Below are 57671 nucleotides of genomic sequence, written 5' to 3'. Positions count from 1 at the left end.
ATCCAAGCACGATTAATGCACCAATCAAAACACCTAGAAGACCAGTTAAAAAGACAGCTAGCATCGTTTTCTTCTTACCTTCTTTTTTCGGCGGCTCACTACCATTTCCGCCACCGCCAGCACGCGTTGGAGGTACCGGTGGGACAACATTATTCCCGCCACCACTACTTGCCGGCGTCGGCTTCACTTCCGGTTCACTAGCCGAAGCATCAAAGAAAGCATGGGTCGAACTCGCTTCTGCTTCTTCTTTCGTCGCTGTAGCAAACGGTTCACCTTCTGGCGTTACGCCTTCTGCAGAATGCACAGCTTTAACGGGGATGTCGCGCGCAACTTGTGGCTCAGATGCCGTATGTATCGCCGCATCTCCGGTTGGCTCAGGTTTTTCGTAAGATTGTGACTCCGATAACTTCTCAGGAGAAGCCCCACTTGCTAACTCATCTTTCTGCGTTTCCAAGTCTTTGTTTTTCTCATCCATGCATTATTCATCCCTTTCCAAATTGTAGACGTGTCCATATAGTTATTCTATACCCTAATTATGAAAAAACTATGAAATTTTATTAAAAATTCTGCTATAAATCACATTAAATCGTAAAAATCGGTGTTGGAATCTCGGGATCTGTATCAAATAAATCAATTTGCTCACCGACAATAATACCCTCGCCAGCCAATGTTTGCGAAACGGCCATTCTCGCGAGATCCTTCATATTATTATCTTTACTCAAATGTCCCAAATAAATCCGCTTCGTCGCATCACCAATCACTTCACTCATCGCAATTCCAGCATCCTCATTCGAAACGTGACCCTCATCGCCCAAAATGCGACGCTTCACATTCCAAGGATAACGCCCCATGCGCAACATCTCCACATCATGATTACTCTCAAAAAGGTAGGCATCAGCATTCGCAATATGCCCTTTCATCCGATCACTCACGTACCCCGTATCCGTAATCATCACGAATTTCTTTTTCCCACTGTGGAAAATATAAAACATCGGTTCAGCAGCATCATGTGAAACACCGAATGATTCCACTTGCAAACTACCGAATGATTTCACCGTTTCCATATCAAATTGAAATTTTTGCGCCGTGTTAATTTCACCAATCGACGTTTCCATTGCAGCCCACGTCTTCGCATTCGCATAAACAGGCACCTCATAACGCCGCGCCAGCACGCCAAGTCCTTTAATATGATCCACGTGCTCATGCGTTACCAAAATCGCATCCACATCTGTCATACTCCGCCCAACTTCGCTGAATAAATGCTCGATTTTCTTTCCACTCAAGCCACAATCCACTAAAATAGTCTGATCCGCCGTCTCAATTAGCGTTGCATTTCCTGAACTACCACTTGCCAATATACTAAAACGGAGCTGATCCGTCGCCTGATTCGCTGTCTTGATTTCCTTTGCAAACATCGCTTTCTAGCCCCCTTAAAAATTCCATAATCTTATTGTACAACGAAAAAAACACAATTGCACGAAAAAAGGAGAAACCTCACATTTTCCAAGGCTCTCCCACTTTCCACTCTACTGCTGCGCTTTCTGAACAGCGTCACTCTCCGAATTCGGTATTTCTTCATTTGCCTGCAAATCACTCGAGTTAATCACAGACCCCTCCAAACCGTTCACAAGGAAAAATGTCGTCTGCTTCTCGTGTTTCACCTCGAAAGCCCACACAGGCAAGTACACGTCCGAACTCGGCAAACTAACCAAATTGTAATAACCGAGCGTCGTATTCACAATCTTACTATTCTGCTTTAGATCACCATGCTGATGAAGTACCTCCAATGCATCCGTTCCCGAAATCACATCGTCCTTTTCATCGAACATCTTCGGATCACCGAGCATCGTTTGCCGATAGGAAATAACCTCATTATCCTTACTCAAATTAAACACAATCTGGCCATTCGTATTAAACAACACAGGCCGTCCATCAATTTTCTGATTAAATGTCATCTCGCGCCTCTCGGAATCATAGCCCCAATACGTATACCGGTCCCCTTCAAAAACATCACTCTTCAAAAATGGCATCAAATCCGCGCCATACTTCTCTGGATCGATTTTTACAGGCTTGGCTAGCACCGAATATATCCGCTGATCTGAATTCAAAACAGAAATCTTCTGCCCCTTCAAATCATTGATATCCTTCTGAGTAAAAGCAAGTGGCTCTGTGGTTAAATACGAACCCTTCTCTGGATTAGACGGAATTTTTCCATATGTTATATTTTCCGATTTCAATTTCTCTTCCAAAGTCTGACTAACAAGCGGCGTTGGCGAAGAAGACATTCTAGAATCAATGAACAGCACCAATAAGAAAATATCCAAAATCAAGAAGGCGATAATAAAAATCGTTTCTGTTTTCTTCCAATCCATTACGATTCGCCTCCCACAACAGGTGTCCACGTACCGTTGTATTTATAAAACCAAGCCGGCTTTAGCTCCACAACACGATTGTAGCTATTATTATTTTGCTCATATACCATCACATATCCCGGAGCAATCATCTGAATATCATCTGGATCCACCGTCTTAATTAGGTTCTCGTAAACGCTCACCGAACTCGGCAACGTCACTTCTTTTGACTCTGTTGTAATTTGTGCACCAAGTTTGAAAAACGGACGCTGGTATTTATACACGCCTTCCGTTCCCTCCGTCACCAGAATCTGCGACATGCCATCATCGTTAAACACTGGCAATCCCTGCACAAACAAAGAAAATGCGGTTGTCGAGCTATCCGCCGAGTAACCAGAATAATAATAATTTCCCGTCCAGCCCCAATGATCATTCACAAAATTAAAACTCGACTGAATCTGCTCTGACTTCATCGCACTGCTAAGCTGCGACGTATCGCGACGTTCTTGCGCCGGATCCACGTATGTGAGCACCTTTTCTTCTGGATTCACCGTCATCGAACTCGAACCATTCGTAAACGAGTTATCCTGCCCCTTCACCTTGCTACCATCACCAAACAGCGCATTTTTAAACAATCCAATATCAATCGTCTCAATCACATACTGCTGCTGTTGCAACTTCACAGGCGCGTCACTCAAGAATAAATACTGCTTATTCTTATATAACTCATTCACTGGAGCCATCACCGTTTTCTGCTCCGTCAAAACTTGCTCCAACATATCAACCTGCTCCTGCTGAATCGATCCCTGATAAATCTGCTCATTCGAATCATTTCCAAAATACACAGAGAACAAGCCATTCTCCGACTTAGTCAAATTAAACGTAATCCGATTAAACGAATTCAAATCAAAATTATCGCCCTTTAATCTAAAAACCTGACTGTAAACAGAAAGCGGCACAGCATTCGGGAAAACCAGTTCCATCGAATTATTCTGATGCATCATTCCTTGGTAACTCGCCGTCATTTTATCCGTCCGCACCAATTCAGAAAAATCAAACGTCGTCCCCGCCTTCACAAGCGCGTTAATCATCGTTAAATTTTGCGTCGTGTAATGCTTGTCATTCTGATGATAATACACCATCGTCGGCCTAAAAACCTGTTCTGGCTGTCGTAACTTTGCAATTTGCTCCTTTTTCACCGTCTCATTATCAATCACTTCATAATCCGGCTGCACTTTCCAGAGACTGTAGCTTAGGAAAACACTGATAACTACAAGAACAGTGAGGATAGTTCCTCTTATTTTTGTACCCTTCATTCCCAATCATCCTCCGGTAAGTCATTGTATGGCAACGTAAACGAGATAATTGTACCTTTCCCGCGATTACGCTCTGCCCAGATTTCGCCGCCATGCGCTGTAATCACATCACGCGCAATCGCAAGACCCAGACCAGTTCCGCCCATTTCCCTTGACCTCGCCTTGTCCACACGGAAGAAACGATCAAAGACTTTCGTCAAGTCCTCCTCAGGAATTCCCATACCTTCATCACTGATACTAACCTCAATCGCATCCTCGCGCTTCCGCAAGTAGAACGTAATTCGGCCACCATCTGGTGAATATTTATTCGCATTCGAGATAATGTTATCCATCACCTGCATAATTTTATCTTCATCAATTTCAATAATAACCGGCTCACGCGTAAACTGACGCTTAAACGTAGTGCCATCCTTCTTCATCATCTCAAAACGATCAATAATATGATTAAAGAAATCATTAAAATTCACAAAATTCTTATCTAAATTCGTGCGTCCACTATCCATTCGTGACAATTTCAGCAAATCATTCACTAAGCGAATCATCCGCTCCGTCTCGCTTTGCGTCACCTCAAGAAAACGCGGCGCAATCTCTTCATCCCGCCATGCACCATCACTTAGCGCCTCTAAATAACTACGCATACTCGTAAGCGGCGTCCGAAGCTCATGCGATACATTCGATACAAAATCGCGGCGTTCCTGATCCACTTTTTCCTGGTCGGTAATATCATGCAAAACAGCAATGATCCCATTCACAAAACCAGTTTCCCGTTGAATCACCGACAAGTTCGCCCGTAAAATATACGGTTCCTCAAACGTACTGCGATCCATCGTAAGCGGCTCTTCCAACTCCATCAAATCATCAAAGGAATAGTCATCCGCCACGCCAAGCACATCAATAATCGGTTTCCCATTCGCACTTTCATGCGCCATTTTGAGCATCTTCTCAGCTGGTGTATTAATCAAAATAACCTTCCCGCGACGATCTGTTGCAATCACACCATCCGTCATGTAAGAAAGTACCGACGACAACTTCCGCCGCTCCCCTTCCGTCATCGCTTGTGCTTCCTGCACCCGTTTCGTGAGCGCATTAAAGGATTCCGCTAATTGGCCAATTTCATCCATGCCGTACACTTTTACCTTGCGCGTATAATTCCCACGTGCCATCGCAAAAGCCTGACGTTTCATATCCGTAATCGGCTTCGTAATCGTTCGCGATAACAAAATTCCTAGAATCGCCGTAATAATCATCGCAAGAAGCGTCCCTGTGATGAAAATACTCGTAATACTATCAACCTGTTCATACACTGATTCAATATCCGTAGCCAAATAGATGGCGCCAATAACCTCTCCTTTTGAAGTAATCGGGGTAACATCCACCCAAATTTGCCGTTTTGGATTTTTCCCCATGAAGATTTTATTTTCGCCATTCCCACTATTTATTGTGTTTTTAATCATTTTATTCGTCGAGACCTGTCCAACAATACCTTGATTGTCCACATCTGAGGTCCCAATGATTTTCAGCTTATCGTCTACAACGAGCACGTTCTCAAAATCATTGCTACCACGAACGAAATCGAGCAACATACTTTGAATGTCACTCTCAAGTTTCGTCTGGTCATCGTTCGTATATTTCAACATTTCTTCGCGAACATTGTACTCCAATAAATTCACACTATTAGTAATCGCTGTTTTAAAGTTCTTCTCCAATTGGTCCTGCAACTCTCGTACAAAATAAGCCCCAATTACTTGCATTGCCACCAAAATAAGCAACAAATAAATCATGACAAATCTAAATTGGACCGATTGAAAAAACTTCATTCTCCGCATAATGTTTACTCCTGTTCAGGGTTACGTAAATAGTAGCCTACTCCCCGTCGTGTTACAAGCCATGCTGGATGACTTGGATTATCTTCAATTTTCTCGCGTAAGCGGCGTACCGTCACGTCAACCGTCCGTACATCGCCAAAATAGTCATAACCCCAAACCGTTTGCAATAAATGTTCACGCGTCATAACTTGTCCCATGTGTTTCGCCAAATAATGCAGCAACTCGAATTCTCGGTGAGTCAGCTCAATCGTCTCGCCGCGTTTTGAAGCAACGTACGCATCCGGATGGATAATAAGCGAACCAATTTCCAGTTCACTGTTCTCTTCCTCTTCTACCGCAGCATTTCCAGCGGTACTATGTCGACGCAAATTCGCTTTCACACGCGCAATTAACTCACGATTACTAAACGGTTTCGTCACGTAATCATCCGCACCTAGCTCAAGGCCTAGCACCTTATCAATCTCTGAGTCTTTAGCAGTCACCATAATAATTGGCATATCATATTTTTTACGAACCTCACGACATACCTCAATACCGTCGCGCCCAGGCAACATAATATCAAGTAGAATCAAATCAGGTTGAATTTCCTCCACTAAATCAATCGCTTCATCACCATCATACGCGCAATATACGTCAAAACCTTCTTTATTTAAATTAAATTTCACAATATCAGCTATCGGTTTTTCATCATCTACAACTAGAATTTTCTTTTCGGCCATCTTTAACCAGTCCTCCCATTTCTAAAATCGCTCCATCGGCGATACCTTATATTTTTTGAGAAATAACCCTTATGTTGCAACTGAAAAATGTCTTTCTTTATGAGATAAATGAATGCTTTATTTCCCATGTAACAATCCCCGTCTGACTTATTTTCACTTTATCAAATGATAGACTATCACAATCATCATTATAACATAATATCTTCAGGATAGGAAAAGTTGGGAGGGAGAGTTGTACTTTCCTAAACAAAAACGCAGACATCCTAGGAAGGAGGCCTGCGCTATGTATTTTCTGTATTAATCAAATAATGGGCTTACTGACTCGTTTTTGTGTACGCGGACAATTGCTTCGCCAAGTAACGGTCCTACAGATAATTGTTCGATTTTGTCAATCCATTTATCTTCTGGTAAAACGAGCGAATTAGTCACGATTAATTTCTCAATCGCGGAATTATTAATGCGTTCAATCGCCGGACCTGATAGGACTGGATGTGAGCAACAAGCATATACTTTCGTTGCGCCACTTTCGATCAGAGCATTAGCTGCAAGCGTAATTGTACCTGCTGTATCAATGATATCATCAATCAAAATAGCCACTTTACCATCTACATTCCCAACGATATTCATTACTTCCGCCACATTGGGACGCGGACGACGTTTGTCAATAATCGCAATCGGCGCTTTCAAACGATCAGCCATCTTACGGGCTCTTGTTACACCGCCGTGATCTGGTGAAACAACAACTAAATCTTCATCGATATGATGCGAGCTGAAATAGTTTGATAGCAGACGAACCGCATTCAAGTGATCGATTGGAATATCAAAGAAACCTTGAATTTGCGGTGCATGAAGATCTAGTGTAATCATGCGTGTAGCGCCTGCTTTTTCAATTAGGTTAGCCACGAGTTTTGCCGTGATTGGCTCACGACTACGCGCTTTACGGTCTTGGCGAGCATAACCATAATACGGCATCACAATGTTAATTGTTTTTGCTGAAGCTCTCTTAAGTGCATCAATCATGATCAAAAGTTCCATCAGATTTTGGTTAACTGGAAAACCAGTGGATTGCACAACATACACGTGACAACCACGGATACTTTCTTCAATATTAATCTGAATTTCACCATCACTAAAATGGGTCACGCTGGACTTCCCTAAATTAATTCCTGCTACTTCCGCGATTTCCGCCGCTAGTGCTGGGTTGGAATTTAAAGAGAAAATTTTTAACTTTGGATCAAAATAATCGTTAGACATAATCAGCCTCCACATAGATTTTATATAATTTTTAAATGGGTGGGATTGCGCAATGGCAGCACCGAAGTACAACCCCACTCGCAAATGATTACTTACCGAAATTCAGTTTCCTTGCGTATCCTTCTTTATTTTCTTGCTTCACACGAGAAATAGCAAGGGCATCTTCTGGCACATTTTTTGTAACCGTTGTTCCTGCTGCTACAAAGGCACGATTACCAATTTTCACTGGTGCTACCAAGTTGGAGTTGCAACCAATAAAGACGTCATCGCCGATAATTGTTTTTGCCTTATTTTTGCCATCGTAATTCACTGCGATAGAACCGCAACCGATATTGACATTTTCACCGATTTCCGCATCACCCATATAGATAAAATGCGGGATTTTCGAGTTTTTGCCAATCGTTGCTTTCTTCGTTTCCACAAAGTTACCAATTTTCACGCCTTCACTGATTTCAGATTCAGGACGTAGGTGCGAATAAGGTCCAACTTGAACGTCATCGCCGACTTTGCTATCGTAAATAGAAGAATGTCTCACTTGCACACGTTCACCCAGAATCGCATTATCAAGCACACTCGCGCCTGTAATCTCGCAATCAGCACCGATAACCGTTTTCCCATGAATCGCCACGCTCGGTCCAACAACGGTATCTTGACCGATTTCAACATCGACGTCAATATAAGTATTTGCTGGATCAATCAACGTTACGCCATTGCGCATGTGGTTCTCATTGATTCGGTGACGCATAATTTCTTGCGCCTCTGCCAAAGCTACCCGATCATTAACACCAAGCGATTCCTTCGCATTCTCCATTCGGTAAGCCGCGACAACCTCATCTTCATCTTTTAAAATTTTGATAACGTCTGGTAAATAATATTCACCTTGCGCATTTTCGTTGGATACTTTTTCTAGTGCTTCAAACAAAGCTTGATTGTCAAAGCAATATGTTCCTGTGTTGATTTCATTCACGCGTTGCTCTTTTTCAGACGCATCTTTGTGCTCAACAATTTTCTCTACAATGCCTAAATCGTCCCGAATAATCCGTCCATATCCCGTTGGATCATCTAAAACAGTCGTTAAAATCGTTGCCTTGGCACGTTTTTCTTGATGATACTTCATTAAGTCTTCCATCGTATGACCTTGAATAAGCGGCGTATCACCACACACAACAAGCGTTACACCTTCTTTGTCACCAAGTACACTCTTCGCTTGCAAAACCGCGTGAGCCGTCCCCAACTGTTCCTCCTGCAAAGCAAACACACTTCTATCTTCCAAATGGGTCTGCACTTGTTCCGCACCGTGTCCAACAATCGTCACGACTTCATCCGGTTCAAGCTGACTGATTTGGTCTACAACATGTTCTACCATTGGTTTTCCACATACAGGATGCAAAACCTTATAAAGCTTCGACTTCATTCTTGTACCTTGCCCAGCCGCTAAAACAACCGCATATCTTTTCATCATTGACAAGACCCTCCAATTATCCACTATTCTTCATAATGATAATACCGTAAAAGCCGCTTTTTTTCAAGGTGTAAATAGAACCTAATCTTACACGCACTCGGAACAAATTGGCAGCAAGCGCTCGCATTGTTGGGGTTAGAGAGCAGACCTCAAAAAAAACAACCAGCGCTGGGCTGGTTGTTTGGATCTATATTATTAATTATTCCGCAGTTACTTCTTCTTCAACTGCTACGTCCTCTGATACAGCACTTGACTCTTCTTCGCCTACGCGAACATATTCAGCAAGTACAACCTCTTGGATTTTTCCACGAGTATCAGAATTGATTGGGTGGGCGATGTCACGGAACTCACCATCAACGCCACGTTTACTTGGCATTGCTACGAATAAACCGTTGTTGCCGTCAATAACACGGATATCATGAACAACAAATTCCTCATCTAAAGTTATGGAAGCAATAGCTCTCATTCTTCCATCAGTTTCTACACGACGTAATCTCACATCAGTTACTTGCATTATTAGTCACTCCTTATCCCATTTTGTCTTCTCATAGTTTCTTCGGGTTATTTTATCTTGTTACTTGGGACAAACATTAGTTTCCCTTTAGATTCGCTATTCACAACAAGTATTTACCCAGGTCCTATAAAAAGTAGTGTTTAGTCTTCATTTCCTTCTTCCGCTTCTGGTGTCGCTTCCTCTACTTCACTGACAACTTCATCAGCTTCCGCATAAGCAACTAAAACAGCGTCCTGAATTTTAGCACGAGTATCAGAATTAATTGGGTGAGCGATGTCACGAAACTCTCCATCCGGAGTACGTTTACTTGGCATTGCTACAAATAATCCATCATTACCATCAATCACGCGAATATCATGTACTACGAATTCACCGTCAATAGTAATTGAAGAAATAGCTTTCATTCTTCCATCAGTCTCAACTCGACGTAATCTCACATCTGTAATTTCCATTTTCTTCACCACCTTAGCTCTTGTTGACATGCTACTTGTTGATCCAACACACACGCAACATCATAAAGATAACACTAGAGAATTGTTCCCTCGACATTTCTCCCATACAAAAAGTAATCCATCGACCACTCCTTGTTCCCAAAAAGGAAAGCCCAGAATTTTTCTCTAACAACATCATAATAAAAAAAGCTAAATTTGACAACTTTGTGACTTCGTACATAAAAATGCTGTTTATAGTGCATTTTTTATTGACAAAAATGCATTGTTTTTTATAAACGGATAATTGTATACTATAAAATAATAATTTATAAAAAAAATCACAAATGACTGCCAGTATAACGTTTATATGCAGTGTTTAATACCCAATATTTCTTTCATTCTATAATATCCCAAGAGAAAAAGCCAAAAACAACCTATTTTTTAGTATACAAAAAACGGCGTATTGATCGTTTTTCATACTCCTTTTTGCACATCAATTTTTATTTATTTTTACAAACACGCCTGAATTATGACAGCTAGTAACATCCTTTATTTTTCATCTACAAGCATTGAAGTAAAAGGGTTTATCATACTTTTATAAACTTACATTTTAGGACGAAACACATTTTCCACAAGCATTCCCATCACAATTATGACAAACAGATTAAAAATATGTGACAACGCTATTTATGACATAAATTCAAACATTTAAGCCAAAAAAGGAATTTTAGACGCATTGTTATGTAGCTACATAATAAAAAAAGAGGATTATTTCACATAAATCCTCTTTTTTATATACATTATTCTGATCGCAACGCATCAATTGGACGCAATTTCGATGCTTTATTTGCTGGTGTAATACCAAAAATGACACCGATAAACATCGAGAATAGGAATGCACCAATGATCGTTGATGCGGTAATCCCTGATGGTATACCTGCAATGGAACCAAATGCAAGGGCTCCGGATACACCTATCGCAATTCCGATTAAACCACCGACAACACTGATAACGATAGATTCAATTAAGAATTGAGTCAAGATATCACGTTTTTTGGCACCTAAAGCTTTGCGGATACCAATTTCTCTTGTCCGTTCTGATACAGAAACGAGCATGATATTCATAATCCCGATTCCACCGACAACAAGAGATATACCAGCAATTGCTCCAAGCGCCGTTGTAAGCGTCGAACTTATCGTATCAAACGCATTTAAGATTTCTTGCTGATTAATAACTTGATACGGCGCCGATTCACCGCTTGCAGAGTCAGCTGCATTATAGTCAAAATGGATAGATAGACGTGATTCTAACGTATTAACAACACGATCTACATCATCTGCCGTATCCGTTTCTACATAAAACGTCCGGACATTCGTATCTTTTAGCATGCGTTGTGCTGCGGTCAAGGGCACAAATACTTGATCGTCACTCGACCCCATCATCGACGCACCTTTTTCTTTTAGAACGCCGACAACTTTATAAGGCATCCCATTTACGCGGATATATTCTCCTACCGGATCTGAGAAGCCGAATAAATCACTAGCTACATTTGGTCCAATGACAGCAATTTTTTGTCCATACTCGACATCAATCGGCAGTAAAAAGCGACCGGTATCTAGCTTCAATCCACGAGCATCTTTATACTGCTCATTTGTGCCGATAAGTTTCAAGTCTTTTGATTTATAGTCAAATGTTGCCTTGACTTGTCCCGAGAGTTCAGGAGAAACGCTTTTGACACCATCAATATTTTTATACTTCAGGACATCATCGTACGTAAATTTATCGTTAGGATTAGTCGATGTATTCATTACTGTCACCAAGTTCGAGCCTAGGTCTCCCATTTGGCTGTTGACTTGATCCGTCACACCTTTACCAAGCGATACTAGCAAAATAACCGAAGATACCCCGATAATAATTCCTAGCATTGTCAGAAATGAACGCATCTTGCTTGTTTTTAATTGCTTCCAGGCCATTTTCATACTTTGGCGGATCATTTTGCTACCCCCTCATTGAAAAGTTGACCATCTTGAATTCGAATCGTTCTCGTTCCGTAATTCGCGATATCCAGATCATGTGTAATCATTACGATTGTATTGCCAGCCTGATTCAGTTCTTGCAAAATCCCCATAACTTCTTTACCGGTTTTGGAATCAAGCGCCCCTGTTGGTTCATCGGCTAGCAAAATTTGCGGGTTAGCCGCAAGCGCACGTGCAATCGCGACACGTTGTTGTTGTCCACCAGACAATTGCGTTGGTAAATTCCGCTTCTTGTCTGTTAGTCCAACTTTACGAAGGCAATCCAGCGCAATTTCTTCTCGTTTCACAGCACCCATACCACCATAAATCAGTGGTAATTCGACGTTCTCAAGTGCCGATAATTTCGTCAATAAATTAAACTGTTGAAAAATAAATCCGATTTTCTTGTTACGAATAGCAGACAGTTTGTTATCGTTTAACGTTGCCACATCGACACCGTCCAAATGATATTCACCGGAATCTGGCACATCTAAGCAACCAATCATGTTCATCAAGGTTGACTTACCCGAGCCAGAAGGTCCGACAATCGCTAAAAATTCACCCTGTTCAACAGCAAGCGTTACATGGTCCAATGCCTTAAATGTCTCGCCGCCGAGTGTATATGTTTTCGTTAAATTTCTCATATCAATAAGTGGACTAGTCACGCGATCACCTCCTTGTTTGGTCTAGCTTTTAAAATCCTGGTTGTTGGGATGAATTGGATTTCGTTGGCAAAATGACTTCATCGCCTTTTTCTAGACCTTTCGTGATTTCCATATTATCTTCGTTGTGGAGCCCAGTCGTTACATATTGTTTTACTTCTTTTGTTGTCTCATTTTTCCCTTTTTTAGGAACGAGTACGTAATATTTGTCGTCATCATTTTTCTGAACTGCTTCAATTGGGACGTATAACGCATTTGCTTTTTCATTCACCAAAATAGAAGCATCAGCCGTCATCCCTGATTTTAAATCGGTACTATCATCGATTGAAATCGTCACTAAGAACGAAGACACACCGTTCATCACGGTTCCTTGTTCTGCAATTTCCTTCACTTTACCTGTGTATGTTTTGTCAGGAACTGCCGTCACGGAAATCTTAGCTTCTTGATCTTTCTTCACGTTCGGTACATCTAGCTCGTCCATTTGTACTTGTAGCTCTAATTCTTTGTAATCAGGCGCTTGTTGATTTTGCGGAACAATAGCCCCTGTTGCTGTCGCGTTAATTTTCATGTCCCCTTGCTTCACTTTTGTTGTCACAAGATCCTTCGTCGCTGTTGTATCCGATCCTGATTTAGATCCTAAAAATAATACTGCTCCTACTACGATTGCCGCGATAATCACGATGGCAATCAACCATTTAACCCATTTCTTCATGTGTGTTGCTCCTTCCAAATTAAGTAATTGTTTGTTAGCTCCCAGTATGTAGGTAAGCACTGCTATAAAAAAAGTTCATAAACATAAATATTCACTTCTCAAAATGTTCATGCGCCTTCTACAAGTCCCTATTGTAGCATAGATAAAATTAAAACCAGTCATACGGAGGTCGTATTTATCTGTTCATATTCCATTCATATAAAAAAACTAGAACGCTAAAACAGCATGACTCGCTGCCCCAGATTCTAGTCGTTATTTATTGATTTGGGTAGTTGAAATAATTGCCTTCTACCACTTCGATTTGTTTCTCTTTGACATCTACGTTCTTAATTTTCACTAAGGAGACGTAATCATCCACTAAGCGCTCTTCTGCGTATTCAGATTCCACCAAAACACCGATACCGACTAATTTGGCATTGAATTCTTCTAACAAATTCTTCATCCCGTTAATCGTTCCGCCCGCTTTCATGAAATCATCCACAATGACGACGTTTGATCCTTCTGGTAGACTGCGTTTCGAAAGTTCCATTTTCTCGATGCGTTTACTCGATCCCGACACGTAATTAATACTGACTGTCGATCCTTCCGTCACCTTGCTATCGCGACGCACAATGACAAACGGGACATTAAGATGTTCCGCCACGGCCTGCGCAATCGGAATCCCTTTTGTCGCCACCGTCATAATCGCGTCTATTTTTTGCTTATTAAATTTCGTCGCTAAAATTTTCCCGATTTGGCTTAACGTCACAGGCTCACCAAGTAAATCAGATAAATATAAGTAGCCACCTGGAAGTAAACGATTAGGTTCAGCGATGCGGTTACAGAGCGTCTGAACGAAATCCAGCACATCAGCATTATCTGCAATCGAAATGTATTTCACGCCACCAGCAGCGCCTGGAACAGTCTCAAGCGTACCGATGCCTCTATCTTCAAATGTTTTCTTTATGATCACTAAATCTTCACTAATAGATGATTTCGCAGAACTATAACGCTCAGCAAATAAAGTTAGTGGTACCAGTTTTCGTGGATGGCTCAGTAAAAACTGTGTCATATCAATCAAACGTTCACTACGCCGAATTTTCATATTGCTTCTTCTCCTCTTTTTAAAAATAGCTTTTCCAAACATTAGAACCTATTTCGCCCTTTTTGTACGTGTTTAACATCATTATAAAGGCTTTTTAGAGGAAAAGATAGTCATAGCTTGCCGTTCAAAATCACCACACACTAGATTCCTCTTATTTCATAACTTCTTTAAAGCTGACTACTTCCGCTCCAACCGATTTCAACGCTTCCTGCACCTCATCGGATGTTAGGAAAGTCAGCTCTTTTATCCGATAATCCGAATAAGAAGTCAAGCTGAGCATTGTTTCATCGATAAATGCTGGGTGACACATGAATTCCAACGTCTCCGTATCATGCTCGTGCGCCTTCACAACCTGTTTGACAACATCCGCTGTAATCCCATCTGCATAAAATTGATCAGAAAAACGATCCGTTGTTGGAATCCCCGTATAATCCGCATCATGTACAGAACGACGCAACCCAACTTGGTATTTTTTCGCTAATTTTTGCATAACTGGCAAAACAATAGGTTCGATAAGGTGATGCGTATCAAAATGGGAAATGGGAATGCCTGCTGCGAGAATTTTTTCGATTTGAGCGGTGAATTCACGCTCTACTTCTCCAAAATCAATCACATCCGCCGAACTTCTCAGCACGTCTTGCGCTAGAAATTTCCCCGACTCAGCAGTAAGGCTCGGAACATCCTTCAAAAGTGGGCTACCGAAAGTAAGCGTCAAATGCGCCCCGATATCGAGTCCTGGGTTTTCTTTCGCCACCTCAGCTCCTAAATCAAACGCTGGTGAATTCGCGAGCATTGTCGTCGATTTTACAACACCATGCTTATACGCCTCCAAAATTCCGTAAACGACACCTTTTGACAAACCAAAATCATCCGCATTAAAAATAACTTTCATCACTTCACGACTCCTTTATCATTTTTCTTCTTGCCAAGGTCTGACTAAATATACTTCCTCACAGAAGCCACACAAGCCGTTATAGACGCGTTTTGCTCTAGAGTACTGTTTTACAAGGGCAAACACTGTCGGCCCGCTACCACTCATTAAAGCCGTATCTGCGCCAAATTCCAGCATCTTCTCTTTGATTCGCTTCACTTCTGGGTGTTTCGCGAGCGTCACCGTCTCGAGCACATTCCCGATATTATCACAAATCCCCTCAAAACTGCCATCCCGAATCGCTTGAACCATTCCAGCCGTATTCGGATGCTCCACTTCGCCAACACGCAAGTCCCTGTACACACCTGGCGTCGAAACACTAATCGAAGGCTTCGCTAATACAATCCAGCAATTTGGCATCATTGGAAGCGGTTCAATAATCTCACCACGACCAGTCGCAAGCGCCGTTCCACCATATAAGCAGAACGGAATATCCGATCCTAGTTCCGCGCCTAAATCCGCAAGTTCCTCAAGCGTCAACTGCAAATCCCACAATTGATTCAATCCCTTAAGAGCCGCCGCCGCGTCACTACTACCACCCGCAAGCCCAGCCGCAACCGGAATACTTTTATCCAGCGTTATAGCCACACCTTGCTTCACTGAAAAACGTTCCTTCAAAAGCGCCGCCGCCTGAAACACCAGATTTCGCTTATCATCCGGAATAAAATGCGCCTTCACATCCAGTTTAATAATATCCTTTTCCAATAAAACTAACTGCAGACGATCCGCCAAGTCAATTGTAGTCATCACCATTTCAAGCTCATGATAATTATCTTTTCTCTTATATAGCGCATCCAATGACAAATTAATTTTCGCAGGTGCTTTCACATTTATTTTCATCATTTCTACAGCCTTTCTTAGGGAACATCCATCGTTCAACCCAAAGTAATAAGTTAGTAATTTCGCCTGACTTCAAGTTTGGTCACAGCTCCTCAAATCTTCTTTGTTTATTCTACCATAGCAACGCCCAAATATGTACTCCAAACTCAAAAAGACTTCTAAGCATACTGCAAAAGCATTAAGACTAGCTCAATTCCGAAGTTTACTCAAGATGTGAGCAGATAACCTCAATCATTCTTTTATTTTTTTGCGTAAGACATAAATTCTGCTTTACACAAATCGAGCGCTTGTCGCCGATTTATTTGTCATAGGCTCAACTCCCTAAGACATCAAAAAACCAGCCGGGTTGGCTGGTCTTGAGATATTAGTGATTAAAGTGCTAATTCTTTACTTACATCGTCGGTAAAGTCTAATTCTACAGTGTCTGTTAAAATGTCTGTATAACTATAGGATACTCTTTCGAAATTGTTCTCGTCTTGATCTAATTCAACAACAAAAACAGCTGGATAAGTTTCAGCTAACACGCCGCAACGCTCGATTGTTTTCTTACGTCCGCCGTTAGCTTTCAAAGTTAGTCTCGTTCCAAGTCTGGATTCAAGATTTTGTTTGATGCTTGCAATAGTTTTTGACATTTTGTACCCCCACCTCACTAATTTCCAGTATAGCATATCTAGGGCCAAAAATCAACAAACAAATATTTTAACAGCGAAACACCTCTGTGTCAACCACTAAGGTCGTCTTTTTATCATTTTTTCGCTATTTTCTCATAAAACTGTCAAGAAAATTACTTAAAGTCGCAAATTCAGGGATGTTAAGCGTTTCTCCGCGTCGTTTCACGTCGATACCAAGCGCAGCAAGTTCTGCTTCTAATTCTTCTTTTTGCGGTTTCAATTCCGGGAATCGGTTCACTAAATTATTCCATAATGTTTTACGTCGCTGTGCAAATGCCGAACGCGTAATATCGAAAAAGAAGGTTTCATCATTCACTTGGGCTGGTGGTTCCGAGCGTCGTTTTAGATGAATAATCGCTGAGTCTACATTTGGTTGTGGCATGAATACCGTTTTTGGCACGATAAAGGAAAGCTCAGCCTCCATGTAATACTGTATCGCGATCGATAAGCTCCCGTATGCCTTTGTACTTGGTTTTGCTGAAATCCGATCTGCTACTTCCTTTTGTAGCATAAAAGTCATGCTAGACACTGGTAAGTCCTCATGAAGCAATTGCAAAATAATCGGCGTTGTCACATAATACGGCAAGTTTGCAACTACTTTCACGGGTTTCGCTCGATCCGGAAGTTTCTCTGTAATCATCCCCCCGACATCGACTTTCAAAATGTCTTCGTTCACGACTTCTATATTGTCGTAAGCTGCGAGCGTATCTGGCAAAATGGACATCAAGCGCTGGTCAATCTCAAAAGCTAATACGCGCTTAGATGTGCGCGCTAGATGTTCCGTAAGTGCTCCGATACCAGGCCCAATTTCAATAACATCCGTTTCTTTATCCAGTTCCGCCGTCTCCGTGATTCGTCTCAAAATATTACTGTCAATCAAAAAATTCTGGCCTAGACTTTTCTTGAATAGAAAATCATATTTTTTCAGGATCTCTTTTGTACGGCCTGGTGTTGCGATATCTTTACTCATTCGTCTCCTCCTGCACTACTTCGCTCCATGCGGCTTCAAATTGTTCTTTTGTAATGCCAAACATGCGTAGTCTTGCTTGCAATTGTTTGCCGTTGGTGTAACCTATTTTAAGGATTTCTCCTAGCTTTTGTCGTTTTGCTTTCGCGCCTGCTCCACCCATCAGACCAAGCATCACAAGCCGATCATAATCGATATCACTCGTCTGGACGCGTTCATCACTTGTATGAAAATGTTCCAACGCCTCGCGAATTTTTTCTGGCGTGGCATGTTCTACGCCTAAACCACGACCATATTTCGGTAGTGCATCACTGCGTTTAATAAAAGCGTGATGGCATCCTGGAACTGCTGCATCGATTTGCTTGCGTATTTTTTCACCTGGGAAATCGGGATCGGTTAGTATAATTACACCGCGTTTTTCTTTTGCATGGCGAATTTTCTCAATGGTCATAGCGGATAGAGCTGAGCCGTTCGTTTCGATTGTGTCTGCGTCTACTGCGCGGTGTATTGCGGTCGTATCATCTCGGCCCTCAACAACAATGACTTCATGAATCACTAACTTCTCCATACAAAACGTCCCTTCTCTTAATCAGTATTTCTATCATACCATAAAATTCGAAAAAGCAGAACCCGCTTTGTTTCGCACAAAAAAAACAGGAAGAACACCTTGAGTGGCGCGCCTCCTGCTTTGTATATACTTATTAATCCAAAATTGTTACAGTAACTTGGCGACGTCCCCAAGTATAACATTGGCTCTCATCTGCAAAATAAACGTCTACGATATTCCCTTTAATCGCGCCGCCAGTATCTCCTGCAATTGCTTCTCCGTAACCTGACACATAAACTCTAGAGCCTAGTGGAATTACGCTTGGATCTACCGCAACTACTTTTAAGCCTGGGTTTGCTGTTAAATTAATACCTGTCGCTGTTGTACCGCCACCTGAATAAGCTGTTGATTCCATCGTGAACGTTTTACCGCCTGATGATGGCTTACTACTAACAGTGGAAGAGCTACTTTGAGAAGATGATGAGCTCGATGTTGCAGCTTTTGATGTTGTGGCTTTTTTAGAAGATTTAGCTGGGGCATTGCTGATTGCAGTTACCACTGGCTCTTCTTTCGTACCACGAACAATGATTTTATCTTCTGGTTTTGCTGTTACTTGTTCTGCAAGGAGTTTGCGTTGTTTTTCTTTACCGTTCTCCATAACAACATCATACTTGGCAACTTTCTCGCCAACTTTCCCTGCTTGTACTACTTTTTCTTCGCCTTTTTCAAGAGAAGCATCTTCTTTTACTACAGTTTTAAAAGCGACTTTGGATTTCTTTTCATCGGTTTTTTTGTCTACATATGTAACAACAACCGTCATATTTGGAGTAAGTTTCGCCGTTTTTACTGGCAATACTTTATCATGAGCATCCAATTTAATATTTTTCTCTGCCAATAAATCTGCTACTGTATCTTTTGTTGTCCACGTTACTTCTTTCTTCGCACCATTTTGAATTGCTAGAGCAACAGCACGGTCGATTTTAACTTCCATGTTTGCGGCTACTTTGTCATCCAATGAAACGTTTAAAGCATCTTGCGGATGTGTCGTAATATTTTCATCCTTCAGTACTTCGGCAACTGTGTCTTTTGTTGTCCACACATTCGCTTCTTTACCTTCGTCATTAATTGTAACTTCTTTAGCTGGAATGTAAGCAATCTTCATTCCGTCTTTTACAGCTGTATTTTTGGAATAAGACAGTTCGTCATGTTTTCCAACTTTTACACCTTCGTCATTTAGTACTTCTCCAACTGTTTTTGCGTGCGTGCTAACTTTCGTAACCTCGCCTGCTTTTACAATCGTGATATCGTTTTTAGTTCCCTCGAAAACGAAATAAAAAACCAATGCTATGACAATAACAAACGCGCCAATCATTATTGGTAAACGCCATTTTGATTTTTGGCTTGCGTTACTGCTAGTTTCCATGGTCATGTATTTCTCCCCTTTCTAACTTCTGTTGTGATTATATACAGGGGACGAAAGAACTGTCAACGAATTATCATAAAAAGATTTCTAGACAAAAAACAACTATTCCATCGTTGGTATAGAGCCATTGCGAAACCTTTTTATTACATTCTATGTCTAATGTGTCAGTTATATTTCAGCAAAGTCAGCCTCTAGTCGTAGGCATAATAGCGCGGATTATTAAAGATTTCTTAAACTTTATTTTTCGCTTGCTTAAGATTCCGTTACAAAGTTCAGGTAATATTACAGTTTGATGACAAAAATCAACTTAATCGGAACAGCCGATTTGCATTTTCTGTTGTGTAGCGGGCGATTTCCTCATATTTCAGTTCTTTTAATTCTGCAAGCTTTTCGGCAACAAGCTTGACGTAACTCGGCTCATTTCTTTTACCCCGATTTGGGTGCGGAGCGAGATATGGAGCATCGGTTTCAATTAAAATCTTGTCTAATGGTGCTGATTCTGCTGCAATTTTTGGTAATTTTGCGTTTTTAAAGGTAACTGTTCCACCAAATGAGATGTAGAAATTCATAGCTAAACACGCTTCCATTACTTCCACCGTTTCGCCAAAACAGTGCATAATTCCACCAACTTCTGACGCGTTTTCTTCTTGTAAAATACGAACGACATCTTCCGTTGCTTCCCGATTGTGAATCACGATAGGAAGTTGTACTTCTTTTGCCAATCTAATTTGCTGACGGAATACCTCAAACTGAGTTTCTTTTGGCGACGTATCCCAATGATAATCCAAACCCATTTCGCCAAGTGCGACAACTTTTGGATTTTTGGCTAGTTCGCGTAGCCATTCTAGTTTTTCAGGAGTAAAAGTGATAGCGTCTGTTGGGTGCCATCCGACAATGAGGTAAATAAAATCATATTTATCGGCAAGTTCCAGTGCACGATTGATTGTTTCTTCGTTAAAACCGACAACTGCCATCCGCGAAACATCATTTTCCTTGGCGCGCGCGATAACTTCTTCCAGATCTTCGTTAAATGCATCATCATTTAAGTGTACATGTGTATCAAAAAGCATTTTTATCCCTCATTTCTTTATTTTCAACAGGCAGAATGTCGACTTTCTTCTATAGAATAGTATAACTACTTTTCCTGTTTTGCGAATGTATTATATTACTATAGAAGAAAGTCGTTTTTTTGTAAAAGTAAAGGCGGGTTCCTTAGAATCCCACCTCACAATTATTATTTCACTTTCGCACCGTTTGGAAGGGCGCTGTTTGCTTCGATTATTTGTAATTTGCCATCTTTTTCGCCAGATAGAATCATGCCTTCACTCATTAAACCACGTAGTTTTACTGGTTTTAAGTTCGCTACAACAATGACTTTTTTGCCAAGGAGTTCTTCTGGTTCGTAGAATTCCGCGATACCTGATAGAACTTGGCGCAGTTTTCCTTCGCCTAGGTCCAATTGGAAGCAAAGCAGTTTGTCGGCTTTTTTGACTTTCTCTACTTGCTTGACTTCTCCCACTCGTAAATCAATTTTGTCAAAGTCCTCAATGCCGATTTCTGGTGTTTCAAGCGAGACGACAGTTGGTTCTTCTGCTATCGGCGCCACCACCGTTGCCTTCATTTGCTCTTGGATGTACGCCACTTCTTCCGCTGCATCTAGACGCGGGAAAATCGGCGTTCCTTTTGCGACTACTTTTGTACCTGCCGGAATTTTGCCATAGCCTGTGATTGAGGACCAGTCTTTTAGCGCTTCATCGGTAATTCCTAGTTGCGTGAAAATACCTTCTGGGCATTGCGTTAAGAATGGTTTCAACATCACAGCGATGATTCGTAAATTCTCAGCTAGGTGAGTCATAACACTTGCTAACTCATCGCGGTTCGCTTCCTCTTTCGCTAGAACCCAAGGCGCTGTTTCGTCAATGTATTTATTCGTACGGCTGACAAAAGTCCATAACTGGGAAAGTACCACTGAAAATTGCATCGTTTCCATATTTGTTTCATATTCTTTTAGAACATTATCTTTAAAAATCTCTAATTCACCGTCAAAAGGTGTTACATTGCCTTGATAAGCTGGAATTTCACCATCAAAATATTTATTTATCATCGCAACAGTCCGATTTAAAAGGTTGCCCAGATCGTTTGCTAAATCATAATTCACGCGGTCGACGAAATCTTCTGGTGTGAATAAGCCGTCAGAGCCAAACGGAACTTCGCGTAATAGGTAATAGCGCAGCGCATCCAAGCCATAACGGTCAATCAGCATATACGGATCGACAACGTTACCTTTTGACTTCGACATTTTGCCGTCTTTCATTAAAATCCAACCGTGTCCGAAAATTTTCTTCGGTAGTGGTAAATCAAGCGCCATCAGGATAATTGGCCAGTAAATCGTATGGAAGCGCACAATCTCCTTTCCGATGATATGAACGTCTGCCGGCCAGTATTTGTTGAAATCCGCATCGTCTTCTGAACCATACCCAAGTGCTGTTATGTAGTTAGAAAGCGCGTCAATCCACACATAAACAACATGTTTCGCGTCTCCTGGAACCTTAATTCCCCAATCAAAAGTTGTTCTGGAAACGGCTAAATCTTCTAAACCTGGCTTGATGAAATTGTTAATCATCTCGTTTTTGCGTGATTCTGGTAGGATGAATTCTGGATTGTCATTATAATAAGCAAGTAAACGATCAGCATATTTACTCATCCGGAAGAAATACGACTCTTCTTTCACAAGCTCGACTTCATTGCCACTTGGTGCTTTTCCGCCAATCACTTTGCCATTTTCGTCGCGGTATACTTCTTCTAGCTGTGTTTCTGTGAAATATTCTTCATCTGAAACGGAGTACCAACCTTCATATTGACCAAGATAAATATCGTCTTGATCCAGCAACTGCTGAAAAATCTTCGCAACGCCATCTTTATGACGCGGTTCTGTTGTGCGAATAAAATCGGTATTGGTAATCTCAAGTTTCTTCCACAAATCTTGGAAGCCCGCCGCGATATCGTCCACATAACTTTGCGGTGAAATATTTCGCTCTTCTGCTTTTTGTTGGATTTTTTGGCCGTGCTCGTCTGTTCCAGTTAAATAGAAAACGTCGAATCCTCTCAAACGTTTGTAACGCGCCATAGCATCTCCTGCAACCGTTGTATACGCATGCCCAATATGAGCCTTTCCACTTGGATAATAAATCGGAGTCGTAATATAAAATGTATTATTCTCTTTTGGCAATCTAATCCTCTCCCATTCCTCCGCCGAAAATCAGTTTTTCCGGTGTTAAATTCACAATTACCTTCTATTATATCATTTTCTACGCAAAACAAAATACCGCAGGCCCGAAAAATTTGAAAAAAGCAGCGCGGAATAAAGTCCCACACTGCCAAATTTGTTTATTTAGTTAGTCCAATCATGAATCCACCGGCACCAACTAAAATAATTCCGATGATAACAAGGATAAGTTCGCGTTTTGTCTTTTTCTCACCAAGTAGTAGAATTCCACCTAGCGTCGAAATGACAACACCCATTTGCGAAAGCGAGAAGCTGATTGCTACACCGATAACCGTATTCGAAATGAGTAGCGCCAAGTTCCCAACACTCCAAATCACACCTGGAATAATACTAAGCCACGTTTCTCGTAAAAAGAAAGTTTTGCGATCTTTAAATGAGAATGCAACGGCCGCAACAACCATCCCGACAGCTTGTGGCAGAATTGCTTCCCAACCACTGATGTCAAACGCTTTTAGAATAACAACATAGGCAACATAGCCCAGCGAAGAAATAATTAGCGCGACCATTCCTTGCTTCATGTTGCCATTTTTTGATTTATGTTGTTGGTATGATGTTAGTGTAATCCCAACGATGATGAAAAATAATGCTGAAAAACCGAGTACTAATTTAGCAGTCGTGCCCCATTCATGAAAAACGAAAACACCGAATAATGAGGTCCCGACTAATTGCATCCCTGTCGAAAGTGGCATTGCCTTGGAAACTCCGATATGTGTAAAGGCGCGAAACTGGTTCAGTTGCCCCACAGTCCAGAATATCCCCGATACAAAACTTACCAATAGAATCGTCATTGTAAACTGTGGTGTGGAATAGAAATACATGCCAATCGCAAAAATCAGCGCCCCAAATGTTACGCCAAGTGTCTGCTGATATGGCTTACCACCAATTTTAGAAACAACAAGTGGCATAATCCCCCACATGACCGCTGGAATAAGTGCAATTAAAATTTCCATAAAAAAACTCCTCTCAAATCTGTAACATTGTCTAATTGAGCTAAAAAAAACAAAATTTGCAATTATAGAACATTTTCAGTACAAATAGCGCCACAACTAGCTTTATACCCTTTTTCAGAAACAATAATCATTTTTTTTGCATTAAATGATAATTTCGTCTAGCTTTTCTAGGAAATTCTTGGTATTATAGATAATAGACCAAAGAGTTAGGAGGTAAGAATATGAAATCTACAGGTATGGTAAGAAAAATTGACGAACTAGGACGTATCGTAATCCCAGTTGAAATTCGTCGTAACCTAGGCGTTGCTGTTAAAGATGCTTTAGAAATTTACATCAATGAAGATGAAATTATCCTAAAGAAATACACAGCTAGCAACCTTTGTGACATCACTGGTGAATTTTCCGATCAAAACAAACAAGTTGTTGACGGTAAATTAACACTTAGCCGTGATGGAGCTGAGAAATTAGTAGCTGACATTCGTCGTCAATTCGGCGATGATATCTAATACTACAATCCAAGAAAGTATCCTATTTGAAAGCGTGCTAGCCTCAAATAGGATGCTTTTTTGTTTGGGTTCTTACGAAGCGTACTTTGCTGAGTCAGAACCCAAATATAAGAGCGAACGTAGTGAGTTGTTAATCCTTTGTTGGGTTGAGCCTACTTATGGGTAAATCGGCGGCAAGCGTTCGCATTGTTGTGGCTCTTATGAAGCGTAGTTTGCTGAATTAGAGCCTCAATATGCATGAGAGCAAAGCGAGCATGTAATCCATTAGTGTTCGGTAGACTTCGATTCTCCACCAAACCGTTGCAATACAAACCCTTTCGCTCGATTTATTTAAAGCAAAATATAGATCCTACACAAAAAGAATAAAGACTTAAAGACCTAAAGTCTTAATAAATCATAATTTACTCTTCTATCACCACGAACGAGGTTAGTTTTGAGATTTTGGCGTCTGGTATGTTACTTTGGAAGGTGAAGATGTCGGAGAAGTAGACGTGTTTGCCTTTTTTATTTGTGACGGTTCCGTGGGCGGAGCCTTCTTTGCCATGGCTTATGAGTGATTGGACTTCTAGTATGTTGACAGCTTGGAGATTGGCGATTAGTTCTGCGATGAACGCGTCCCGGCCTTTGATTTGGAATTCGCCTGGTACCGTCCACACGAACGACTCTTCTAATACGCTTTCGAGTGTGGCTCTGTCGCCCGACGCGGATGCTACAAGGTAGTCTCGGATCATGCGTTTTTTCGGTGCATTGTCGCAGTCAAAATCACAGACTACCGCGAAGTCTACTCCAGATAGAGAGATTTCTTTTGTCTTTTGTGTAAATGCTAAACCGCTCCCCGCCAACGCTTCTTTTAAAATCCCCATTGCTTTTGGGCCAACCCCGTGTATTTTTAACAGCGTTTTTTCGTCATGTTCTGCTACTTGTTCGAGTGTCGTTATGTCCAGAAGTTGTAACGCGTTCGTTGCTGGTTTACCGATATTGGGTAGTTTCGTCATTTGGAATCCCTCCTTTTTCTATTACCATCATTATAACAAGGATAGACATTTTTTCACAAAAAAAGACCCGCGCGATGACGAGTCTGATTCATTATAATTCGTGATACGCTTGGTAAACTTCGCGTTTTGGAAGCTGGCGGGTTTTCATGACTTGCTTAATAGCTTCTTTGGAGGAAACGGATTCTTCTTCCATCACTTTTTCGACGTGCTCTTTGATTGGCATTGTCTCCCACCAAACTTCTTCGTCTTCGCTTGGCGCATCGTCATTTCCTTCTACAATGACGCAAAATTCACCGCGGATTTCAGTTTCTTTCGCCCATTCTAGCGCTTCTTCCACCGTTCCACGTAAAAATTCTTCATACTTCTTCGTCAACTCGCGGCATAATACGATTTTGCGGGTGCTTCCGATTATTTTGTTCATCGCTTTTAAAACTTCTTTCAAGCGGTGTGGTGATTCGTAGACAATCCACGTTTCTTCGCGCCGATTTAGCTGACTCAGCGCTTCTTCACGGTCTTTGTTGCTTCGTGGCAGGAAACCGTAAAAGAAGAATGGTTGTGGCGCTAGGCCTGACGCGATAAGGGCGGTGAGCGCTGCGTTCGCGCCTGGTAGTGGCACGACGGTGATTCCGGCTTCAATCGCGGCGCCTACGAGTTCATAGCCTGGGTCGGATATCGACGGCATACCTGCATCACTCACGACGGCAATCGTTGTCCCTGTCTCTAATTTTTCGATAAGTTCATCTTGACGCGTCGTTTTGTTGTGTTCATGGTAGCTCATCATTTTTGTATGTATGTCGAAATGGTTGAGCAACTTGATTGTGTTCCGCGTATCTTCTGCCGCAATTAAATCCGCTTCTTGCAAAATTCGAATCGCGCGCATCGTCATATCTTCTAAGTTGCCGATTGGTGTTGGAACTAGGTATAACGTGCCTTTCGTGCTGTCTGTCTCACCAAAACTTTTCTGGTTCTTCATGTCCTGTCGCCCTCCTTCTTTTCTTGTAAATATTGATCTTTATCTTTGCGTACTAATTTTTTAAAAGCAGATTCGGCTTTTGTGGCCTCAGATCGTGTCTCGAAACATTCTGAGTGGATGACTCTGACTGGGCGCCGATTTCGCGTGTATTTGCAGCGAATCCCAGCGTTATGTTCAGCTTCACGGCGTTCTACATCGGTCGTATAGCCGCCGTAATAGGAGCCGTCTTTGCATTCCAATACATAAAAATAATGTGTATCACTCTTCGCCATAAAGTAGCTCCCTCACTTGCGTTGTGTATTCGCCATCCGCATTCTGCACGATGATTGGCGGCAAATACTTCACGCCAGGTTTAGCGCCTTTTATGCCTTCCACCAAAATCGTATTCGCTTCTCGTTCCACACGTGGATGCACAAACTGGACCCGCTTCGGCTCCAAGCCATATTCTCGCATAATATCAATGATTTCAAGCAAACGCTCCGGACGATGAACAAAGCTCGCCTTGCCGCCTTGTTTCAGTAAATCCGCCGATACCTGAATCGTATCACGCAACGTGCAATGCACTTCATGACGTGCGATTCGCAAATGCTCATTTTCATTTTTGATACTAGTCGATTCCAGCGCGAAATACGGTGGGTTGCAGATGACAAAGCTATTTTTTCCTTTGCCAAGAATCGGCACCACTTCACGCAAATCTTGTTGTAAAATTTCAATCTGATCCTCAAGCCCATTGTATTCCATGCTACGTCGCGCCATGTCTGCCAAGCGTTCCTGAATCTCCACACCAATAATCGGTACTTTGGTTCGCGAGCTAATCAACAAAGGAATAATGCCATTGCCGCTACACAAATCGATAATGCGCCCACCTTTTTGATAGGGTATGTAGCTAAATCGCGCAAGTAATACTGCATCTAGCGAAAAAGAAAATACAGACGGGCTCTGAATAATTCGCAAGTTCTCCGCTAATAAATGATCTAATCGTTCGTCTCCTACTAACACTCTTTCGTTCCCCCATATCATTTCAAAAATGGCCTTCCCGCAAAAGAGAAAGCCATTTTTTTCACTTCTTATTCAATAACGACATGCAGAACAGACAATCTTCATCGTTTCCGCGCGGGCTTCCAAAATGCACGTTGCAAATATGAAAACCTTCTTTATACAGTTTGACTAAATTATCATATCCTTCGCCAACTTCAATCATTTGGCGCATCGCTTCTTTGCGAGCAGGAGCCATTGCACCTAACTCTTTTTCTGCTGGTATCCGGCTCACATGTTGCTCGCCATCGAGTTCTTCCAAACGGCGACGCAAATGCTCATTTTCTAAGTTCAGACGATTATTTTCTTCCAACATATCGCCTAGATTTTGCTTTAAGTCGCCAAGTTGCTGATATAACTCGCCGATTTGTTCTTCCATATTGCTGACTGAATCAAAAAGGGCTTTTTTATCCATATGGGTTCACCTCAGGACTTCGCGGGTTCTTTTGAAAAAGCATTAAAGGGGCGTAATTCTTCTAATGCATATTCAATGACCGCGTCTTGATCTGGTAATCTAACTTGCATAATTCGGCCGAGTAGATTAATGCCGACTACACGTGCCTTGCCATCAGGTGTCACAACATGTTGACCGACATCAGGCATTTCTTTCTTCGCTGTTTCATATTCATCGTTCTCATATTTCAAACAACACATTAAACGACCGCAAAGTCCGGAAATTTTCGTCGGATTTAGTGATAAATTCTGGTCTTTCGCCATCTTAATTGACACTGGTTCAAAATCACCTAGAAAAGTCGAACAGCATAGCATCCGGCCACACGGACCAATTCCGCCAAGCAACTTCGCTTCATCACGTACACCAATTTGACGTAATTCAATCCGCGTACGGAAAATCGATGCCAAATCCTTCACGAGTTCACGGAAATCGACACGCCCTTCTGCGGTGAAGTAAAAGATGATTTTATTACGATCAAATGTATAATCGACGTCCACTAAATTCATCTCGATTTTGTGTTCAGAAATTTTCTCGTCACAGAGTAAAAATGCGCGCTGACAAGAGGCCGCATTTTCTTCGACACATTTATAATCAGCATCTGTAGCAACACGTAACACTCGTTTTAGAGGCATAACAACATCCTCTTCATCGACTTCGCGTGGTGCAATAACCGCTTTTCCGAACTCAATTCCTTGTGCATTTTCGACAATAACGCCTTGGCCCTCGACAATTTTGAGTTTCTCAGGCGAAAAATAATATATTTTACCGGCTTCCTTAAAACGAACGCCTACAACTTTTGGCAATTGGACTACCTCCCTTGAATTTTGAGTACGAGTTGCTCCATCAATAGCTGGGTGTTCATGTTGGAGTCTAGTTTGCGCTTGGCTCCAAGAATGATTTCCATTTCAGCAGTCGTATCTGTGAGTGACTTTCGCAGTATGTCCTGCTTTAACATCGATGCTTGCTCCATGCAAATTGGACGATAATCGTCGTTTAGCGATAAATGCAAACGGTCCCGATAGAGCAATAGCAACAACTCTAGGCCTAAATGTAGCTGTGTTTTGTCCTTGAAAACGGGCATCCATGATTCTTGAATAAGCAACATCGGATCCACACCTTGATGATGCAATCCTTCATAAAGCTTCACCGTCACGTTGCGCGCTTCGGCAAACCATTCGTCCTCGTTCCAAGTAATGGCCTGTTCCGCATTTCCAGCGACACTCGCCAACACACGGGCCTTTTGTTCTAAAATGCCTTGCGCTATCAAATCGCTGACAAAAGCTTCAAATGGCAAAGCTCGAAAGCTCACCGGTTGCAATCGCGACTGGATGGTTGGCAAGATTTGTTGTGGACTCGCAGTCAGGAATAAAATCAACATACCGCCATCTGGTTCTTCTATAAATTTAAGCAAAGAATTGGCAGATTGCACCGTCATTTTATCCGCGCTGTTGATAATCAAAACCTTGCGATCCGATTCCATACCTCGCTTAGACAGTTCCTGCTTCAATTCCCGTACTTGATCAATTTTGATACTGTTGCCATCTGGTTCTAGCCAATGAACGTCGGGGTGGTTATCATTTTCGATTCGCAGGCAATTATTGCATGTCCCACAAGCTAACTCGCCGTCACTTTTCTCCAAGCAAAAACGGGTCTGGGAAAGCCATTTAGCAGTGCGTTTCTTACCAGTTCCACGCGCGCCTTCTAGCAAATAACCATGCGCCAATCGGTCTGTCAGAATACTTTTGATGAACAGTTGCATCGCGATTGGTTGCATCGCTAGCAGATCAGCTTGTCGTCCCACGAAAAAACCCCTCCAATCATTTCTCTACATTATAACATGACGGACAAGGTTATGGCGCAAATTTTGCCAAAAAAATTGCGTTAAAATTCTTCGCCGCGCATTATCGCAAGGACACGCGTATTCGGGAGGTAACGCTTTATTTCGCGTAACTTAGCATACGTATCTAAGTCGTCCGTATACTCCGCGAGCTGCATCGCGACCGCGCTACTTCTACTCACACCAGCATTGCAATGTACCACGATCTGGCTGATATCGGCAAACTGGTCAACAAAATCGTGAATAATCGTCGCATGTTTCTTATTGAAAAGAAGCATTTCGTCCGATTCTTTCTCACTAAGTCCCCAATAATCATCCTCTTCATTGATGTCATTGAACTGAATCTCTAAAATCCCTTGATACTTTCCGGGATCTTTTATTGGTACAAACGCTTTATCTTTATCCGCAATGCGAATCATAATCGGTGTTTTTCCAATCGGGTCAAAAGATGTCGCGATGACTTCGGGTAAAGCGATAATGGGCAATGTATACGGATCGAAGTCAATTTGGCGATGTTTCTCGTTAATATAATTAGCCACTACGTTCACTCTCCTCATAATTAAGCAGCTTTGCCTACTATTTCATTCTAGCATTTATTCGTGAATTTCCCTATCGTTAACGCCTTGTTTTGTGCAACTTTTCACTTTGTCCGAAACAGACAAACCTTTTCAAAAGTTTATGTAAAACGTCTAAGGAAATCAGTTTCAGAGCATGCTATATTTAACATATCAGGAGAAGGCTTTCTCACAAACATGAATTTAAAGCGCTTTCTTTCACAAAATCAACTTAGTTTTTCGCTTATTTTAAGCATTATTTTATAGATAAAGGAGGAAAAAATGGTATGGTTCAGGTGGATAATGCGCAACTAGAGAAATATCGATCTCGCGGATATAGCGACGATCTACTGCCTAAAACAGAGAACAAACGGACATGGGGTACGTTTAACTATTTCACATTGTGGATGGGTTCTGTACATAACGTTCCTAACTATGTAGCAGTCGGCGGGTTTCTAATACTCGGATTGTCAACGGTTAGTATCATGGCAGCTATTATTGTAAGCGCCTTTATTATCGCCGCGGTCATGGTTTTAAATGGGGCTGCTGGATCAAAATATGGTGTACCTTTCGCGATGATTTTGCGGGCTTCTTACGGGGTTCGTGGCGCGCTTTTCCCAGGGATTTTAAGGGGTTGTGTCGCAGCCATTATGTGGTTCGGCTTGCAGTGCTATGCGGGATCGCTCGCCTTTCTGATTTTAATCGGCAAAATTTGGCCTGGCTTTTTAGAGATTGGCGGGGGCATCAATATTTTAGGGATTACGATTCCTGGCTTGATTGCGTTCTTGCTTTTCTGGGCGGTCAATGTCGCAATTGGATTTGGCGGGGGCGGTGTTTTGAACAAGTTTACCGCTATTCTAAATCCTTGTATTTACATTGTGTTTGGGGGAATGGCGATCTGGGCGATTTATTTGGCGGGCTTTGGCAATATCGTGAATTACGTGCCGGCTAACGTCCAAACTGGTGGGAACTCGATTTTCCTATTCCTTGTCGTGATTAACGCCGTTGTTGCGGTTTGGGCGGCACCTGCTGTCAGCGCATCGGATTTCACGCAAAATGCTAAAAGTTTCAAATCGCAAGCATCTGGGCAAACGTTCGGGCTTGTGGTAGCGTATATTTTATTCGCTTTGGCTAGTGTCTGTATTTTGGCGGGCGCGAGCATTCATTATGGCACGGAAACTTGGAATGTGCTTGATATTGTGCAAAAATGGGATAGCCTGTTTGCATCGATTTTCGCCGTCTTGGTTATTCTGATGACGACGATTTCAACGAATGCGACGGGAAATATTATTCCAGCGGGATATCAGATTGCTGCGATTTTTCCGAAGAAGTTAACGTATAAGCACGGTGTTATGATTGCGAGTATTATTAGTGTTCTGATTTGTCCGTGGAAATTGATGGAGAATCAGGCGAGTATTTATTTATTCCTTGATATTATCGGTGGGATTCTCGGTCCGGTTATTGGCGTGATGCTAGCCCATTATTTCATTATTATGCGCCGACAAATCAACTTAGATAGCCTCTACACAGAACCTGGTCAATTTTCTTATTACAAAAATGGCTTTAATTCGCTCGCGTTTGTGGTGACCATTGTTGCCGTCATTATATCGCTGAGCGGTAAATTTATCCCAGTCTTGGAGCCCGTTTCCAGACTTTCATGGTTCGTCGGTGTGATTGTGGCTTTTGGCGCATATGCCCTGTTTGCCTCGCTTCACCGCAAGAAAAACCCATCGTTTTATGAAGAAAATACAGATGTTCATAATAAAAAAATAGGAGTTGAAGGAAATGAGTTATGATTTAATTATCAAAAATGGAAAAGTGATTTTAGACACGGAAGCAGTAATGACAGATGTGGCAGTAACGAATGGAAAAATCGTGGCAATTGGCGCGGGACTTGGCGAAGCGAAAGAAGTCATTGATGCAAGCGGACTTATTGTTTCCCCAGGTATGGTCGACGCGCACGTGCACATTTCGGAACCTGGTCGTACGGAATGGGAAGGCTATGAAACGGGAACAAAAGCAGCGGCAAAAGGTGGCGTAACATCGTTCATCGAAATGCCACTCAACCAACTACCAGCAACGATTGATCGTGAATCTCTAAATCTCAAATTTGACGCGGCAAAAGGCAAACTTAGCGTTGATGTAGCGCTTTTTGGCGGACTTGTTCCACATAACTTAGATCGCTTGAATGAGCTGAATGAAGACGGTGTTGCGGCTTATAAATGCTTCCTAGCAACGTGTGGCTTCGATGGTGTCGATAATGATTTCCGTAACGTCGACGATTATTCTTTCTTCGCTGGTATGCAAAAAATCGCTAAAATGGATAAAATTCTAGCAATACACGCCGAAAATGCGTTAATATGCGATGAATTAGGCAAAGTCGCTCAAGCAGAAGGCAAAACATCAGCGAAAGATTATGTCGCATCACGCCCTGTTTTCACAGAAGTGGAAGCCGTACGTCGCGCCATTTACTTAGCTAAAATCGCAGGATGCCAAATCCATATCTGTCATTTGAGTACTCCAGAAGGCGTGGAAGAAGTAACCCGCGCGCGTAATGAAGGCCAAAAAGTGACGTGCGAATCTTGTACCCACTACTTCGCGATTGACGAGGAGCAATTTGAAACGATTGGTACCACTGCGAAATGTGCTCCACCGCTGCGCGACAAAGCGAATCAAGATCGTCTTTGGGAAAAACTTTTTGCAGGTGAAATTGATTTCGTAACTTCGGATCACTCGCCTTGCCCTCCAGATATGAAAATTGGCAATGCGTTCACAGCTTGGGGCGGAATTTCCGGATTGCAAAATAATGTCGATATTATGTTCGATGAAGCGGTGCAAAAACGTGGCATGGAGTTAACCCAATTTGCGAAACTGATTGCCTCGAATCCAGCAGATCTTTATAAGTTAGCGGATAAAGGTCACATCGCGATTGGCAAAGATGCCGATTTCGCATTGATTCAGCCAAATGCACCGTATACGCTTGCCGCTAAAGACTTGGAGTATCGTCATAAAGTTAGCCCGTATATCGGTCGCACAATCGGCGCACAAGTCGTGACAACCGTGCTTCGCGGTTCCGTGATTTATGATAAGGAAAACGGTGTTCGTGATACGCATGAAGGCTCGTTTGTATTGCAAAACTCGAAAGAAACCGTTCAATAAAGTTTTTTCAGCAGGCTCTGTGTATTTTTCGCAGAGCCTGTTTTATTTTTCGCGTGTTGCTGTTATACTTGTAGTAGCTAAATTATGATTTATTGGAGGCCGAATATGAGCGTAACGACGCAGTTTCGAAAAGGTGCGCTAGACATGTGTGTGCTTTACATTTTGCAGACGGATGATTTTTATGGCTATGATTTAACACAACAAATAAAAAAACATATACCTATCACGGAAAGTACGTTGTATCCACTTTTGCGACGACTTGTGAAAGATGGTTATTGCGCGACATATACAGTAGAATCACCAACTGGGCCACAACGGAAATACTATCATATCACGCATCAAGGTCGGATTTTTTTGAAAGAGACATTACAAGAATGGGATGAATTCACGGCAAGTATCGCAGCTTTACGAAAGGAGATCAAACCAAATGAATAGAACCGATTTTTTTGAAACATTGCATCATGGTCTGCGTTCTCTCCCTGAAGACGAGCGTGCCAGTATTATCAAAGATTTGGACGAACACATCGCGGTAAGTTTAGAGAACGGGATTTCGGAAGCTGATGCCATTGCTTTGCTAGGAGACCCTACTGATATCATCGATCAATATGTGCAGGAAGCTGTTGCGGTTCCTAAGCGCGTACAACAACCCATTATTCAAAAATCGATGCCACAACCAGAGCCGCCTCAAGTTCAGGTGAAAACGAAAACAGATAAACCCGCCAACAAGCAGATTTCTCCGTTTAAAATCGTGCTGATTGCAGGTATGTGTTTTATTATATTGATGCTGCTTTTGGATGCATTGGATTAAAAATAGCAACTTGGATTCATGTTGAAAAATCCAAGTTGCTATTTTTATTTGGTATTATAACATTGCTATGCGCTTATTTAATAACAGGTATTGATACGCGACGCATCTCCACATACGCCTTATCCAGACCAATAATCTCCACTTTATTAGTCGTCGCAGAAATGAAATTGTTCGCATAGGTCACTTTATATTTATTCGTTACGCGATCAATCGTCGCTTGTTGTTTGACCACAGCATTCACTGAAAAACGCACATAAGCTATATCTTTCCCACACGCCCCTGCAATTTCTTTCGTCCCTAATTTATAATTTGCTGGCGCGGTTAATGTCGCTTGTAATGCTGGTTTGACGACAACCGGGGTTATAACTTGTACTTTTTTCGTTGCGTCTAATCCTCTCACTTCCACTTTACTCGCTGTTGCAATACCATATTTTCGCATCTCCATAAAACTATATTTTCCGACCTGGTTTGCTATGTTCGTTGCCTGTCCTTTATTCACACCGTTGACCAACAATTGAACTGTTACGATATCTTTACCGTACGTGCCCATCAATTGCGGATAATCTACAGGATAGGCCTCTACTTTCAAATCATAATCCTTCCATACCGTCACCGCGACAGGGATTCGTTTTTGCTCGACAAACGCGCCATCCACGCCCTGTACTTCGACTTTCAGTGTTGCGTTCGTTATATGTTGCGCAGCATTCTCAAAACGATAACTTCCATCAGTACTAAGCGTCGCACTGGTCTTGTTCACACCATTCACACATAGACGTACCCCTTGAATATCTTTACCAAAATTTCCTGTTAATATCTTACTTTGATTAATTACAAAAGAGGTAGTTGTTAAACTGTAATCTTTCGGCGCATTCACACGTACTAACAGCCGCACTCGTTCCTGATAAACCTTGTTTACACCAACAATTTCCACAACATCATTCACCGTTTTAATATAAGTCGATGCTTTTGCAAAGGTATAATTTCCATTTCCATCTGTCGCTGCTTGCTCGACAACCTCACCATTCACCCATAAACGAACTTTGAACACGCTATCACTATACGTCCCAGCGAACGTAGCGGTTTCTCCAATCGTATAGTCCTGAGCTGTCACTTGGAAGAGGGTACTCATAACAACTGGAATGCGACTTGCCTCTTGCCCCCACTCATTTCTCCCGACGATTTCTACCTCTTTAGATACACTATTCAGAAGTAGTGTTATATCTTTTAACGTGTAGTTACCATTCCCCTCCAACGGTATATCAAGCATTTCTTTTCCGTCTATCCATAATGATACCCCTGCAATAGAATGACCGTGCGTGCCTGTTAAAGCGCGTTCGGGATAGGAAATCACATATGGAACGACAGTCATACCATAATCTAGATATTGGATCTCTATCTCCTGACATATTTCATCGTCCACACCTTTTCCACGAAGAATAAACGTATCTTCCCAGCGAATATTTTTGGCGGCAAGTCCCGTGATTTGGAAGGTATTAATCCCTGTAATTGTGACGGGTACCTCGATATCTCTAATCACCGCAGAAACCACTCGGATGTCTCGCCCAAACGTGCCCGTAATCTGGTCCGTTCCTAATGTATAATCGCTTCCTGTCAACGTATAATCGAGCGATGCCTCTAATACGCGTACGGGTAATCGATATCGTTCCACACCTTGGCGGTCTATCGCAATCAGTTCCAGAATATCGCCTGGGCTAATCATCATATCTTCCACAGAGATTGCATAACGACCAGTTCCATCCAGCGTTGCATTTTTTGTCATGCCAGCTGTTTGTAGCTTGATGGCGTAGATCTCAGCACCGTATGTTCCGGTAATCTGCGTATCATGAATTGTATAATCCGTGTCCGTTGTGATAGATACGTCTGAAAGGAACGTAATTGCCACTTGTTCCACTTGATTTCCACGAATATCCTTCCCAATGAAAGAATATGTTGCTGTTCTCTCCACCAGTTTAGTAGCGATATTTGAGAAAAGAAAGGTGCCTTGACTATTGACGCTAGCTTCATCGATTTTCACATTTCCCTTATGTAACTCGACTGTACAAATGGGTAGAAAACACTGACTTTGATAATCTTGACTTGGTGTTACATCATCGTAAACAACTTTTTCTACAAATAATGATTTATGCAGCACCTCAATTCGTTCATTCAAAACAGTTTCGAAAGCGGTTTCTTTTTTATGCGTAGTTAATCTATTATTGTTGACCGCCACATGTTTAATGACTGTATCTCCTATATTTTCAGGGCTCGCCACAAGCAACAAATCCGGTTGCGCCCATTTCTCTGGGTAATAACCTTCCAACGGCTGATGATAGATCCGATTATTATGCAAAACGACTTCTTCTGACATAACAGTACGCCCATTTTCTTCGCCTAATCGAATTGTCATAAAACGCGGTTTCGTTGTGAATGAGCTTACCACACCTGTTTGCCCACTTCCGTTTATAATCCCTTTCATATGGAAATCATTATCCAAAATTTCTAAACCAATCCCTCGCGTGTGCGTCACACTTCTTCCATCATCATTACGCTCTACATTGTTGCGCTTTTTCACTGTGATAGTCCGCAATGGCAAGCGGATTTCTCCTTCCAATTCAAGCGTATTTTCTGTCACGACTACATCGGATACTTCTCCAATAGCCTTCTCAGTTGGATTCTTGGATACTTCACGCTGTGCGGCGAAAAGGAAGCCAAAAATATGCACACTTCGAACTTTCGCTGTATTTCCTTGTAGTCGAACATTGCTGGCACCGCTGAGTCGGTAGGGTAGATACAGGGTGTGAGGGGTTGTAGGCAAGGGTCTTATCTTCTCTTTATTGTCTCTCGGATTAACCTGCAAATCACCATTTAATGCGATTATTAAGGGATTGCACGGGTTTTCTTTTGGTATAATATTGTTCACACGTTCAACCTCATCCCAGCCCGCCGTAACGTGATTCCCTGTAATAACTAGTTCTGTATTATTTGGTCCATAACTATCGATGCCACCGTCGAACATCTCCGTGCTATTTTTAGGATCATTGACAGAATAATAGTGATAGACGCCGTATCGTTGCATCCAATCGGTCACTTTATTGTTTATAACACTCACTTTTTCGTTACCTCGGTATATTTGGATGCCTGCACGTCCTGTATTGGTAGTCTGATTACCCTCCAGAATAACATCATAGCAAAATTCCAGCGAAATACCGCTTAAATAACCTATGTTTTTTATATCACAATCTATCACACGTAAATTTTCAATTCCACCAAAATTAAAGCCGTTTTTCCCAACGTTTTTTCCATCCACTTCTACGTTACGAATAGTGATGTTTCGCATTCCTTTGTATGGCGTGTAATTTCCTACGTATGGGCCAGTGATGGTTAGTAGTGATGGGGATGCTAGGAAATTGAGTTTAGTGTAGTCGAGGGTCAAACTGATACCTTCATTTCCTGCTGTTATCATGAATTCAAATCTAACATCTTGAATGCATACATCATGGAGATAGTTCGGATTTTCCGACGTTGGTAAATTACTAAATCCAGCTTCTCCATCTGTACCTAAGCCAAAAACAAATATTGCTTTTTCTTTAGTTGGGTTAAGCTTAGAGTCCATTGTCGTTTGAATCGTTGCTTTAGAAATGAGGCGAAGTGATCCTTTAACAAAGTAGGTTCCTGGTAATACCTCGATAAGAATATCCTCTCCTGTTGCTTCCAACGCTTGTATGCGCGTATTCCATAATTGTTGATTATCGGTAGCATATCCTTCCACGTAGTTGTCACGATTAATCAGTTCAATCATTTCTTTAATTGCCATTTCTTCTTCCTCCATCTCATTCTCTTATTTTTTGCTCATTCATTTCTTCTTCCTACTTTATTTGAGAGCACAGTCGTCATAGCGACTGTGCTGAACTCACCTAATTTTTCTTTCTTCGTACTAGATATACCGTAGCACCTAAGACACTGAATACTCCTGAATACCACATAAATAAATTTCTACTATCACCTGTAAATGGTAATTTAACTGTCGTGCTTCCTGATGATTTGGATATGTCGGGACCTGCTGTTGTACTAGGCGTACTAGGTTTTTCCGAATCCTCCTCTATTGGTTTCACTGTAATCGGTACAATAGGAGTCACAGGACGTCCTGGAAATGGAGGTTTTATTGGATTTATTGGCTTCACTGGGGGCACAATAATGCTTGGTATTTCCTTCTCCCATGTCGCATATAACACCAAATTCTTTAGAGTATCATAACTTTCTCCTGACAAATAGCTGATTCCCGAACCATCCGCCGCCGTATTCCAAGCTATAAATGTATATCCTTTTCGTTGCATGTCCTCTCCATGCGCAATCAAAACGGGTGAATTATCTATACTGAAAGGGGTTACTTCAGGTAATTTACTCGTCGCATCTGCTCCATTTCCTTCATAGGTTACTGTATAAACAGATTTCTTCCAGTTTGAATGCAAAATTAGTGATTCATTTGGCATCGTATCTTGTTCGAAATTCCATAATCGTGAAGACACGCCTTCCCCCACAAACCAACCTAAAAAATCATACCCTAATTTTGTCGGATTCGTTGGTTCTACTACACTTTCTCCCGGAAATATACTCTGAGTTGGTGTTTGTGATGATGCCTCATCGGAATCAAAAGTAACTGTCTGATTCAAAACAAAGGTATAAGATACAAATACCGTTCCTGAAAAGCGCTCCGTGCTATCAACAAAAGAGAAATCGACTTTCTCTGCTCCCGTTAACGCATTAAAAACCACTTGATTCTTCATGGCATCATAATAACTTGGAACATTAGGGTGAGACCATGGTTTGATATTGGTTACACTCATGTTCCTGTCATCTATAATTGGATTATGAACTTTCAGCATCCCCTCTTGGTTCGAGTACTGCATAGGGATTGTTATATATTGACTTTGTATATTCAGATTCTGCCGTTCTTCAAATCGTGCTACATTACTTATATTTGTAATCTCATTATTCTGCACCCATATTTCCACATTATCTGGCAATACATTGACGAAACTAGCATCGGTTATTTTATTTCTCGCGACAGATAAATAGTTTAAATTAGTTAAACTTGCTAACGACCCTATAGTTTCAATCTGATTTCCTGCTAACCCCAGTTCGTTCAAAGATGTTATGAATTTTAATGGCATCATATCTGTTATCTGATTATTCCGTAGATTCAAATTTCGTAACTTCGGCAAGTCACTCAAAGGCGTCACGTCCTGTATCTGATTATCCTCCAACAGAAGGTAATCCAATTTCACATGCCCTTTCAGCGGGGTCAAATCTTCAATCTTATTTTGATTTAATGAGACGAACTCTAACTGTGGTAATCCTTCCAGAAAATCAAGCGTCGTCACTTGGTTTTTGTCACCTGATAGCCAGAACAACTTCGTCAAATTGCCTATTGGGGAAAAATCAGTGGCTGTGATATTTTGAAAATATAATACTTTCAAATCTGGTACCTCTTTTAATAAAGTTAAGTCTTCGATAGTGTTGTTTTCGATATTAAGATATCCTAGTTTCGGAAAATATTTCAGAAAATCGAGTGATGTCAATCCGCAATCACCCAAATCTAGCCTACTTAACTCGGGTAGCTTCTGTAAAGGACTAAGATCTGGTAGCTCTTTACTTCCACTGAAATTAATTGCATCCAAGTTAGGTAAATTCTCGATGCCTCCAAAATCTAAATCACTTGCTCCCAAAATACGCAAGCTTTCTATCGTCGTCAACTCCTCATAACTCACATCCCATGTCGTATAGGAATCTAGTGCTTGTGCAGCCGCGTAAGCAATTCGTCCATCAGAAAACCACTCTCTAAAAGATTTTTTTTCGGATGGGTCGGGGGTTGGTAACTTCTCTGCGTTTACTTTTTTAGATTCGGATGTTTCTGGCGCTTCTCCTGTTAGCGCTTCCTTGTCTTCTCCAAAAACAGAAAGCGGTGCTACTACCAATGCCAGTGTTAAACTGCACATTGTGATTTTCAGCCATTTGTAGTTTTTTCTCATACCTTCACTCCTCTATGCTACTTTTCTATCTATTTCCAATTATATTAGAGTGAAATTCACTATACAATAGCAGAAATGGCTGATAATGGATATAAAAGCTGTAAAACCCTTTTTTATTGGCAATGTGATTTTATTTACCTATCCTATTGAGTTAAACGGTATTATACGGTCAATTCAAATATGTCTAAAGAATGTACGATTTAGGCTGTAAGTTAGCGCTTAGATTAAAGATTTATGACTACATAATAAAAATCCCCACTCTCGCAAGTAGGGATTCTTCATTGTATTTAATTCTCGCTATAAAATTTCAACGCGGCTTGTGCTGCTTCGCCTTTTGCGATTTTACCACCGTGGAATGTGATCGAGGCTTCTAGCGCGTTCAGTGTATGCAGGACGTTCTCTTTGCGGCTGCTAAAGCCCATGTTTCCGATGCGCCAAATCTTGCCGGCAAGAGAACCGAATGAACTCGCGATTTCGACGCCGTAATGGTGCAGTAATGTTGCACGCACGGCTTCTCCATCAAGGCCTTCTGGAATATTCACACACGTTACGGTTGGCATTTTACTAGACATATCGCCGAATAGTGTTAAGCCCATTGCGTTCAAGCCTGTCATCATCGCTTTTTCGTGCTTGCGGTGACGGGCAAAACGGTTTTCTAAGCCTTCTTCGTGCACGATTCTTAAGCCCTCACGTAGCGCATAAATCATCGATGTCATTTCTGTGTGGTGGTTGATATGTTTTGGTCCCCAGTACTGCTGAATTTGGCTGAGGTCTAAGTAGTTACTCGAAATGAAGCGGTCGTTTCGGACGTCTTTTGTTAGGCCTAGTTCGACTTGGTAACGGGATGCGAGGATTTTCTCGACTTTTGCGTTATAGGTTATTGGCGCCATTCCGGTTGGGACGCTTAGGCATTTCTGCGTGCCAGCAACGGCGATGTCTACTCCCCACGCGTCGGTTTGGAAGTCTGCACCGGTGAATGTTGCGACCGCATCAACCATGAATAGGACGTCGTTTTCCTTACAGAATAACCCGATCTCTTTCAAGTCTTGCATTTGGCCCGTGGATGTTTCGCCATGAACCATGATCAGCATTTTTGGGTTGTACGCTTTAATTTCGTCGATAACTGTTTTCGGGTCAAAAATTGTGCCCCACTCTTGCTCGACGATCTTGACTTGCGCGCCTGCACGTTGCGCGAGCTCCGCCATTAAAAAGCCAAAACGGCCAAATGATGGTACGAGTACTTTGTCGCCTGGTTCGATAATCCCGCAAACTGCTGCTTCAAGTCCCGCGCGAGCTGTGCCATCAACGGCTAGCGCCCATTCATTTTCTGTTTGAAATGGCATTTTTAAAAGGTTGGTTACGTCGTTCATCATCGCGAAGAATTCTGGATCATATTGCCCTAGAATTGGTGTGCTCATTGCTCTTAATACGCGTGGTTCGGCCTCTACTGGTCCGGGAGTCATGATTGTCCGAATTGATGCTTGTAGTTCTTTTACCATATTATGTTCCTCCTTCGTTATTAAAAAAAGAGCGGTTGACCGTTTATGTACATTTATTCACAACTTTACTTGGGAATTCATCATACACTCTCCATTGACCGACCGCCACAATAGCTATGCTTCTGCTTTTATTTTAAGATAATTCTAAACGGGAAACATTAGCCAACCAGCACAAAAAGGATCTCCCTCTTTGTTCATAGTAGACAATATTTTCTAACGACAAATGGAGCACTTCTATAGTACAATTGAGAGGACTAAACTTTGGTGTGGTCCGATGCTTGTTCGTCCAGCCAATGGAAGGGGTTTTTTACAATGACAACGATGTCCGAACTGCTACTAACGCCAAGATTTTCTAATATTGAAGTGATAAACGCCAAGGCCGATTTAGAGAATATGGTCGATACGATTGAGATTTCGGAGACGCCCGATATTGTTGCTTATCTGCCTAAAAATACATTTTTGCTCACGACTGCGATGGCTTTTCAGAATGATCCGGAAGCGCTTTGTAAATTGATTGAAGATTTGCATCGTTTGCCGGCTGCAGGGCTCGGGATTAAGTTGGGGCGTTTTATTGATAAATTGGATCCGATGGTGATTGAGACGGCGAACCGCTTGGAGTTTCCAATTTTGCGGATTCCGCTTACGGTGACGCTGGGCACGATTTCGCACCAGTTGTTGTCTTATATTTGGGATCATCAAACGGAGAAGTTTCATTATGCGATTGATATTCAGCAGAAGTTTTCGAAAATGATGATTAAGGGCGCATCGCTGCAGTCGCTGATTCAGAATTTAGGTGGTATTTTGAAGCGGCCGGTGGTGTTGATTAATCCGTTTTTGGAGGTTGTGGCGAGTACGCAGCATTTTAAACAGCCGAGTTACGCGACGACACTAGATGATATTCATGAGAAGCTGAAAAAGACGCCGGAGCTTTCGAGTGAAATGACGTTTTTGCTGGAAGATGATACGTTGTTGATTTCGGTTTTCCCGGTGAAAGTGACGACGTACTATCCGTATTTTCTGGTGATTTTGAAGGCGGATCAGATTCCGTATCCGTTCTCGCAACTCGCGATTGAGCAGGCGAACACGATTATTTCGTTTACGATTTATAAGAATCAGAAATTGGCGGAAGGTAACCGGACGTTGCGTGGGAAATTTTTCACGAAGTTGTTGCAAAAGGGCGAGGATGACGCGGAGTATACGCGGAATTTGCTGGATTATGGGAAGGGTTATGGTTTGTTGCCGTCGGATTATTATCGATGTTTGGTCGCGGGAATTGATGAGAGTTCAATGGCGCTGAAGAATTTGACGTTGCAAGAAGAGATTTATTCGCTGACGTATGAGTGGTTGGAGCGGGAATTGCATCGGAATTTTGAGAACGCGTTGATATTTCCGCACCCGACGGAGGATAAGTTTATTATTTTGTTGCAGCAGCATGAGGCGGAATTGAAGGAGCGGTTGACTGCGATTCAGACGGCGCTTGATCGGTTGTTCCCGATTTCGATTTCGTTTGCGGCGGGTAACGAGGTGTATGAGACGGCTTCGATTCATTATTCTTACATGGAGGCTGTGGATACGTATCGGCAAAGTGAGAAGGACCACTATCACTCGTTTGTGCATTTTTATGAGTCTAAGGGAATTATGGAGTTGATGCAGTTTATTCCGGTAGAGCAGATTCAGCATTTTTGTTTGTTCACGCTGAAGACCCTGGCCTACCCGCAAAATGAGATGCATCAGGAGTTGCGGCGAACGTTGCAGGTGTATTTGAGTTGTCAGTGCGAGATTACGGAGACGGCGAAACAGTTGTATATTCATCGGAATACGGTGAAGTACAGGATTGCGAAATGTGCGGCGTTGCTCGATCATCCGATTACGCATGCGGATTTTTCGCTGAAGTTGCGGTTGGCGTTGTTGTTGTCGGACAAAAAAGGTTGAGCTAGGATTTCTAGCTCAACCTTTTTTTAGAACTGTTGAAACTGATCAACTGGCATTACAAACACCGTCGCACCGCCAACTTGGACTTCAATCGGGTACGGCACATACGTGTCTACCGTTACGCCAAGTGATGCTGCCGGGCTCATGATTTGTTCGCGGGCCTTGCAGTTGTTTTTAATAATTTCAAGCGCGGTTTCGACTTGCTTGTCTTCCACACCAATAATAAAAGTCGTGTTTCCTGCTTTTAGAAAGCCACCTGTTGATGCTAATTTCGTGGCACGGAAATTGGCATCCGTTAACGCGTCGGATAGGCGGTTGCTGTCCTGATCTTGAACAATCGCAAAAATAAGTTTCATCATTTTCCATCCCCTTACACTGTTTTTCTTTATTATATCAGAAATTTGGCGAAAGCTTTACTAATAAAACCTCGTGGCGGGCGGGGCTCATCTCGATATGTAACAAGTGATGTTAGCCTAGTCTTGCTCGGATTCGTTCGAAAATATCTGTGACAATTTCTTCGATGGTTCTTGTGGCATCAATGATCTCAATCCGTTCTGGGAACATGTCGCGTACGGTCTCGTAGCCTGTTTGTACTTTGTTGTGGAATGTCACATCTTCCATGTCGAGGCGGTTGACTTCGCGGCCTTTATTGGCAGCGATTCTTGCCAAGCCAACATCTGCTGGAACGTCTAAATAATACGTCACATCTGGCATCGTTGTTTCAACGGCAAATTGATTGATTTTCAAAACTTCGTCGATCCCGATATCGCGTCCAACGCCTTGGTAAGCAAGTGAACTGTCAATAAAGCGGTCGCACAAAACTAGTTTTCCGTCAGCGAGCGCTGGGCGAATGAGTTCCACGACATGTTGGCGTCTCGCCCCTGCAATCAATAAGGCTTCAGTTTTTGCGTCCATTCTGCTATCGAGATCGTTCAGGAAAATCTCACGCACGACATCGGAAATTTTGCTCCCACCTGGTTCTCTCGTTTTTACAAATTGAATTCCTGCTTCTTCTAAACGCTCTGCTAAACGCGCGCCGACCGTTGTTTTTCCTGATCCATCCGGACCTTCTAACGTGATAAAAATACCGTTCATTTTTTGTTACCATCCTTATTCGTTTTCTTAGTTCTAAGCATACCATGAACCGACGCAAAACGCTTATATTTATATGAAAATTTTCATTTGGTTTTGGTGAAGTTTTTCGCCGCCTTGGTAGTGATGTTTTTGAACTGATAAAAGTACCTCGATGTGTGCCGTTGTTATTTTCTCACCAACCAAAATGACTGGAATTCCTGGTGGGTATGGGATGACCATTTCTGCGGCGGTTTTGCCGATTGTGTCTTCGAGTGTTTCAAAGTAGGTTGGACGAGTTGTATCGGTGGCTAGTATTTTTGTGATTGCCGGGATTGTCATTGCGTCAGGCTCAGATTGTTTACCAAATTCCAGGGTATCCCAGTTTAATGAAACAGTAGGGACCTGGAATTCCATGCCTTCTTTGATTAGAGGTAATGTAAGTAACACATTATTAGCGTCCGCGAGTTCTGGATAGTAGCCTGCTTGCTCGAATATTGTTTGGAGGTCGAAACCTGATAAGCCATCTTTACGAACGCTGAGCTTTAGTGGATCGTCAGGTGTGATGACAGTAAGGTTATTTTGCCGAAGCCACACTATCCAATCTGCGCGCATTTTTAGGAATGCTTTTATGTCCTGTTCATTGTAGTTTGCCACATAATGACGCGCGTAATCAAGTGATGCCATGATTAAATAGGACGGGCTGCTCGATTGCAACATTTGTAGATATCTCGGAATCTCGGCTAATTCTTCGCGCCATTTTGGTATATGTAAATAAGATCCCATCGTCAGAGCTGGCAGGGTTTTATGGGCGGACTGGACGACAACATCCGCGCCGAGTTCTATGGCTGAGACTGGAAATAATGATGCATCTGCTTGAAAATGAGCACCGTGCGCTTCGTCAACAAGTACGAGTGCGCCAAATTCTCGGCAGGTCGCGATACAGCTCGCTAGATCAAATCCGAAACCGTAGTAGCTTGGATAGGTGAATATGACGGCGCGAATCGTTCCCGTCTGTAAGGCTTCACGTAATAGTGAAGCTTCAACACCTTTCGCCGTCCCTGTCTGCGGTTCCTTTCGTGTCGTCAAATAAATGGCATGAACGCCCGCCAAATCTAACGCATGCATCACTGATTTATGGCAATTACGCGACACTATCACCGTATCCCCACGCTTACAAGTCCCCAGAATCATCGCCAAATTCCCGACGGTTGATCCGTTCACCAGCATGTAACTGCGATCTGTATTGTAGCATTCGGCAAGTAGTTGCTGCGCCTCACGTATCGCGCCTTCTGGGTGATGCAGGTCGTCCAATCCCGAAACTTCCGTGAGATCATGACGCAAAACTTCGCGATATTTCCCGGGAAATAATAGCCCATTTTTATGTCCTGGCACGTGTAGGGATGTTGCCCCCTCGTGATTTCTTAAAGCCTCCACAATCGGCATCTTGTTTTGCATCTAGAACCCTCCAATCTTATCTCATCTATTGTATCATAAACGTTTAATCTCCCACCATCAGGGAAATTTACATAGTAGGAACTAAAAGCAAGGAGGAGACAGCAAAAATGAAAAAGATTCTAAATGAAGTCGATCAAGCCGTGGAACAAATGGTGGAGGGTCTCGTTAAAACGCACAGCGATCTTGTTTACCGAGTGGAAGGAACGCGCGTCATTGCTCGTAACGATAAACGTCCTGGAAAAGTCGGACTCGTCAGCGGTGGCGGCTCTGGTCATGAACCTGCACATGCTGGTTATGTTGGTAAAGGAATGCTTAGCGCGGCAGTTTGTGGAGACGTTTTCACATCACCTACGCCGGATCAAATTTTGGAAGGAATCAAAGCGGCGGATCAAGGAAAAGGCGTCCTTCTCATCGTGAAAAATTATACGGGTGACGTGATGAATTTTGAAATGGCGGCGGAACTCGCGGAGGCAGAAGGGATTAGCGTCGCGTCCGTCCTCGTCAATGATGATATTGCGGTGGAAGATAGCTCGTTTACAACTGGTCGGCGCGGCGTTGCAGGGACGGTATTTGTCCATAAAATTGTAGGCGCGGCCGCGGAGGCTGGTGCCTCACTCGAAGAACTCCAAGCACTCGGTGAAAAAGTCGTGGCTTCCGTCAAATCGATTGGCGCAGCCTTGTCAGCCGGGACGGTGCCTGAGGTGGGACATCGCGGTTTCGAACTTCCAGAAGACAAGATTGAAGTCGGCGTTGGGATTCACGGCGAGCCCGGATCTAGTCGCGAAAAGGTGATGACCTCGCATGAACTCGCGAATTTGCTTTTTGCTCGTATTAACGCGGAATTGGTTCTTGGCGCGGACGACAAAATCGTTGTTCTCGTCAACGGTATGGGCGCGACGCCACTCATGGAGCAGTATATTTTCGCCAATGATGTGCATAAAATCATCGCGGCACACGGGATTCCGATTGCGAAAACGCTCGTTGGTGACTTCATGACATCGCTTGATATGAACGGCGTCTCCTTGACAATTTTGAAATTAACGGATGAAAAATGGCTCGATTTGGTGAACTATCCTGTCGTGACTAGCGCGTGGAAATAGGAGGGATTGCAATGACTTATAATCTAAAATGGGCGATTGGGTGGCTGACGGATTTCAGCGATCGTGTCATCCAAAACAACCAGTTGCTCAGCGACTTGGATCAAGCGATTGGCGATGGTGACCACGGGATTAACATGGCGCGCGGCCTCACGGAACTGAAAAAAACGCTGGCGGAGAAAGAGCCGACAAACGTAAAAGAGGCGTTCAAAACGGCTGGCATGACGATACTTAGTAAGGTTGGTGGCGCTTCTGGACCGCTGTATGGTAGTGCTTTTCTCGCGATGAGTAAAGCGACCGAAGCAGGCACGTTGACCCAGGCTAAATTAATTGAGGCGCTGGAAGCTGGACTGGACGGGATTGAGCACCGTGGCAAGTCGCATGCTGGCGAAAAAACGATGATTGATGTGTGGGAACCGGTCATCCACGCCCTGCGCCAAGACGAATTGACTGGCGATGTCATTGAGGCCTCGCTCCAAAAAACGAAAGATCTGAAAGCTACGAAAGGCCGTGCCGCTTATCTGGGCGATCGTTCCATCGGTCATCTCGATCCAGGCGCTTACTCTTCTGCGCTACTTTTCCAAGCCTTACTCGCACAAGAGGAGCTGAAATAAATGACCAAAAAATACGGTATTGTGATTATCTCCCATTCCCCGGATGTCGCATATGGCATTCACCAAATCATTCAGGAAGTCGCTCGTGACGTTGCGATTACACACGCTGGCGGAACAGATGACGGCGAAATCGGCACGAGTTTTGAGAAAGTCAGCACTGCTTTTGAGACCAATGAAGCGGATTATCTCTACGCTTTCTACGATCTTGGCAGTGCAAAAATGAACATCGAAACGATTATGGAAATCTCAGATAAGGAAATCCTCCTGTTCGATGCTCCTATCTTGGAAGGCGCTTACGTCACTGCGGCCCAACTCCAGATGGACGAGCGCATCGATGTGATTAACAAAAACTTAGAAACTATTATTGTGAAATGAAAAAAGAGGATGGGACATAATCCCAATAAATCGGCGACAAGCTTTCGCTCGATTTGTATAAAGCAGAATTTTTCGTCCTACCCGAAGAAACGGGAGAGCGTTTTTGCTTTATCTTGAGTTTTGTCTCAACCTCTTAGACTGTAGAAAAACTATATCTCGCGCAAAACCTGACCGTTTCTCCAAACCTCAGCGTGTCGACAAATGCCTAGTTTCTAGGCAAAAGTGAGTACCGAAGCGGAGCGTACTAGAGTACGTGAGCATCGGAACAGAACTTTTAACGACGAAAATGGGCGTTTGTCGATACGCTGAGCCTCACCAACTAGCTTTTTTCACGCCGGGAATTTGTCCTTTATGTGCGAGTTCTCGAAATGTAATCCGAGACATTGCGAATTTGCGCATATAAGCTCGTGGTCTGCCGTCAACTAGATCACGATTTTTATAACGAATCGGATTGGAGTCTTTCGGCAATTTATTCAGAGCTTCTATGTCACCGCTTGCCTTTAATTCACGTCTTAAGTCAGCATATTGCGCGATTAATTGACGTTGTTTCGCCGCTTTTGCTATTTTAGATTTTTTAGCCATACATTTCCTCCTTTGATAATAGTAATCATTACGATTTAACAAGTATACTCTTACTCGCTACATAAATCAAGTTTTTCAATTTTAGTAGCTCGGAGCCAAGCTCTCAAAAAAAGGCTACTACTCTGCTTTTAATTGATCTAAAAACTTAGTCGCTGCAATGGACATCGCCTGATTCTTTTTCCAAATCATGCTTAATGACGCGTCCAATTCCGGTTGAAGTGGAACAAAAATCAGATTACTTTCCGTTGTATTAATGATTCCATCGATACACAGAGCACAACCAACGCCTTGCTCAACCATCAAGGAAGCATTATATAACAAATTATAGCTACCCACAATATCTAGTTGATCCAGGTCGTTTCCCAGCCATTCAGAAATTTGATTGCTTACCAAACTTTGCTGGGAAACGAACAACGGAATTCCTACTAAATCAGTTGGTATGATTGTTTCCTTTTCAGCTAAGAAATGATCACATCTAACGAGCAACCCCCACCTATCTTTCTGTGGCAAATTGATATACGCATATTTTTGTTTGTTAGTCGGATTAACAACCACCCCAAAATCTAACAGACCAGCATCTAATTTTCCCATGATATCATCTGCATTTCCACTATACAAATTCACCTTTACTTCGGGATACGCATCCATCATCCGTTTCATTGTTTTGGCAATCAGCGACATCGCCTTAGTCTCTCCGCCTCCAACATAAATTTCTCCAGCGACAACCTCATCCTTCCTTAAATTCATGGTCGTCTTTTCAACTAAAGTCAGTATCTCATTGCCCTTGCTTAATAAAAATAGGCCCTCTTCTGTTAGGCTGATTTCACGATTCCCTCTCTCAAAAAGAGTAACACCTAACTCTTCCTCTAACTCTTTTAATTGCTTAGACAATGTTGGTTGAGAGAGGTGTAGACTTTTGGCTGCTTTGCTAATATTTCTTTCTCTGGCTACTGCTAAAAAATAGTTCAATACTCGAAGTTCCATAAAACCTCCTATAATAATTAGTTATATTTGATTATAGTTTATAGGTATTAGACATATATATAATACTACCGTAAACTGAGGATGACAAATAGTTAGGAGGGATTATTTTGGCAGACACATTAAGAAACCGCATTAGTAATCGAGAAGTAATGGTATCTGATCCGATTTTTGAAGAAATTCATCACTTGCAGGAAGAGAATGAAGAACGGTTAGTTCATTTAAACCATGCCTTCCATTCCAAACAAGGGAGGAATCAAATTTTATCTGACATTATAGGCGCAAAAATAGACGATACCGTCACGGTACTTCTTCCCTTTCATACCGATTTTGGAAAGCACATTACACTCGGAAAACACGTTTTTATTAATAGGAACGCGATGTTTGTTGATTTAGGAGGCATTACACTCGACGATCATGTTTTAATTGGGCCTCGAGTAAATCTGATTACAGTCAATCACTTAATAGAACCTACAAATCGTAGAGGGCTATTCACAAAACCCATTCATATTAAAAAAAATGCTTGGATTGGAGCAGCCGCCACCATATTGCCTGGTGTCACGATTGGCGAGAATTCTGTTGTCGGGGCAGGCGCTCTTGTCACCAAAGACGTTCCGGATAATGTCATTGTCGTTGGATCACCCGCAAAAATCACAAAGAAGATTGAAAGCTAATAAATCAGCACCATAATAAAAATAGGCAAGACTGTAACTAGCACTTACAGCCTTGCCTATTTTGGGATGAGACTCTATAAATAAGCTGCACACAAAAAGACTTATTTATAAAGTCCACTCTATTTTACCTCATTTTTGTGATTCCGTCAAAATTTTGTCAGAAAATACTTTTTTATTTAAGCTAACTATTATTATAGTCTGAACAGCTTTGTTTTTAGTTTTTTCCTAAGAATTGCTTAACTTCTCGGTCGACGCCAATATTAGCATGGAGCCAACTGTGTTGCGCGAATCGCCCAGTGAACAGAACTTCCTCGTAATCGTTATTACTAAATAAGAATGCCGCACTCTTCGCACTATCAACGGCAACTGGCCCATCGCTCCGACTGCCATCATCCAAATCCCCAACGATATTCAAGACTTGCAAATCGTGCGGAATCTTATCTTTATGCTTCATCATTTCTTGAAAGTAAGCCGATTCTTTTTTTGGTCCATTAGTCGTTAAATCATACGGTGTTTCCCCATCGCTAGATACTGCGGAACCGTTGAATGGTGTCCCAATCGCGGTGAATTTGTCCACTTTTGGATAGCTGTCCGATTGATAATTATACTTTTGCAAGAAGTTCACAAACGTCAAACCACCGTAGGAATGTGCAACGATATCCACTTTTTTAATGCCATAATCATTTTTTAGCGTGTCCATCGCCTTGGAAAACCATGTCGCATTATTCGGTATAATCGATCGCGGATTTTCAAAATTCACACGAATCATCGGCCGCTTCATGCCTTTATCGTAGACGCCCGAAGCCTCGATATCTCCATTTTCACGAACGAGCAAAGTCAACGAACGCGTCGCAAAATTAGTCGCGCTATAGCGAACCGTCGTTGTGAAAAACGTCCAATTCGAGCCGTCAAAACCATGAATAAACACAATTGGCTCATCGTCCGAACTCGCAGAACTAGAAATATTCAAAGCTTGCTTCACGCGGAAACTTAGCGGATCAAACAGCGTCGTTCGAAAACTCATAAACAAAAGCACCACGATAAGTACTATTGCTCCAATCATCATACTCCGTTTTCCCTTCAACTTCCACACTCCATTAACCACAAAACTAGAGACCACAACCATGATCTCTAGTCCTATTTTATTTCGGCGAGTTTCTTAAGTTACGATGTCTAGCTTCACGAAAAAGATAAAAATATTTGGCTTCTGCTTTCTTTAATTCATATTCCGTTTCCGAGTTGTAGCCAAAACTTTTACGCGCAATATCTCGATGTTGATTCCATTTTTCTTGGGTAACCTCGATTAATTCTACTAAATACGCGTCATATGATTGATGCATTTTCCCTATCTTTTGTTTCTTTTTACGTGGAGATTTCGCATTTTTGTCGCTTCTTGTTTCCATTTTCGCTCACCTCGTTTTTAAATTTCGCGTCGACCTTCTAATGCTTTAGATAGTGTCACTTCGTCAGCATACTCTAAATCGCCACCAACTGGGAGTCCGTGCGCAATTCGCGTCACTTTTATGCCCGATGGTTTCAGCAATCGCGAAATATACATCGCCGTCGCTTCGCCCTCCACATTCGGGTTCGTCGCCAAAACTACTTCTTGAATCGTGTCATCCTGCAAGCGTTTCAGCAAATCAGGGATATTAATATCTTCTGGACCAATCCCATCCATCGGCGAAATCGTCCCGTGAAGCACATGGTACAAGCCGCGGAAATCACGCATTTTTTCCATCGCAATCACGTCTTTTGCCTCTTGAACAACACAGATAATACTGCGATCACGCGACGTATCCGCACAAATATAGCACGGATCCTTGTCCGTAATATGGCCACAAACGGAGCAAAAACTTAAATTACGTTTCGCGTCCACAAGCGCCTTCGCAAAATCAAGCACATCTTCTTCTTTCATGTCCAACGTAAAAAAAGCCAGCCGCGCCGCCGTTTTCGGTCCGATCCCTGGCAATTTCATAAAGCTGTCCATCAGCTTAGTTATCGGCTCCGGATAATGCATCTGGGGTTTCCTCCTTACCTCGGGTAAATCGGCGGCAAGCGTTCGCATTTCAGCGATTTGGCGGAGTTCCGGTTCTCATGTACAGTCGTACACTCCGCTTCCGGCTTCCACCAAATCGCTGAAATACAAACGCTTTCGCTCGATTTGTGCATTGCAAAATCTTGATCCTGTACAAAAATTGGCAAGCTCTTAGTACTACTCTTTTTTTCAATCAAGTCAAAAACTTCATTAATTACATTCCTGGTAAGTTCATACCTTGAGTGAATTTGCCCATTGTGGATGCAGTTGTGTCTTCTACTTGTTTTAGCGCGTCGTTTGTTGCTGCTAAAATTAGGTCTTGTAGCATTTCGATGTCTTCTGGGTCTACTACTTCTTCTTTTACGATGACGTCTGTTACTAGGCGTTTTCCTGTCATTTCAACGGTTACCATGCCGCCTCCTGCTGTTCCTGTGAAGCTTCTTTCTTCCAGTTCTGCTTGTGCTTTTGCCATTTCTTTTTGCATCTTTTGCATTTGTTTCATCATACCTTGCATATTTCCCATTCCACGCATTATTAAATCTCCTCTTTCTTATCTTAGTTTTTTATTCTTTAATTTCAAGTAAGCCTTCTCCAACTAGTTTCGCAGCTTCACTGATAATCGGATCTTCTGCCGGTTCTGATGGTTTTTCACCGCCATCTTCTGATTCGGTGTTGTCCGCATTTTTCAGGAAGTTCTCGCGGATTTCGCCCCATTGATCTTCGGGAATGCCAATGAAGGAGTAGTTATTCTTCGTCAGCCGCGAAATACCGTTCGTTACTGTTTCTACAAAATTGGGATTATCCATCGCCATTTGACAATGAATCTCATGCTTAAATTTTAACACAAAAGTGTCGTTAGAGGCAGCTACGGGCTCTGCTTCGTTTAAAAGTGCGGCTTGTGAGGCCATCAGCATCGAAATCAGGTCGCTCCAACAACTGCGAATTAACTGCAAATCTTGTTTTTTCGCAGCGCTTAGTACGGAATTGATCCGTCCGACTGGTGCTTTGAATTGCTTGTTTCCTGAGATGGCTTGCTTCTTGCGCGGTGCCGCGGATTGGCCATTTGCTCCATTCGCGGCTACTGCACCATTCGCAATTTGACGTTTTAAATCGTTCAGCTCTTGTTCTAAACGGTCAACCTTGTTCACGAGTTCGGCAACATCTTGACTCGGCGCGACCGCTGTATTCGTTGTGGTAACAGCAACTGGAGCTCCTCCGCCAACTTGAATCAACTGTACAAGCGCAACTTCGATGTAGATTCCTGGATGATTGGAAAATCGCATTTGTTGGCCAGCATCGTTTAAAATCGTTACGTATTGGTATATTTTGTTCGCATCGGCAGACGTCACCAATGTTTGGAACGCTTCATCAATCACCGCGCGCTCCAAGGCATCTGTTAAATCTGGTGCCTTTTGGAATAGCAACACATCGCGGAAAAAGACGAGCAGGTCTTCCACTAGGCGAACCGGCTCTTTACCTTCTGCGAGTAGTCCGGATAACTTTTCTAATGCCATTTTTGCGTCGGAATTGATCACTGCTTGGACGAGTTCGGTGAGCATGCCTTGTGCTACGGAACCGGTGATTTCGAGTGCGTCGGCAACCGTGACTTCTTGCGTACCGTACGAAATAACTTGATCGAGCAAGCTTAGCGCATCACGCATCCCGCCTTCTGCTGCGCGGGCCACAATGTCGAGCGCCTTTGCATCGTACGCAATTTTTTCCTCTTCTAAAATGAACGCCAAGCGCCCAATAATATCTTGCGTCGTAATTCGTTTGAAATCGAAACGCTGTACCCGTGAAATGATGGTCAGCGGCAACTTATGCGGCTCTGTCGTCGCCAAAATAAAGATCACATGTTTCGGTGGCTCCTCAAGCGTTTTTAAGAGCGCATTGAAAGCTCCCGCCGAAAGCATGTGCACCTCATCGATAATGTACACTTTATACTTCGCGATGGTCGGCGCATATTTCACCTTTTCCCGAATATCGCGAATTTCCTCGACACCGTTATTGGACGCCGCATCAATCTCGAGAACATCAGGAATCGAGCCATCCGTCGTACCCGTACAAATCTCACAATCGTTACAAGGCTCGCCGTCCACACTATTCGGACAGTTAATCGCCTTCGCAAAAATCTTCGCCGCACTCGTTTTACCCGTTCCACGTGGACCAGAAAACAAGTACGCATGAGACGTCTTATTTTGGACGATAGCATTTTTGAGTGTTCGCGTTACATGTTCTTGCCCAACCACATCTTGAAAACTTTGTGGTCTGAAAACACGGTATAGTGCCTGATACCCCATATTTACTCCTTTCAGCGAAGCGACAAGCGTTCATCTTCGTCGTTAAAGTCTGTGTTCCGGTGCTCATGTACAGTCGTACACTCCGCTCCGGTACTCGCCTTTGCCTAGAATCTGAGCGCTTGTCGCTCCGCTGAAGGTTTGGCGTTTTCAAAGACTAACTTTTAAACAATAAGAACTTTGTCTGCTATCTGCGTATTCTGTATTTCCATTATAGCTTATAAAAACATATTTGATAAGTTCGAGTTAGCCTTCAATTTTCGAGACTAAATCCTTATGTTGCTGGATTACTAGAGCTTCGATTCCGTCTAGCATTCGGGTGATTCGTTTCTTACGCGTGAATCCTAGCATGCCGCCAACAAGGATGTTATTCCAACGTGCCATCGATGTTTTGGCTTCCACTGTCTCATCATAAATCACTTCACACGTATGCTCTGTAACAGCCTCAATCGTGTAACTCGTCGTATGTGTATTTACATGCGTTTTCGTCTGAAATTCATACACTTCGGGCGGCGTACATTTCGTAATAATCATGATGGCTTCTGAACCATTCGCCATTTTGCGCTTAAATTTCAAGCCCTCAAGCTTTTGTACAAGTGGTTTCTTCCCCGTTGCCGCCTTTACATCATGGACAACTGAATTCATAATCGTATCAAAACACTCTTTTTGCGAGATCGCGAGTTTTTTCGTAATTTTCAATGGATTAACGCTCCTTCTTCACTTTATTCCGTGGCAACTTCTTCTCTAAAATTATCCCATTTACGCGCTCCTTTTACAAGCATATAAGGAAAGAAAATGAGATTTGTAGTATAATGGGAGAGAAATGGAGGTCATAGCATGGCACAAAAAGCAGATTTCCCAGACTTCGACAACGGCAAACTGGTGAAGAAAAATGATTACACCATCGTGCTCCCAGGTGATAAAGAAATTATTTTACCAACGAAAAAGAAGGCTGACGATGAAAAAAACGAGTCCAAGGATGCAGAATAGGAGAAAGCCTCGATAATTAGATTTCGAATCTACGTATCGAGGTTTTTTTCGTGGTATTCATTTTTCGAATAACAGATACCTCGATAGCATGAGTATGCAGAATAACGATTGTACTTCCAGCGTTTTCCCTCGTATAATTTGAGGTGTAGAGAGAATAGTCTTGGAGGTAATACAAATGACTGCAAAAATCACAGAAAATATGAGTTTTAGCCCAGCATTCGAATATATTGACAATGGTATCGAGCACGGTGTCCTCAGCCCTTTTGAAACAAAGGAAGTTATCTTGAAAAAAGGCCAACTAATCGCGGAAGGCTTCAAACCGCTAACATGCGATATTAAAATGTTCAAAGATGTACCCGTTAAATTGCGCGACGGCATCACGATTTACACCGATATCTATTTACCAATTACAGACGCAACAGTCCCAACGCTCATCGCTTGGAGTCCTTATGGAAAAAGCGCCGGAACTGCACCTCGCTACAAAAATCTTTTCAATATGCTAGGTATGGGAAACGCGTGGAATTCAGGTCTAACGAAATTCGAAGCGCCCGATCCAGCTTACTGGTGTGCGCATGGTTACGCCGTTTGTAATCCAGATATGCGCGGTATCGCTCATAGTGAAGGCGACACAACGATGATCGGTTCCCAGGAGGCAGAGGACGGTTATGATTTAATCGAATGGTTAGCCGCTCAATCTTGGTCGAACGGCAAAACAGCCCTTACCGGCACATCGTATCTAGCCTTTTCGCAATGGTATATCGCAGCCGAACAGCCACCTCACTTAACTTGTATCAACCCAACAGAAGGACTTTCGGACGGTTATCGCGATTTAGCGTTTATTGGCGGCATTCCTGATCAAAATTTCATTGAACGCTTGCAAGTAAATCACGTCAGCGCTATAGGTGCCAAACGTGAGGACTTAGTAAAAGAAATGCAAGCTTATCCAATGGCGGATGCTGCTATTTGGAAAGATAAAGTGGCGGATGCGAGTAAAATAACTGTTCCGGCTTTCGTTATAGCAAGTTATTCCAACACACTACACACAATGGGTACCTTCCGTTCATGGCGCACACTAGGCTCCACTGAAAAATGGCTTCGTATCCACGACCGTCAAGAATGGCCATATTACTACGATGAAGACAATACAGAAGAATTGCGTCGCTTCTTTGACTACTATTTACTTGGCAAAGATAACGGTTGGACAAATACACCGACCGTGCGCTATTCCCTTCTTGATTTTCATGGTAGTAATGAAACAGATATACCCGCAGAAACTTTCCCACCTGTCGCTAGTGAAAATAAACGCTTCTACATGAATGGAAAATTCCGTACTTTACAAGAAAATCCTGAGTCAGAGGACTTCCCAGTAAAATATATTGCCAATAGCGTCCCAGGCCGTACTTCTTTCCAAATGACCTTCGACAAAGAAACGCATTTTGTTGGTTATCCGAAAGCAAAACTGTTTATGGAAGTGGACGGCTATGATGATATGGATGTCTTCGTTTGGATTCAAAAAATCGATAAACTCGGTAATGTTTTGAGTGAATTCGTCGTTCCAAATCATGGCGCAGCACTCCAAGATTTCACGCAAGAAGGCGCATCAGCGTTACGTTACAAAGGTCCATGGGGTCGACTTCGTGCTTCGATGCGTCAACTTGACAGCGAAATGGCAACCGATGAAATTCCTGCTTACAGTTTTGAGAGAGTGGAAAAATTGGCTCGAGGTGAAATTGTGGAACTAGATATCGTTTTAAG

The 57671-nt window shown here is 42.5% G+C and carries 57 protein-coding genes (2 of these 57 cut by a window edge); 12 read left to right on the top strand and 45 right to left on the bottom strand.

Annotated features, from left to right (window positions below; genetic code table 11):
• The 23 genes from HCJ66_RS03345 to HCJ66_RS03235 all read right to left on the bottom strand — a co-directional run.
• On the bottom strand, positions 1-475 hold the 5' portion of the coding sequence (locus HCJ66_RS03345; RefSeq protein WP_187131878.1) for a S1C family serine protease. The gene continues 1094 nt to the left of window position 1, outside the view; 475 of the gene's 1569 nt are visible here — the first part of the coding sequence; the start codon lies at positions 473-475; its stop codon lies beyond the left edge, outside the window.
• 106 nt (positions 476-581) lie between these two features.
• Complete coding sequence (locus tag HCJ66_RS03340) at positions 582-1415, bottom strand: MBL fold metallo-hydrolase (RefSeq protein WP_181677122.1); 834 nt, start codon at positions 1413-1415, stop codon at positions 582-584.
• Positions 1416-1526: 111 nt separating this feature from the next.
• Complete coding sequence (locus HCJ66_RS03335) at positions 1527-2372, bottom strand: two-component system regulatory protein YycI (RefSeq protein ID WP_187131877.1); 846 nt, start codon at positions 2370-2372, stop codon at positions 1527-1529.
• On the bottom strand, positions 2372-3667 hold the full coding sequence (locus HCJ66_RS03330; RefSeq protein ID WP_187131876.1) for a YycH family regulatory protein: 1296 nt from the start codon (positions 3665-3667) through the stop codon (positions 2372-2374). Before HCJ66_RS03330 ends, HCJ66_RS03335 begins: the two co-directional genes overlap by 1 nt.
• Complete coding sequence (gene walK, locus HCJ66_RS03325; RefSeq protein WP_187131875.1) at positions 3664-5493, bottom strand: cell wall metabolism sensor histidine kinase WalK; 1830 nt, start codon at positions 5491-5493, stop codon at positions 3664-3666. Before walK ends, HCJ66_RS03330 begins: the two co-directional genes overlap by 4 nt.
• Positions 5494-5498: 5 nt before the next feature.
• On the bottom strand, positions 5499-6212 hold the full coding sequence (gene yycF, locus HCJ66_RS03320; protein ID WP_187131874.1) for a response regulator YycF: 714 nt from the start codon (positions 6210-6212) through the stop codon (positions 5499-5501).
• A 297-nt stretch (positions 6213-6509) separates the two neighbouring features.
• Positions 6510-7466 carry a ribose-phosphate diphosphokinase gene (locus HCJ66_RS03315; protein WP_036082163.1) on the bottom strand — a complete coding sequence of 319 codons (957 nt, stop codon included), beginning with the start codon at positions 7464-7466 and terminating at the stop codon, positions 6510-6512.
• A gap of 88 nt (positions 7467-7554) precedes the next feature.
• On the bottom strand, positions 7555-8928 hold the full coding sequence (gene glmU, locus HCJ66_RS03310; protein WP_187131873.1) for a bifunctional UDP-N-acetylglucosamine diphosphorylase/glucosamine-1-phosphate N-acetyltransferase GlmU: 1374 nt from the start codon (positions 8926-8928) through the stop codon (positions 7555-7557).
• 199 nt (positions 8929-9127) lie between these two features.
• Positions 9128-9442 carry a septation regulator SpoVG gene (gene spoVG / locus HCJ66_RS03305; RefSeq protein ID WP_036061445.1) on the bottom strand — a complete coding sequence of 105 codons (315 nt, stop codon included), beginning with the start codon at positions 9440-9442 and terminating at the stop codon, positions 9128-9130.
• A 140-nt stretch (positions 9443-9582) separates the two neighbouring features.
• Entirely contained in the window at positions 9583-9894 is a 312-nt protein-coding gene (gene spoVG, locus HCJ66_RS03300) for a septation regulator SpoVG (protein ID WP_187131872.1), read from the bottom strand.
• A 779-nt stretch (positions 9895-10673) separates the two neighbouring features.
• Complete coding sequence (locus tag HCJ66_RS03295) at positions 10674-11867, bottom strand: ABC transporter permease (RefSeq protein ID WP_187131871.1); 1194 nt, start codon at positions 11865-11867, stop codon at positions 10674-10676.
• Positions 11864-12553 (bottom strand): ATP-binding cassette domain-containing protein, encoded by a 690-nt coding sequence (locus tag HCJ66_RS03290; RefSeq protein ID WP_187131870.1) that lies wholly within the window; start codon positions 12551-12553, stop codon positions 11864-11866. The genes HCJ66_RS03295 and HCJ66_RS03290 overlap by 4 nt, the downstream gene beginning before the upstream one ends.
• Before the next feature lie 28 nt (positions 12554-12581).
• A complete protein-coding gene (locus HCJ66_RS03285; RefSeq protein ID WP_187131869.1) occupies positions 12582-13262 on the bottom strand; it encodes an efflux RND transporter periplasmic adaptor subunit in 681 nt (226 codons plus the stop codon).
• Between the two features lie 256 nt (positions 13263-13518).
• Positions 13519-14346, bottom strand: coding sequence for a pur operon repressor (gene purR, locus HCJ66_RS03280; protein WP_181677114.1), 828 nt, complete (start codon positions 14344-14346; stop codon positions 13519-13521).
• Between the two features lie 151 nt (positions 14347-14497).
• The gene (chbG, locus tag HCJ66_RS03275; protein ID WP_187131868.1) at positions 14498-15238 is read right to left on the bottom strand and encodes a chitin disaccharide deacetylase; all 741 of its coding nucleotides are present in this window, start codon (positions 15236-15238) and stop codon (positions 14498-14500) included.
• An 18-nt stretch (positions 15239-15256) separates the two neighbouring features.
• Entirely contained in the window at positions 15257-16117 is an 861-nt protein-coding gene (gene ispE, locus HCJ66_RS03270) for a 4-(cytidine 5'-diphospho)-2-C-methyl-D-erythritol kinase (protein ID WP_187131988.1), read from the bottom strand.
• 371 nt (positions 16118-16488) lie between these two features.
• Positions 16489-16749, bottom strand: a complete 261-nt coding sequence (gene veg / locus HCJ66_RS03265) for a biofilm formation stimulator Veg (RefSeq protein ID WP_036060632.1) — start codon at positions 16747-16749, stop codon at positions 16489-16491.
• Between the two features lie 124 nt (positions 16750-16873).
• Positions 16874-17758 (bottom strand): 16S rRNA (adenine(1518)-N(6)/adenine(1519)-N(6))-dimethyltransferase RsmA, encoded by an 885-nt coding sequence (gene rsmA, locus HCJ66_RS03260; protein ID WP_187131867.1) that lies wholly within the window; start codon positions 17756-17758, stop codon positions 16874-16876.
• Entirely contained in the window at positions 17751-18323 is a 573-nt protein-coding gene (gene rnmV, locus HCJ66_RS03255; protein WP_187131866.1) for a ribonuclease M5, read from the bottom strand. The genes rsmA and rnmV overlap by 8 nt, the downstream gene beginning before the upstream one ends.
• 133 nt (positions 18324-18456) lie before the next feature.
• Complete coding sequence (locus HCJ66_RS03250; RefSeq protein WP_187131865.1) at positions 18457-19731, bottom strand: G5 and 3D domain-containing protein; 1275 nt, start codon at positions 19729-19731, stop codon at positions 18457-18459.
• Between the two features lie 296 nt (positions 19732-20027).
• A complete protein-coding gene (locus HCJ66_RS03245; RefSeq protein ID WP_187131864.1) occupies positions 20028-20795 on the bottom strand; it encodes a TatD family hydrolase in 768 nt (255 codons plus the stop codon).
• Between the two features lie 164 nt (positions 20796-20959).
• Positions 20960-22954 (bottom strand): methionine--tRNA ligase, encoded by a 1995-nt coding sequence (gene metG / locus HCJ66_RS03240; RefSeq protein ID WP_187131863.1) that lies wholly within the window; start codon positions 22952-22954, stop codon positions 20960-20962.
• 158 nt (positions 22955-23112) lie between these two features.
• Positions 23113-23961 (bottom strand): GRP family sugar transporter, encoded by an 849-nt coding sequence (locus HCJ66_RS03235; protein WP_187131862.1) that lies wholly within the window; start codon positions 23959-23961, stop codon positions 23113-23115.
• A gap of 221 nt (positions 23962-24182) precedes the next feature.
• On the opposite strand from HCJ66_RS03235, the gene HCJ66_RS03230 reads away from it, so the two are divergent.
• Positions 24183-24467, top strand: a complete 285-nt coding sequence (locus HCJ66_RS03230; protein WP_036060638.1) for an AbrB/MazE/SpoVT family DNA-binding domain-containing protein — start codon at positions 24183-24185, stop codon at positions 24465-24467.
• A gap of 401 nt (positions 24468-24868) precedes the next feature.
• Here the strand turns inward: HCJ66_RS03230 and HCJ66_RS03225 are convergent, their stop codons facing one another.
• From HCJ66_RS03225 to HCJ66_RS03190, 8 genes are all read right to left on the bottom strand, one after another.
• Positions 24869-25462, bottom strand: coding sequence for a DNA-binding protein (locus HCJ66_RS03225; RefSeq protein ID WP_187131861.1), 594 nt, complete (start codon positions 25460-25462; stop codon positions 24869-24871).
• A 91-nt stretch (positions 25463-25553) separates the two neighbouring features.
• Positions 25554-26435, bottom strand: a complete 882-nt coding sequence (gene rsmI / locus HCJ66_RS03220; protein WP_187131860.1) for a 16S rRNA (cytidine(1402)-2'-O)-methyltransferase — start codon at positions 26433-26435, stop codon at positions 25554-25556.
• Positions 26432-26707, bottom strand: coding sequence for a GIY-YIG nuclease family protein (locus HCJ66_RS03215; protein WP_187131859.1), 276 nt, complete (start codon positions 26705-26707; stop codon positions 26432-26434). The genes rsmI and HCJ66_RS03215 overlap by 4 nt, the downstream gene beginning before the upstream one ends.
• Positions 26694-27455 (bottom strand): tRNA1(Val) (adenine(37)-N6)-methyltransferase, encoded by a 762-nt coding sequence (locus HCJ66_RS03210; RefSeq protein WP_187131858.1) that lies wholly within the window; start codon positions 27453-27455, stop codon positions 26694-26696. Before HCJ66_RS03210 ends, HCJ66_RS03215 begins: the two co-directional genes overlap by 14 nt.
• A 40-nt stretch (positions 27456-27495) precedes the next feature.
• Positions 27496-27885, bottom strand: coding sequence for a DNA replication initiation control protein YabA (yabA, locus tag HCJ66_RS03205; protein ID WP_187131857.1), 390 nt, complete (start codon positions 27883-27885; stop codon positions 27496-27498).
• An 11-nt stretch (positions 27886-27896) separates the two neighbouring features.
• A complete protein-coding gene (locus HCJ66_RS03200) occupies positions 27897-28727 on the bottom strand; it encodes a PSP1 domain-containing protein (protein ID WP_181677099.1) in 831 nt (276 codons plus the stop codon).
• 5 nt (positions 28728-28732) lie between these two features.
• Complete coding sequence (gene holB, locus HCJ66_RS03195; RefSeq protein ID WP_187131856.1) at positions 28733-29725, bottom strand: DNA polymerase III subunit delta'; 993 nt, start codon at positions 29723-29725, stop codon at positions 28733-28735.
• 80 nt (positions 29726-29805) lie between these two features.
• Positions 29806-30300 (bottom strand): dual specificity protein phosphatase family protein, encoded by a 495-nt coding sequence (locus HCJ66_RS03190; RefSeq protein ID WP_187131855.1) that lies wholly within the window; start codon positions 30298-30300, stop codon positions 29806-29808.
• A 302-nt stretch (positions 30301-30602) separates the two neighbouring features.
• Between HCJ66_RS03190 and HCJ66_RS03185 the strand changes: the two genes are divergently transcribed.
• The 4 genes from HCJ66_RS03185 to HCJ66_RS03170 all read left to right on the top strand — a co-directional run bounded on the left by HCJ66_RS03185 (position 30603) and on the right by HCJ66_RS03170 (position 34282).
• Positions 30603-32111 carry an allantoin transporter gene (locus tag HCJ66_RS03185; RefSeq protein WP_187131854.1) on the top strand — a complete coding sequence of 503 codons (1509 nt, stop codon included), beginning with the start codon at positions 30603-30605 and terminating at the stop codon, positions 32109-32111.
• Positions 32101-33474, top strand: a complete 1374-nt coding sequence (gene allB, locus HCJ66_RS03180) for an allantoinase AllB (protein WP_187131853.1) — start codon at positions 32101-32103, stop codon at positions 33472-33474. The genes HCJ66_RS03185 and allB overlap by 11 nt, the downstream gene beginning before the upstream one ends.
• A gap of 105 nt (positions 33475-33579) precedes the next feature.
• Entirely contained in the window at positions 33580-33909 is a 330-nt protein-coding gene (locus HCJ66_RS03175; protein ID WP_036060655.1) for a PadR family transcriptional regulator, read from the top strand.
• On the top strand, positions 33902-34282 hold the full coding sequence (locus HCJ66_RS03170) for a DUF1700 domain-containing protein (RefSeq protein ID WP_187131852.1): 381 nt from the start codon (positions 33902-33904) through the stop codon (positions 34280-34282). Before HCJ66_RS03175 ends, HCJ66_RS03170 begins: the two co-directional genes overlap by 8 nt.
• A gap of 73 nt (positions 34283-34355) precedes the next feature.
• Here the strand turns inward: HCJ66_RS03170 and HCJ66_RS03165 are convergent, their stop codons facing one another.
• The 3 genes from HCJ66_RS03165 to HCJ66_RS03155 all read right to left on the bottom strand — a co-directional run bounded on the left by HCJ66_RS03165 (position 34356) and on the right by HCJ66_RS03155 (position 41810).
• Positions 34356-38096, bottom strand: a complete 3741-nt coding sequence (locus HCJ66_RS03165; protein ID WP_187131851.1) for a right-handed parallel beta-helix repeat-containing protein — start codon at positions 38094-38096, stop codon at positions 34356-34358.
• Between the two features lie 100 nt (positions 38097-38196).
• A complete protein-coding gene (locus HCJ66_RS03160) occupies positions 38197-40311 on the bottom strand; it encodes a leucine-rich repeat domain-containing protein (protein ID WP_187131850.1) in 2115 nt (704 codons plus the stop codon).
• A 287-nt stretch (positions 40312-40598) separates the two neighbouring features.
• On the bottom strand, positions 40599-41810 hold the full coding sequence (locus tag HCJ66_RS03155) for a pyridoxal-phosphate-dependent aminotransferase family protein (protein WP_187131849.1): 1212 nt from the start codon (positions 41808-41810) through the stop codon (positions 40599-40601).
• A gap of 312 nt (positions 41811-42122) precedes the next feature.
• Here HCJ66_RS03155 and HCJ66_RS03150 point away from each other — a divergent pair, with 312 nt between their 5' ends.
• Complete coding sequence (locus tag HCJ66_RS03150; protein WP_187131848.1) at positions 42123-43742, top strand: PucR family transcriptional regulator; 1620 nt, start codon at positions 42123-42125, stop codon at positions 43740-43742.
• Positions 43743-43768: 26 nt separating this feature from the next.
• On the opposite strand, the gene HCJ66_RS03145 is transcribed toward HCJ66_RS03150, so the two are convergent.
• The 3 genes from HCJ66_RS03145 to HCJ66_RS03135 form a co-directional block, all read right to left on the bottom strand.
• Complete coding sequence (locus tag HCJ66_RS03145; protein ID WP_185388721.1) at positions 43769-44098, bottom strand: cyclic-di-AMP receptor; 330 nt, start codon at positions 44096-44098, stop codon at positions 43769-43771.
• A gap of 112 nt (positions 44099-44210) precedes the next feature.
• Complete coding sequence (gene tmk, locus HCJ66_RS03140; protein ID WP_187131847.1) at positions 44211-44837, bottom strand: dTMP kinase; 627 nt, start codon at positions 44835-44837, stop codon at positions 44211-44213.
• A 69-nt stretch (positions 44838-44906) separates the two neighbouring features.
• Entirely contained in the window at positions 44907-46271 is a 1365-nt protein-coding gene (locus HCJ66_RS03135) for an aminotransferase class I/II-fold pyridoxal phosphate-dependent enzyme (protein WP_187131846.1), read from the bottom strand.
• Between the two features lie 107 nt (positions 46272-46378).
• Here HCJ66_RS03135 and dhaK point away from each other — a divergent pair, with 107 nt between their 5' ends.
• The 3 genes from dhaK to dhaM are packed head-to-tail and all read left to right on the top strand — an operon-like array spanning position 46379 to position 48357.
• Positions 46379-47371: a dihydroxyacetone kinase subunit DhaK gene (dhaK, locus tag HCJ66_RS03130; RefSeq protein WP_187131845.1), complete on the top strand. Its 993-nt coding sequence runs from the start codon at positions 46379-46381 to the stop codon at positions 47369-47371.
• An 11-nt stretch (positions 47372-47382) separates the two neighbouring features.
• Complete coding sequence (dhaL, locus tag HCJ66_RS03125) at positions 47383-47982, top strand: dihydroxyacetone kinase subunit DhaL (RefSeq protein ID WP_187131844.1); 600 nt, start codon at positions 47383-47385, stop codon at positions 47980-47982.
• Positions 47983-48357, top strand: a complete 375-nt coding sequence (dhaM, locus tag HCJ66_RS03120; protein WP_187131843.1) for a dihydroxyacetone kinase phosphoryl donor subunit DhaM — start codon at positions 47983-47985, stop codon at positions 48355-48357.
• 312 nt (positions 48358-48669) lie between these two features.
• Here dhaM and rpsN read toward each other — a convergent pair whose 3' ends face one another.
• Positions 48670-48939, bottom strand: a complete 270-nt coding sequence (gene rpsN / locus HCJ66_RS03115; RefSeq protein WP_181677085.1) for a 30S ribosomal protein S14 — start codon at positions 48937-48939, stop codon at positions 48670-48672.
• 117 nt (positions 48940-49056) lie between these two features.
• Entirely contained in the window at positions 49057-49923 is an 867-nt protein-coding gene (locus HCJ66_RS03110) for a LysR family transcriptional regulator (protein ID WP_187131842.1), read from the bottom strand.
• Positions 49924-50027: 104 nt separating this feature from the next.
• Here HCJ66_RS03110 and HCJ66_RS03105 point away from each other — a divergent pair, with 104 nt between their 5' ends.
• Positions 50028-50594, top strand: a complete 567-nt coding sequence (locus HCJ66_RS03105; RefSeq protein ID WP_343068955.1) for a sugar O-acetyltransferase — start codon at positions 50028-50030, stop codon at positions 50592-50594.
• A gap of 214 nt (positions 50595-50808) precedes the next feature.
• Here HCJ66_RS03105 and HCJ66_RS03100 read toward each other — a convergent pair whose 3' ends face one another.
• From HCJ66_RS03100 to HCJ66_RS03075, 6 genes are all read right to left on the bottom strand, one after another.
• Complete coding sequence (locus HCJ66_RS03100) at positions 50809-51678, bottom strand: alpha/beta hydrolase (RefSeq protein ID WP_187131841.1); 870 nt, start codon at positions 51676-51678, stop codon at positions 50809-50811.
• A gap of 58 nt (positions 51679-51736) precedes the next feature.
• A complete protein-coding gene (locus tag HCJ66_RS03095) occupies positions 51737-51997 on the bottom strand; it encodes a YaaL family protein (protein ID WP_181677082.1) in 261 nt (86 codons plus the stop codon).
• Between the two features lie 17 nt (positions 51998-52014).
• Complete coding sequence (recR, locus tag HCJ66_RS03090; protein ID WP_181677147.1) at positions 52015-52611, bottom strand: recombination mediator RecR; 597 nt, start codon at positions 52609-52611, stop codon at positions 52015-52017.
• Positions 52612-52843: 232 nt separating this feature from the next.
• The gene (locus tag HCJ66_RS03085) at positions 52844-53161 is read right to left on the bottom strand and encodes a YbaB/EbfC family nucleoid-associated protein (RefSeq protein WP_036067665.1); all 318 of its coding nucleotides are present in this window, start codon (positions 53159-53161) and stop codon (positions 52844-52846) included.
• 31 nt (positions 53162-53192) lie between these two features.
• Positions 53193-54929 (bottom strand): DNA polymerase III subunit gamma/tau, encoded by a 1737-nt coding sequence (gene dnaX / locus HCJ66_RS03080; RefSeq protein WP_187131840.1) that lies wholly within the window; start codon positions 54927-54929, stop codon positions 53193-53195.
• 243 nt (positions 54930-55172) lie between these two features.
• Positions 55173-55625, bottom strand: coding sequence for a DUF3284 domain-containing protein (locus tag HCJ66_RS03075; protein ID WP_181677080.1), 453 nt, complete (start codon positions 55623-55625; stop codon positions 55173-55175).
• A gap of 138 nt (positions 55626-55763) precedes the next feature.
• Here HCJ66_RS03075 and HCJ66_RS03070 point away from each other — a divergent pair, with 138 nt between their 5' ends.
• Both HCJ66_RS03070 and HCJ66_RS03065 read left to right on the top strand, forming a co-directional pair.
• The gene (locus HCJ66_RS03070; RefSeq protein WP_187131839.1) at positions 55764-55916 is read left to right on the top strand and encodes a hypothetical protein; all 153 of its coding nucleotides are present in this window, start codon (positions 55764-55766) and stop codon (positions 55914-55916) included.
• A gap of 175 nt (positions 55917-56091) precedes the next feature.
• Positions 56092-57671 carry the 5' portion of a CocE/NonD family hydrolase gene (locus HCJ66_RS03065; RefSeq protein WP_187131838.1) on the top strand. It continues 181 nt past the right edge of the window, so only the first 1580 of its 1761 coding nucleotides appear in the window; the start codon lies at positions 56092-56094; the stop codon falls past the right edge of the window.

Origin of the sequence: Paenilisteria portnoyi (genome assembly GCF_014322795.1) — a bacterium.
Taxonomy (GTDB): Bacteria; Bacillota; Bacilli; order Lactobacillales; family Listeriaceae; genus Listeria_A; species Listeria_A portnoyi.
This window is presented reverse-complemented; position numbering and strand designations above follow the sequence as displayed.

What these genes read in the sequence shown, in the direction of transcription:
- HCJ66_RS03340 (WP_181677122.1), bottom strand. Translation starts at nt 1,415, where the DNA reads ATGTTTGCAAAGGAAATCAAGACAGCGAATCAGGCGACGGATCAGCTC.
- HCJ66_RS03335 (WP_187131877.1), bottom strand. Translation starts at nt 2,372, where the DNA reads ATGGATTGGAAGAAAACAGAAACGATTTTTATTATCGCCTTCTTGATT.
- HCJ66_RS03330 (WP_187131876.1), bottom strand. Translation starts at nt 3,667, where the DNA reads ATGAAGGGTACAAAAATAAGAGGAACTATCCTCACTGTTCTTGTAGTT.
- walK (WP_187131875.1), bottom strand. Translation starts at nt 5,493, where the DNA reads ATGCGGAGAATGAAGTTTTTTCAATCGGTCCAATTTAGATTTGTCATG.
- yycF (WP_187131874.1), bottom strand. Translation starts at nt 6,212, where the DNA reads ATGGCCGAAAAGAAAATTCTAGTTGTAGATGATGAAAAACCGATAGCT.
- HCJ66_RS03315 (WP_036082163.1), bottom strand. Translation starts at nt 7,466, where the DNA reads ATGTCTAACGATTATTTTGATCCAAAGTTAAAAATTTTCTCTTTAAAT.
- glmU (WP_187131873.1), bottom strand. Translation starts at nt 8,928, where the DNA reads ATGATGAAAAGATATGCGGTTGTTTTAGCGGCTGGGCAAGGTACAAGA.
- spoVG (WP_036061445.1), bottom strand. Translation starts at nt 9,442, where the DNA reads ATGCAAGTAACTGATGTGAGATTACGTCGTGTAGAAACTGATGGAAGA.
- spoVG (WP_187131872.1), bottom strand. Translation starts at nt 9,894, where the DNA reads ATGGAAATTACAGATGTGAGATTACGTCGAGTTGAGACTGATGGAAGA.
- HCJ66_RS03295 (WP_187131871.1), bottom strand. Translation starts at nt 11,867, where the DNA reads ATGATCCGCCAAAGTATGAAAATGGCCTGGAAGCAATTAAAAACAAGC.
- HCJ66_RS03285 (WP_187131869.1), bottom strand. Translation starts at nt 13,262, where the DNA reads ATGAAGAAATGGGTTAAATGGTTGATTGCCATCGTGATTATCGCGGCA.
- purR (WP_181677114.1), bottom strand. Translation starts at nt 14,346, where the DNA reads ATGAAAATTCGGCGTAGTGAACGTTTGATTGATATGACACAGTTTTTA.
- chbG (WP_187131868.1), bottom strand. Translation starts at nt 15,238, where the DNA reads ATGAAAGTTATTTTTAATGCGGATGATTTTGGTTTGTCAAAAGGTGTC.
- ispE (WP_187131988.1), bottom strand. Translation starts at nt 16,117, where the DNA reads ATGAAAATAAATGTGAAAGCACCTGCGAAAATTAATTTGTCATTGGAT.
- veg (WP_036060632.1), bottom strand. Translation starts at nt 16,749, where the DNA reads ATGTCAAAAACTATTGCAAGCATCAAACAAAATCTTGAATCCAGACTT.
- rsmA (WP_187131867.1), bottom strand. Translation starts at nt 17,758, where the DNA reads ATGAGTAAAGATATCGCAACACCAGGCCGTACAAAAGAGATCCTGAAA.
- rnmV (WP_187131866.1), bottom strand. Translation starts at nt 18,323, where the DNA reads ATGGAGAAGTTAGTGATTCATGAAGTCATTGTTGTTGAGGGCCGAGAT.
- HCJ66_RS03250 (WP_187131865.1), bottom strand. Translation starts at nt 19,731, where the DNA reads ATGACCATGGAAACTAGCAGTAACGCAAGCCAAAAATCAAAATGGCGT.
- HCJ66_RS03245 (WP_187131864.1), bottom strand. Translation starts at nt 20,795, where the DNA reads ATGCTTTTTGATACACATGTACACTTAAATGATGATGCATTTAACGAA.
- HCJ66_RS03235 (WP_187131862.1), bottom strand. Translation starts at nt 23,961, where the DNA reads ATGGAAATTTTAATTGCACTTATTCCAGCGGTCATGTGGGGGATTATG.
- HCJ66_RS03230 (WP_036060638.1), top strand. Translation starts at nt 24,183, where the DNA reads ATGAAATCTACAGGTATGGTAAGAAAAATTGACGAACTAGGACGTATC.
- HCJ66_RS03225 (WP_187131861.1), bottom strand. Translation starts at nt 25,462, where the DNA reads ATGACGAAACTACCCAATATCGGTAAACCAGCAACGAACGCGTTACAA.
- rsmI (WP_187131860.1), bottom strand. Translation starts at nt 26,435, where the DNA reads ATGAAGAACCAGAAAAGTTTTGGTGAGACAGACAGCACGAAAGGCACG.
- HCJ66_RS03215 (WP_187131859.1), bottom strand. Translation starts at nt 26,707, where the DNA reads ATGGCGAAGAGTGATACACATTATTTTTATGTATTGGAATGCAAAGAC.
- HCJ66_RS03210 (WP_187131858.1), bottom strand. Translation starts at nt 27,455, where the DNA reads ATGATATGGGGGAACGAAAGAGTGTTAGTAGGAGACGAACGATTAGAT.
- yabA (WP_187131857.1), bottom strand. Translation starts at nt 27,885, where the DNA reads ATGGATAAAAAAGCCCTTTTTGATTCAGTCAGCAATATGGAAGAACAA.
- HCJ66_RS03185 (WP_187131854.1), top strand. Translation starts at nt 30,603, where the DNA reads ATGGTTCAGGTGGATAATGCGCAACTAGAGAAATATCGATCTCGCGGA.
- allB (WP_187131853.1), top strand. Translation starts at nt 32,101, where the DNA reads ATGAGTTATGATTTAATTATCAAAAATGGAAAAGTGATTTTAGACACG.
- HCJ66_RS03175 (WP_036060655.1), top strand. Translation starts at nt 33,580, where the DNA reads ATGAGCGTAACGACGCAGTTTCGAAAAGGTGCGCTAGACATGTGTGTG.
- HCJ66_RS03170 (WP_187131852.1), top strand. Translation starts at nt 33,902, where the DNA reads ATGAATAGAACCGATTTTTTTGAAACATTGCATCATGGTCTGCGTTCT.
- HCJ66_RS03165 (WP_187131851.1), bottom strand. Translation starts at nt 38,096, where the DNA reads ATGGCAATTAAAGAAATGATTGAACTGATTAATCGTGACAACTACGTG.
- HCJ66_RS03160 (WP_187131850.1), bottom strand. Translation starts at nt 40,311, where the DNA reads ATGAGAAAAAACTACAAATGGCTGAAAATCACAATGTGCAGTTTAACA.
- HCJ66_RS03155 (WP_187131849.1), bottom strand. Translation starts at nt 41,810, where the DNA reads ATGGTAAAAGAACTACAAGCATCAATTCGGACAATCATGACTCCCGGA.
- HCJ66_RS03150 (WP_187131848.1), top strand. Translation starts at nt 42,123, where the DNA reads ATGACAACGATGTCCGAACTGCTACTAACGCCAAGATTTTCTAATATT.
- HCJ66_RS03145 (WP_185388721.1), bottom strand. Translation starts at nt 44,098, where the DNA reads ATGAAACTTATTTTTGCGATTGTTCAAGATCAGGACAGCAACCGCCTA.
- tmk (WP_187131847.1), bottom strand. Translation starts at nt 44,837, where the DNA reads ATGAACGGTATTTTTATCACGTTAGAAGGTCCGGATGGATCAGGAAAA.
- HCJ66_RS03135 (WP_187131846.1), bottom strand. Translation starts at nt 46,271, where the DNA reads ATGCAAAACAAGATGCCGATTGTGGAGGCTTTAAGAAATCACGAGGGG.
- dhaK (WP_187131845.1), top strand. Translation starts at nt 46,379, where the DNA reads ATGAAAAAGATTCTAAATGAAGTCGATCAAGCCGTGGAACAAATGGTG.
- dhaL (WP_187131844.1), top strand. Translation starts at nt 47,383, where the DNA reads ATGACTTATAATCTAAAATGGGCGATTGGGTGGCTGACGGATTTCAGC.
- dhaM (WP_187131843.1), top strand. Translation starts at nt 47,983, where the DNA reads ATGACCAAAAAATACGGTATTGTGATTATCTCCCATTCCCCGGATGTC.
- rpsN (WP_181677085.1), bottom strand. Translation starts at nt 48,939, where the DNA reads ATGGCTAAAAAATCTAAAATAGCAAAAGCGGCGAAACAACGTCAATTA.
- HCJ66_RS03110 (WP_187131842.1), bottom strand. Translation starts at nt 49,923, where the DNA reads ATGGAACTTCGAGTATTGAACTATTTTTTAGCAGTAGCCAGAGAAAGA.
- HCJ66_RS03095 (WP_181677082.1), bottom strand. Translation starts at nt 51,997, where the DNA reads ATGGAAACAAGAAGCGACAAAAATGCGAAATCTCCACGTAAAAAGAAA.
- recR (WP_181677147.1), bottom strand. Translation starts at nt 52,611, where the DNA reads ATGCATTATCCGGAGCCGATAACTAAGCTGATGGACAGCTTTATGAAA.
- HCJ66_RS03085 (WP_036067665.1), bottom strand. Translation starts at nt 53,161, where the DNA reads ATGCGTGGAATGGGAAATATGCAAGGTATGATGAAACAAATGCAAAAG.
- dnaX (WP_187131840.1), bottom strand. Translation starts at nt 54,929, where the DNA reads ATGGGGTATCAGGCACTATACCGTGTTTTCAGACCACAAAGTTTTCAA.
- HCJ66_RS03070 (WP_187131839.1), top strand. Translation starts at nt 55,764, where the DNA reads ATGGCACAAAAAGCAGATTTCCCAGACTTCGACAACGGCAAACTGGTG.